Here is a 57671-nt window from a genome sequence, read left to right as displayed (position 1 = left end):
CACGTAGACCAGCGCCGGGGCGAACGTCCCCATGAACACGATGCTGTACTTTTGCGTCTCCGAGATACCGAACCACAGCAGCGAGAGCGGAATCCAGCTCATCGACGGTAGCGGGCGCAGGAAGGACAGGATCGGGTCGAACGCGGCGCGTGCATAGCTCGACGTACCCAGCACGATCCCCAGCGGAATGGCCACGACCGTGGCGGCAATGAAACCGGTCATCACGCGACGCGTGGAGGCGAGCACGTTCGAGAGCAGCGTGCCATCGCTCAGCATCGCGACGATGCGCTCACCGACCGCCGAGGGCGGCGGCAGAAACAGTGGGTCGATGACCCCGGTGCGGCAGGCTGCTTCCCACGCCAGCAGGAAGACGACCACGGACGCAAATCCCACACTCAGCAGCGTGGCGCGGGACGGTTGACGATGATTCACAATCAGACTCCTCAGGCGGATGCCGGTACGTGTCGGGGGTGCAGAAGGGGGGGCGTACCGGCACGCGGATGCTTACAGATACGACGTGTTGATCCACTGGCGCACGGCGGGCGCCTTGTCGATCTGCTTGTACGTCACGAGCATTTCGGCCAGACGCTGGAGGCCGTCGACATAGTTGCCCGGCGACTTGAGCAACTGCGTCTGTTGCGCGAGGCTGTACCACTCCGCGCCCTTGATCGTCTCGATCTGGTCGAGCGCCGACATGCCAGTGAGGCCGATCAGCGTGCGTGCGGCTTCATCGGGCTTGTCGCGCAGGGTCTGGCAGGCGTCGAAATAGACCTTCAGGTACTTGCGCACCACGTCCGCGTTCTTTTCCGCCCATGCATTGCGAACGATCAGGACGTCCGGCCCTGGCGTCACGTTGTACTTCTTGTAGAGAGAGAACTGCGTGTCGTCGGCGAGCAGCTTCATGCCCGTCATCGCGCGGATGCGGTTGAACTGCGGCGTCCAGGCGGCTGCGGCGTCGATCTGCCCCGACTGAATGGCGCCGGGAATTTCCGGGGCGGGGACGTTGAGCACCGTGACGTCATTCGACAGACCGGCACTGCCCAGCAGATCCAGTACCAGCAAATGCGCGCTCGACGCAAACGTCACGCCCAGCTTCTTGCCTTTGAGGTCCTGAAGGGAGTTCACCCCGTCACGCACGAACAGGCCTTCGACGCGTCCGAAGCTCTCCGGCACGGCCACGATAGAGAAATGCTTCGAGCCGCGTGCCATCAGCGCGAGCGCCGAGACGATCCCCGTACAGGCGATGTCGATGCCGCCTGAGAGCACGGCGCTCATGCGGGCCGACGACGTGCCGAACGATTGCCATTGCTGATCGATACCAGCGGCGCTCAGTGCACCCGACTTCATGGCGAGATAAGCGGGATAGTGGCCGAGCCATGCCGAGCCGCCGTACTGGAGCGTGGTGGCGTCGGCGGCGCGGGCGAAGCCCGACAGCGACAGACCGCCGACGGCGGCAGCAGCAGGCAGCGCCGAGAGTGCGGCGCTCGTGTGGAGGAATTTGCGTCGTGAGAGGTTCATGCGTGTCTCCTTTGTAGGCTATGTGTTATTCGCGTTGAACGGTGGGCGCGCTTCAGGTGAGGTTCGGTGTGGAATTCATCTGGCCCGGCGCCCCGGGCGGTGGTTCAGCACAGCGCCAGCCGCTCGCCCAGCCAGGGCATCAGGCGGCGCAGTTCGGGGAAGGCTTCCTGCGCGAGCGCGAGACGTCCGGCGAGAAAGCACTGCGAGGCCATCTCCGAGACCTCGCCTTCGCGCGAGACTTGGTAGATCGTTCGCGAGAGTGCGGGACCCGGCAGCGGCAAGGCGGCGACTTGCGAGAGCGAAGCGCGGCCTTGCAGCAGACAAAGTGGCGTGGCGATCGTGAAACCGACCTCGGCAGCGACCATCGACATCACCACGTCCGACGTATCGATTTCGAGGTGCATGCGTGGCGAGTGTCCGGAGCGGCGCAGGTGACGCTCGATCACCGCGCCGAAGTGGGAGCGTCCGGAAAAGCGAATCAGGGGCATCGACCGGATCAGTTCGCTGAGATCGGCGTTCGCAAGCTCGGCCTCGCGCGCCTTCGGCACCACGACAATGAACGGCTCGGTAAAAATCGGACGGCGCACGAGGCGTTCCATGTCGTGCATCGGATCGCTGGTGACGATCAGATCGAGTTGGCGGGCGAGGAGCGCTTGCGCGTGACCGTTAGCGAGACCGGACCAAAGAAGCAGCTCGCTGGTGCTCCCTGACATCTGCCTGACGATGGAGGGGCCGACGGTGGCGGCGAAGGAGTCGATCATGCCCACGCGTACAGCGGCGCGGCTGGCGACATCGGCGTCCTGCACCTGAGCGATGAGCCGGTCCATATCGTCCACGATTTGGCGGGCGTGACGCGAGAGCGCGAGGCCGGCGGGCGTGAGTTTAAGGGGGCGGCGTGACCGGTCGAGCACACGGGTGCCGACGGTTTGCTCGATCTGTGCGATGGCTTGGGAGATGGCGGACTGGGTGACGCCGAGGGTTTCGGCGGCGCCAGAGAGACTGCCGGCGCTGGCGACGGCTTCGAAGATCCGGAGTGATCGGACGTCGAGGTCTGCGCGTTTTTTCATCGGCGTGTCTCCATTCGTGGCGGCGGGTATCAGGGAGTGAGAAGGACTTTCCTGGGGCGCCGCGATGAATCGGTATAAGAATTTCTGGCGATTGTAGGGATATGGTGGGCTAAAACAAAACAAAGTTAAGAAAAACTAATACTTTGTATTAGAGGCTGAGAATTCGAAGCCTGTGGAGGGGGAAACCGAGGGTATCGGTCTCAGCGGAAGAAATCTGTGAGAGGAGGGGGAAAGGGAAACCGGAAAAAGAAAAAGGGAAAGGGGGGGAGGTTTCGGTTGAGGGACTGATGGTGATGAGAGGGACGGACCGGTGCCCCCTTCTGAATCGAGTTGGGTTTGTGTCTGAGAGGCGGAAGGGGGCAGCGGTCCGTCGGACTGCGGGAGGAGGAAGCGGGTCAGGCGGGTGAGGCGCGTCAGGCGGGTGAGGCAAAAGCTGAGCGCCGAGGCATGCGACAACGCCTCGGCGGTTGACATCAGAAAGCCGAGTCAGAACAACCGATAAGCCAAACGCGCTGCCACGCGTGCGCCGGTGCCTTGTGCATCGAAGCGCGGGTTGTACTCGGCGAGATCGGCCACGCGGAGTTTGCCGGAGCGGCGAACGTGGGTGACGATGGCTTCGATGACGGAGATCGGCACGCCATAGGCCGCCGGGGCCGAGACACCGGGCATGACGGGGGCGGGGAGCACGTCGAGATCGATGGTGAGGTAGACATGGCTGACGTCGGCAATCAGTGCGTCGATCTGTGCGAGACGCTCGTCGAGATGACGGTCCTGCATCTCGGTGTCTTCGACGTACGTCGCTTTTAACGCCTTGGCGCGTTCGAACAGCGACGCCGTATTGCTCAGGCGGCTGACCCCGAGACAGGCATAGTCGAACGGAAGTCCCGCAGCCTCGCAAGCTTGAGCGATCTGATCGAACGGCGTGCCCGACGTACCGGGTCGTGCTGTGCGTAAGTCGAAATGCGCATCGAGGTTCAGGATCAGTACTCGCGAACGGTCGCCCTGCGCGTCGAGGTGGGCGCGCAGGCCCTGCCACGTTCCCCACGCAATCTCGTGTCCACCGCCAAGCACCACCGGTTGTGCACCGGCGTCGAGTTGTCGGTGCACGGCGTCGGCGAGGGCCTGTTGAGCGGCTTCGAGGGCGTCGCCGTCGCAGACCACGTCGCCTGCGTCATACAGACAGGCGATGTCGTGCGCGGGCAGATTCGCCAATGCACGACGAATTGCAAGCGGGCCTTCGGCGGCACCGATGCGGCCCTGATTGCGTTTGACGCCGGCGTCGCTCGCGAACCCGAGTAATACGGGCGCGCCGCGCGCCGGGGCATCCGTCAGCGCATCGATCTCGCGCACGACATTAAAGAGACGGCGCGTGTCGCCGCGCTCGCCGACGTCCGTACGACCGTGCCAGACCGGCGTGTCGCCGGAGACCGGTTTCAATTGCGTTGCCATGAAGATGTCTCCAGTTCGCGGACGCTCAGCGCGTCGACAAATCGCGCCACTCGCCGTTGCGCACCGTGCGGGAGGGCAGCTCCCCGCCCAGCCAGTACGCCAGCTCCGCCGGACGCTCGATGTCCCACGCCACGAAGTCCGCCGCCTTGCCCGCTTCGATCGTGCCGTGCGTATCGAGCATGCCGAGCGCCTTGGCTGCGTTACGCGTCACGCCAGCCAGGGCTTCTTCCGGCGTCAGCCCGAAAAGCGTGCAGGCCATGTTCAGCATCAGACGCAGCGACAGGGCAGGCGACGTGCCCGGATTCAGATCCGAGGCCACCGCAATATCGACGCCGTGATGTCGCAGCAAGTCCACCGGCGGACGACGCGTCTCCTGCAACATATGGAACGCGCCCGGCAGCAGCACGGCGACCGTACCCGCGCGCCCCATCGCGGCAGCGTCTTCGGGCGTCATGTACTCCAAATGGTCGGCCGACAATGCGCCCAGCTCTGCGGCCATGCTCGAACCACCGAGCGGCGACAACTGCTCCGCATGCAGCTTCACCGGCAGCTTCAGCTTTTGAGCGCGAAGCAGCACACGCATCACCTGCGCCGGTGAGAACGCAATCGTTTCGCAGAAGGCATCGACCGCATCGACCAGATGCTCTTGCGCGAGCGTCGGCAGGATTTCGGAGCAGACGTAATTCACGTACTCGTCCGCCTTGCCTGCGAACTCCGACGGTACCGTGTGGGCGGCCAGACACGTCGTCTTCACCGTGACCGGCAGCGTCTCGCCGAGACGACGTGCCACGCGCAGCATCTTGCGTTCGCTGTTCAGATCCAGCCCATAGCCGGACTTGATCTCGACGGTGGTCACGCCGTCGCGCATCAGCGAGACCAAACGCTTGCGGGCGGATTCGTAGAGGGCATCCTCCGTGGCGTCGCGGGTGTGACGCACCGTGTGCTTGATGCCGCCCCCGGCCGCCGAAATCTCCGCGTAACTCACACCTTGCAACCGCTGCTCGAACTCGAGACTGCGGTTGCCGCCAAACACCAGATGCGTATGGCAATCGATCAGGCCGGGCGTGACCCACGCGCCCTGAAGATCGACGCATTCATCCGCGCCGGAAGCCGAGCGCTCGCCACGCGGACCCACCCATTCGATCTGCTTGCCGCGCGTGACGATCACGGCGTCTTCGATAGCGTTGTAGCGGCCGTCGCGCATCGTCGCGACATGGCAGTGCTTCCAGTAGGTACGTTTCATGTGAGGCTTATTCCAGACTCATACGGTTGCGTAATTGCGCTTCCTTGGGTTTGACACCGAATTGATACGCCACCGACATCAGCACGATCCAGCCTGCACCGACGTAGAGCGCGACGCGCGTGTCTTCCCGATACCCAAGCACACCGATCACGAAGAGCATGAAGGCGATGGCGACGGCCGGACCCACCGGCCACAGCGGCACCTTGAACTTCAGCGCGGCCACTTCCTGCGCCGACAGACGACGGCGCATCGCCACCTGCGAGAGCAGGATCATCAGCCACACCCAGACCGTCGCGAAGGTGGCGATGGACGCAATGATCAGGAACACGCCTTCCGGAATCAGGTAGTTCAGCACCACGCCGCCTAGCAACGCGAACGTCATCACCAGTACCGTGACCCAGGGCACGCCGTGACGCGAGGTCGCCGAGAACGCGGCCGGGGCCTGACCATGCTCGGCCATGCCGAACATCATGCGTCCCGCGCCGAAGATGTTGCTGTTGATCGCCGAGATCGCCGCCGAAATCACGATCACGTTGAGAATCGCTGCGGCCGACTTGATGCCGAGGCCCGAGAAGATCTGCACGAACGGGCTGCCCTGGCTGCCGATGCCGGTCCACGGGAAGATCGTCATGAGCACACACATCGTGAGCACGTAGAACAGCAGAATTCGAGCGGGTACAGCGTTGATCGCACGCGGAATCACTGTCTCCGGATTCTTCGCTTCGCCGCCCGTAATGCCGATGATCTCGATGCCGCCGTAGGCGAACATCACCACCGCCAGCGACGCCACCAGTCCCCCCCAGCCGTTCGGCAGGAAGCCGCCGTGCGACCAAAGATTGCTGACTGCCGGGGCGTGCTCGCTGTGCAGTTGCACGCCGGTAAAGAGGATGAACCCGCCGCCCACAATCATCGCGACGATGGCGAGAATCTTCACCAGCGCCAGCCAGAACTCCATCTCGCCGTACACCTTGACGTTGCAGAGGTTCAGCCCGCAGATCAGCATCACGATGCCGAGCACCCAGATCCATTGGGGGACGTCCGGAAACCAGAAACCCATGTAAATGCCGAAGGCGGTCACGTCCGCAAGACAGACGATCACCATTTCCAGAATGTAAGTCCAGCCTGTGAGGAAACCGGCCAGCGGCCCAAGGTTATCGCGTGCGTAGCGACCGAACGAGCCCGACACCGGCTGACGAACGACCATTTCGCCGAGGGCACGCATCACCATATAGACGGCGGCGCCGCCCACGATGTACGCAAGAATGACCGCCGGGCCTGCGAGTTGGATGGCCGACGCCGAGCCGTAGAACAGACCGGTGCCAATGGCTGAGCCGAGCGCCAGAAAGCGGATATGCCGCGCGCTCAGATTGCGTTGCAGGTTTTTCAAGCTGTCTCCTGAATGCCTAATGAGCCGGCCCGCGTGCGCGGGCGGCAGGTGAACTCGGGTTGTGCGTGGACCGGTCCGAAGGGCGAACCCATGGACCGGCGAACGAGGGGGCAACCCGGTACGCCACAATGCCGGTGCGCGAATCACGGTTCGTTTCGCCCCGGCAAGGGGCCAATTCAAACGCGGATCAACAGTGACTCAGACGCTCGGCAACGTACCGGCGGGCACAAGTGCGCTCAGTTGTCGTTGCGCAATCAGTTCGCTGGCGCCCTCGATGTCCGGGGCGAAGTAGCGATCCTTATCGTAGAACGGAACCGACCGGCGCAGCAGTGCGCGTGCCTTTTCAAGGGCCGGCGTGGTCTTCACGCCTTCGCGGAAGTCCAGTCCCTGCGCGGCGCTCAGCCATTCGATCGCAATGATGCCCTTGACGTTATCGGCCATCTCCCAAAGCCGCTTACCGGCATTCGGGGCCATCGAGACATGGTCTTCCTGGTTGGCCGAGGTGGGGAGACTATCAACGCTGGCCGGATGTGCCAAGGCTTTGTTGTCGGATGCGAGTGCGGCGGCCGTCACTTGCGCGATCATGAAGCCGGAGTTCACGCCGCCGTTAGCGACGAGAAACGCGGGCAACTGCGACATGTGCTTGTCCATCATCAGCGAGATGCGGCGCTCGCTCAGCGCGCCGATTTCGGCCAGCGCCAGCGCGAGATTGTCGGCCGCCATCGCGACCGGCTCGGCGTGGAAGTTACCCCCGGAGATCACGTCGCCTTGTTCCCAGAAAACGAGCGGGTTGTCCGACACCGCGTTCGCTTCGACGGCGAGGACTTCTGCGGCCTGACGGATCTGCGTGAGACACGCGCCCATCACTTGCGGCTGGCAGCGCAGCGAGTACGGATCCTGCACCTTCTCGCAGTTGGCATGCGACTGGCCGACTTCGCTCGTCTCCCCAAGCAGGTGACGGAACACCGCTGCAGCGTCGATCTGGCCGCGCTGACCGCGTGCCGAGTGGATACGGGCGTCGAACGGCGCACGCGAGCCGAGCATCGCTTCGACCGTCATCGCGCCGCACACGCTCGCGGCGGCGTACATATCTTCCGCTTCGAACAAGCCGCGCAGCGCGTAGGCCGTCGAGACCTGCGTGCCGTTGAGCAGCGCAAGGCCTTCCTTTGCGGCAAGCGTCAGCGGCTCGAGACCGGCGATGGCGAGCGCCTCACGCGCGTTCATCCACTGACCGCGGTAGCGGGCCTGACCTTCGCCGAGGAGCAGCAGCGACATATGGGCGAGCGGCGCGAGGTCGCCCGACGCGCCGACCGAACCCTTGAGCGGAATGCGCGGATAGACTTCGGCGTTCACCAGCGTGACAAGCGCGTCGATCACCTTGCGGCGAATGCCCGAGAAGCCGCGCGCCAGGCTGTTGATCTTCAGGACCATGATCAGACGCACGAGTGCATCGTCGAGCGGCGCGCCTACGCCAGCGGCGTGCGAGAGCACGAGCGAGCGTTGCAGGTTCTCCAGGTCTTCGTGTGCGATGCGCGTGGAGGCGAGCAGACCGAAGCCGGTGTTGATGCCGTAAGCGGTGCGGCCTTCGGCCACGATGGCTTCCACGCAGGCCACGCTCTTATCGATGGCGGCGTACGCCTTCTCATCGAGCGTCACGGTGGTCGGGTTCTGATAGACGTCGCGCAGTTGCGCCAGCGTGAGGGTGCCGGGCGTCACGAACAGTTGTGCCATGGACGGATTTCCTTGATTCGACATATCGGGGGGTGTCTTGTCTTGATATTTACTTTGCGGTGTTCAGCATCGGCAGGTTGAGGCCGTGTTCACGGGCGCAATCGATGGCGATGTCGTACCCGGCGTCGGCGTGGCGCATGACGCCGGTCGCCGGATCGTTGTTCAGCACACGGGCGATGCGTGCGGCTGCGGCATCGGTGCCGTCGCACACGATGACCACCCCGGAGTGTTGCGAGAAGCCCATGCCGACGCCGCCGCCGTGGTGCAGCGAGACCCACGTTGCGCCGCTGGCCGTATTGAGCAGCGCGTTGAGCAGCGGCCAGTCGGAGACAGCGTCCGAGCCGTCGCGCATGGCTTCCGTTTCACGGTTGGGGCTGGCGACCGAGCCGGAATCCAGATGGTCGCGGCCGATCACCACGGGTGCCGAGAGTTCTCCCGAGCGTACCATTTCGTTGAACGCCAGTCCGAGCTTGGCGCGCAGACCCAGTCCCACCCAGCAGATACGCGCCGGGAGGCCCTGGAAGGCGATGCGCTCGCGCGCCATGTCGAGCCAGCGGTGCAGGTGAGCGTCGTCGGGGATCAGTTCCTTGACCTTGGCGTCCGTCTTGTAGATGTCTTGGGGATCGCCCGAGAGCGCAGCCCAACGGAACGGGCCGACACCACGGCAGAACAGCGGACGGATGTACGCGGGCACGAAGCCGGGGAAATCGAACGCGTTCTGCACGCCTTCTTCCTTGGCCATCTGACGGATGTTGTTGCCGTAGTCGAACGTCGGCACGCCCATGGCCTTGAAGTCCAGCATGGCCTTCACGTGAACGGCCATCGATTGCTTGGCGGCCTTCACGACTTCGGCGGGCTTCGAGCGGGCACGTTCGCGGTACTCGTCCCAGGTCCAGCCGACCGGCAGATAGCCGTTGAGCGGGTCGTGCGCGCTGGTCTGGTCGGTGACCATGTCCGGGCGCACGCCGCGACGCACCAGTTCCGGCAGAATCTCGGCCGCGTTGCCGCACAGGGCGATGGAGACGGCCTGACCTTGCGCCGTGTACCGGGCGATGCGGGCGAGGGCGTCGTCGAGATCCTTGGCTTGCTCGTCGACGTAGCGCGTGCGCAGGCGGAAGTCGATGCTCGTCTGCTGGCATTCGATGTTCAGCGAGCATGCACCGGCCAGCGTGGCGGCCAGCGGTTGTGCGCCGCCCATGCCACCCAGACCGGCGGTCAGCACCCAACGGCCCTTGAGGTTGCCGCCGTAGTGCTGACGGCCCGCTTCCACGAAGGTCTCGTACGTGCCTTGCACGATGCCCTGGCTACCGATGTAGATCCAGGAGCCAGCGGTCATCTGGCCGTACATAGCCAGCCCCTTGGCGTCGAGTTCGTTGAAGTGTTCCCAGGTGGCCCAGTGCGGCACCAGATTCGAGTTGGCGATGAGCACGCGCGGCGCGTCGGCATGCGTCTTGAACACGCCGACCGGCTTGCCCGACTGGACGAGCAGCGTTTCGTCGTCGCCCAGCGTCTTGAGCGTCTCGACGATCTTGTCGAAGCATTCCCAGTTGCGGGCAGCGCGGCCGATGCCGCCGTAGACCACGAGCGCGTTCGGATTCTCGGCAACGTCCGGATCGAGATTGTTCATCAGCATGCGAAGCGGGGCTTCGGTGAGCCAGCTTCTGGCATTGAGCTGCGCGCCGCGCGGGGCGCGGATCGTGACGTCGCGATATCGGGTGAATTGGCTCACGGTAAGTCCTCTAGTTCTGAGCAGATGATGACTTGTACAGTATTGTATATACAACCAATCGGGAACTAGGGTTTTCACGAACGCCGAACCCGAGTAGGGCGCTCGTCCGAGGTTGCGTGTCGACGGACTTATGCGTGAGGGCGCGTGACCCGGCGTGATGGCTCGCAATCACGCGCGATCACGTTAGATTACTCGGCGTCGCCGAATCGCCCTTCGAGACGGTGGCGCGAACCCGGATGCAGCAAACGGGCGACGGAGACGACACGCTTACCCGACCACGTCCGACGGCGAATCAGCAGGCAGGGCTCGGTGCGCTGGATTTGCAGCATCTGGGCTTCGTCCGGCGTCGCCGTGACGGCTTCGACCACATGCTCGCCCGAAGTCAGCGGCGAGGTGCGCTGCAGGTAAGCGTTGGGCGTGAGTTTGGTGAAGTCCTGCTCAAGATAGTTCGGCGCGAGCGCAGGATTGACGAAGCGGTCTTCGATCTGCACCGGAATGTTGTCCTGATAGTGGACGATGACCGAATGGAACAGCTTTTCGCGTTCCTGCAATCCCATCGCCAATGCGCGCTCGGGTCCGGCCAGCTCCTCGCGCAGTAGCTTCACTTCGGCGCGGTGGCGATGGCCGTGCTCGGAGATCTCGTCGGCGATGTTGTTGACGGCGAGCAGCGGCGAGTGCGACTTAGGTTCGGCGACGAACGTGCCTACGCCCTGCATGCGCACGAGCCGACCTTCGGCGGTCAGCTCACGCAGCGCGCGATTGACCGTCATACGGCTGACACCGGACTGTTCGACGAGTTCGTTTTCCGACGGCACGCGGTGATGCGGTGGCCAGGCGCCCGTGTCGATCTGACGGCAGATGAACTGCTTGAGCTGTAAATAGCGCGGCGCAGGCCCTTGTTCGTTGAGCGTTTCGGCAGTGGGCTGAGCAGTTTGGCGTGGCACCTTGTTGGCCTCTCCGGTCACGAGTGTGCGGGTGGGGAAAGCCTGAAGGATAAGCCAATCGCCTGCCGGAGACGAGAAAAAGAGATTCATCGTGGTACAAAGATGCCGACGACCGTAGTTTCCCAAGCCCGCGTGGCCTGCGCAACCTGCTCAGCGCGCGGATTGCGCAACGCCTTCATCGCTACGCTGCCGACGCGACCATCCTCTCCCTCTTGAATGCAGTGAGCGCACGTCCCTGCGGCGAGGACGCCGACACGGCCGATCCGGGGACGTCATAGCGTAGGTAGTCGTTCAGAACGGCCATTTGATTTGGGGTCGGCGTGCCTCCACCTGCCGCCAGACCCCACGTGACCACGCCGCCGCCCGCCGGGATGGCAGCAAACGCCTGACTGTTGGCGTACACCGCCCGAATGTCGACCAACTGTGATTGCACCGCCGACGAGTCGCCACCGCGCTCAGCAGCGCCCCACGTTACTACCGTGCCATTTGGCCTGAGCGCTGCGAATGCCACCGCCGTTCCCGTCACCTGAACGAACTTTTCCGACGCATACTCAGGCGGGAGCGAGCCACCATAGCCAGGGAGTCCCCAGCACACGATCTGGCCACCTTCACGGCGCGCGCAGAAGGCGTAATCAATCCCCACGATCTCGACAATGTCGTTGTATTGCTTGATGTGATCAGGCACCTGTCCGCCATAATCACCGCGCCCCCACGCGAGAATCTTGCGCTCGGACGTGAGCACCGCAAACGCACCGAGCGTCGAAGCGGCGATCTCGACAATGTTGCTCGCGCTCTCCACTTCAGTCGAGAGCCTGCCGCCGTTAGTCTGATCCCCCCAGGCCTTAACAACGCCAGTAGTGCGCAACGCGCAAAAGGCGCTGCTGTTGCCGCGCACGCTCGTGTGGGGATATGCCTTGAATGCCGGGGGAATTTCGCCACCGTAGTCCTTTGGCCCCCATGTCAGCAGATGGCCATTGGTTCGCATCGCACAGAATCCCCACCCGTTGGCGAACACGCTTTTCGCATCGCCCACCGCACTCGCCTCAGGCGTCAGCGTGCCGCCGGCGTGGGGATCGCCCCAGGCCAGAAGCTTTCCATCGCGCTTGATGCACGCGAATGACGTGTGACCGCCTGTTAGATGTGCGACGTTGGTCGGCGATGGTGACGTTGCGCCACCAAGGCGCCCATCGCCCCACATCACCACGTTGCCGTTGCTTCGGAGGGCCGCAAACGCGCCGTACGTGTGGTGGATCTCATCAATATCCAGCTCCATGAGGCTCGGCGGAATATACCCGCCATAGTCGACATGACCCCACGCATACGGCTTACCGGTACTGAGCCGCGCGGCGAAGGCGGCAGCCCCGTTGGGCGAGGTATGATTCAGCCCGGAGCCCACCAGATGTAAAGGAAGCACGGACACGGACGCGTTTTCAGTTCTCACGTGAAGCAATCGCCCGGGTTCAGTGTCGAGGAACGACACACCGGACTTCGACGCCACATCACCCTCGTATCGCCACTCGGCCACGAGGTCGTCGCGCGTCGTGGCGCTCAGGGCACGCAGATACCGGCCCGATCCCGACATGCAGAGGCCCAGATCCCCATTGCGGGCGCCAAGGACGATCAAGTCGCCGCCGCTCGACTTGCGATACACCTCATACATCGAGACAGGCGAGGCTTCGGTGTCACCACTTAACGCCCGCCGGATTGTGTAGCGCACAGTGACGACCGTACCGTTACTCTCGACCACCTGGGTCTTCGGCACCTTCCCCCGGCGTCATACTAGTTGTCGCCTCTGAACTTCCTTATTAAGTAGCGTCAGAGGTGTAAGTTGAAAGTGAAACAAACGTATTCTGTCGAGTTCAAGGAGCAAGCGCTGTCGAAGGTCCTGCGGCGTGGGAGCCGCACGGTTGGCGCGGTGGCCGACGAATTGAACGTGAACGTACTGACATTGAGGAAATGGATGAGAGGCGCCGCTGCCGCGAATCGGAGCTCGGGCTCTGCACACGCAAAACGACCGGAAGATTGGTCGCTGGAGGAACGGCTAATGGCCTTGCAGGAGAGCCATGGTCTGGTCGACGAAGCCTTGCATGGCTGGTGCCGGGAGCGCGGCTTGTTTGCGCATCATCTCGCGCAGTGGCGAGCGCAGTTCTGTGCCGCGGGCAGAAACGGTGATAGCCGGCGCGAAAGCGCCCAAGAGGTGCGGGTTCTGAAGCAGGCCAATGTTGAACTGCAGCGCGAGTTGAAGCGCAAGGAGAAGGCGCTGGCTGAGGCTGCGGCGCTACTGGTGCTGCAAAAAAAGTACCGTGCGCTGCTCGGGGACGAGGCCGAATGACGTCGTCTGAGCAGCGCAAAGTATTGATTGGTCTGATCACCGAGGCGACTCGGGCCGGGGCTCGCCAAGCACGCGCGTGCGTCATTCTGGGGCTCAGTGCCCGCACCGTTCAGCGCTGGCAGCGCGGCGAACCTGACGCAGTGGACCGGCGCACATTACGACACCACGAGCCGCGCCATAAGCTTAGCGCCGAGGAGCGCGCCGAGCTTCTGGCGGTGGCGAACTCGGCCGAATTGGGTCATCTGCCGCCCAGCCAGATCGTGCCGCGCTTGGCAGATCAGCAACGCTATATTGCCTCGGAATCGACTTTCTACCGGGTCCTGAAGGCCGAGAAGCAACTCGCCCACCGGCGCAGCGAACGGCCGGCCCAGGCCCATAGCAAGCCCCGTGCGGTGTGCGCGCGTGCGCCGAACCAGTTGTACAGCTGGGACATCACCTATCTGCCGAGCACGGTTCGCGGGCAGTATTTTTATCTGTACCTGTTTCTGGACGTGTTCAGCCGAAAGATCGTTGGTTGGCAGGTCTATGCGCAGGAAAGCAGCGCACTGGCCAGTGAAGTGCTCAAGGACCTGTGTGCGCGCGAAGCGATACCACCCGACCAGGTGATTCTGCATTCGGATAGTAAGAATACGGGTATCAGATGTTTCCGGGCTTCTCGCGGCTTTCAATGAGGGCTGTCCGGCGACTTTTGGTGCCGTAAAGCGTTCCGGGCGACCTGACCCACATTCCGATCGACGTAGTGTCTTTCCCCTGACCTGTCGATCGTCCGGAACCGCCGAGCGGCGAGGTTTCGCCTCGTCGATACGTGTGACTCAAGAAGGGCCTGACGCTCTGTCGCTTTACTGTCTTGTCCAGGTACTCGATGCCGGTGAAATCGCCTCAATCTCATCGGCAACCGGAGCAAGGCTCATGAAAGAAGAACCGGCTATTTCTGGATATCGCAACGTTGTGGGCGGCGTGGATACCCATAAGGACGTGCATGTTGCAGCTGTCGTTGACGAACACGATCGTCTGCTCGGCAGTGAATGCTTCCCTACCACGCGGCATGGCTACAAACAGATGCTGCTCTGGATGCGCTCATTCGGAGAGCTTGCCCGGGTTGGCGTCGAATGCACCGGCTCCTACGGAGCGGGCTTGCTTCGCTACCTTCAACTGGCCCACGTAACGGTGCTTGAGGTCACGGCACCCGACAGGAGCGACCGGCGCAAACGCGGCAAGGACGACACGCTGGACGCTTGCAACGCGGCGCATGCTGCCTTTGCTGGTGTGCGTACAGTCACGCCCAAGACACGCGACGGCATGATTGAATCGCTGCGCGTTCTGAAAGTCTGCCGGAAGACCGCCATCTCCGCGAGGCGCGTTGCATTGCAACTAATTCACAGTACCATCATCAGCGCGCCTGACGAGTTACGCGAATCGCTGCGCAAGATGACACGGATGCAGCTTATTCGAACATTGGCCGCGTGGCGTCCCGATCTGTCTGACTATCGGAGCCTGATCTCTGCCAACCGGATTGCATTAAAATCACTGGGGCGTCGGTATCTCGAGTTGCACGACGAGATCGCCGACCTCGATGTCATGATCGCGGCTCTGGTCGATGAACTCGCCCCCGATCTGGTCTCCCGGTATTCAATTGGCTATGAGTCCGCTTCGCAACTGCTACTGACCGCTGGCGACAACAGCGACCGGCTTCAGTCAGAGGCCAGCTTCGCCGCCCTCTGTGGAGTGAGTCCCGTCCCGGCGTCTTCTGGCAAGGTGACACGACATCGACTGAATCGCGGTGGAGATCGCGCGGCCAACAGCGCCCTGCACATTATCGCCATCGGTCGATTGCGAACCGACGATCGCACAAAAGCCTATGTCGCCAAACGCGTCAGCGAGGGCCACTCAAAGCTTGAAGCGATTCGATGCCTCAAGCGCTATATCGCACGAGAGGTCTTCTACGCCATCCGGCAACGTTACCGCCAGATCGCGCAGACCCAATTTACCTCTTGACCTTTAGAAGGGCGTCAACGGCGGCCCGATGAAAGGTGCGACGATGCTCGCCACCCTCCAGACGCTGGGCGTCATGCACTCGCTCAGCCGCCCGGGCGTGAGCAACGACAACCCTTATTCTGAATCGTTGTTCAAGACCCTAAAGTACCGGCCGACTTACCCGCTGAGGGCATTTGACACCCTGCTCGCCGCACGCACCTGGGTGGGCGCGCTGGTGCGCTGGTATAACGAAGAGCACCGTCACAGCGCGATCCGGTTCGTGACGCCGGCGCAGCGCCATGCCAATCTCGACCAGACCATTTTGGATCGACGAGCAGCGCTTTATGAGGCCGCCCGGCAACGCCACCCGCTGCGCTGGAAAGGCCGCACGCGCAACTGGCAGCGCGTCGATGCTGTGCACCTGAACCCGGATCGCATCGACCACCAGGACGTCGCCGCACAGCGCCGTAGTCAGGAGAGAAAGGCCGCCTGAAATTTATTCGTGGAGGCGACAACTAGCTTGAAAATTTCCGCCTTCATCAGAAGGCTGTTCTCGACATCGGGGGCAGCGATCGTGTGGGACGTCTCGTACTCGGTCGTACCTTGCCAGAGGAGTGTCACCACATCGCCGAGCGCGAACTGCGCGGTAGACGCAATCTCGACACTCGCCCCCTGCGCTGGCACATCGTCGGGATCCAGATTGCCGCCGTCGGCCTCCACCAGCACCACGGCTGGCAGTTCAGGCCGCCTGATCGAGAAGGCCATTGCCGAACCGGTGCCGATCACGACCGCGCTGCGCACCAATTCGTAGGTTGCAACGACGGTACCATCGATGCCTTTCGAGATCGCGTCATAAGGGACCGTGAACCAGATGTCGCCGGTGCCGCCTCCGACAATCTTGGTATCGGTGTGGTCACCCGCATCTTTGGTGCAATCCCATGTCAGGACAATCCGGTCGCCTTGTTGCATGAGGCTGGCGAGCGGCACGATGACCTGCGCGCCGCCCAATACCTGACGGGGATCGAGCTCGCCGTTGCTGAGCGCCGGGATGTTGGGAGGATCCAACGTGGCCACCGCCTCGATCACTTCCACCATCAACACCTCGGACTCCCGATGGCCGGTCGCACTCTCGATGCGATATTTCATTTCCACCGTCTGGCCGACAAACGGCGTGACCTGCAAGCGCGCGAAAGCAGCCTCCAGAGGAACGCCCACGCTGTTCTGGGTCACCTGTATCGTGACCGTCGCGCCACCGTGATCCGCACCTGGCCCCAGATCGACAAAGGCCACGTCGCCTTCGCGCATTCCTTCATAAGACAACACACGGAAGTCGACGAAGTCCGCGACCTCGGCCAGATTGAGCTTGCCGTAGACCACCTGATCCATGACGAGCGCAGGCAACAAGGTCTCGGTAATGGCGACGCGCAGATTCAGAACGTCGGAGTGAATGAGCGTGGCGCCGCGCGTGATCGTGTAGAAGATCTGCACGGTCTGGCCGATCCAGAGATCCACCGTTTCCTTTTGCACGCCGAACCGGAAGTCCATCGGCTTCAGGATGGGGATACTGTCCTCGTAATGATTCCCTCCGCCCTCCCAGAAAAGCCTTATGACGTCACCCACCTGCATGTCCGCATGCTGTGGCACGACAGTGCGTACCCCGCGCACGCCATAGGCATCCTCGGGCAGGTCATCGCCATCGGCTTCTTCCACATAAGGGGCAGGCCAGCGCGTCGGCTTCATGACGTTGAGCACCCTATCTTCCGAGCGGGCCCACAGCACGCCGCCCCTGTGCACTGCGTAATAGACCGTGACCGTCGTCATGTCGAAGAACGACACTTTCTCTTTAGGCACGTACATCTGCACTGGCCGGCCGACCAGATTAGCTGAAATCAGGGCGGCGTCGATCTCCTCGCCTCCGCCGCTGCCCTGCCCGAAGTAGATCCATACCATGTCGCCGGACGTCATACCGGCATACGGCATAACCGTCACAGCGGCGAAGTCGTCGACATCGTCGGGGTTGAGCGTGTCGCCTACGGCTTCTTCGACAATCGGCCTGGGTAACTCGGCCGTCGTATAGGACGGCAACGTGTCATGCGGACGCGGGCTGTAAACGCGCGTGGAGAGATTGTCGTGAGTCTTCATGACGGACCTCCGGACGACCGGCGAAATGAGGGAGGCCCAACACGCGGGGCGACGTGTGGGGTGATCGAAATTGGAAATCGGATACCGCTTCTCCATTTCGCGCTCACAACGCATGCCCGACAACTGTAAACGTTGACAGGTGTCGATACCCACGCTGGATCGTCCGGGGATTTCCGTCCTCAGGGTCAACTGTCGGGTCCGGCAGCCCGCGATGTGCAGAAAAAAGCGGCACGCCTGCACACAGCACGGCTTGAGGCAAGGCCGTGCGAGGGGAGTGCGAAAGCGTGCCCAAGGGTGAGCCGGTCCGTCATGCAACGCCACACCATGTCCACAACGTTGCGTGCCGATCCGGTTCTCGCGAAGTCCCCAAGGTGAGACCAGGGTCGCCCGCCGTGGGGCGGCGGGGGACAGTCCAACGTTACCCTACATCTGCTACGTTGCTACAACGGCGATCCGCTCAGACGCTTAGAACGTTTGACGCACACCCACGCGCACGAACGTCTGCGTCGCCGTGGCGGAGGAGATGCCGTTGCCCACGTCGCCGACCGAAGCCGTCGCCGAGACAACGTTGCCGAAGGTGTCGAGCGTGTTGCCCGACGCCTTCTGATAGCCGACCAGACCGTACAGCGACGTGCGCTTCGACAGGGCGTAGTACGAAGCGAAGTTCACCGTGTGGTACTTCGGACCGCCCGAACCCTTCACGTCGCTGCCTTGCGTGTAGTTGTACGCGGCGGCCAGTCGCAGGGCCGGGGTGAACTGGTAAGCGATGCTCGTGCCGATCGTGTTGAACGTGAAGCTGCTGGCGAACGTCGACAGCGTGCCCGGCGTGTACTGCACATTGCCGTACTGGATGCCGACCTGCGTGGCGCCGAACGTGTAGCTACCGGCGGCCGAGACGATGCGCTGGCTGGCGGCCGAGGCGAAGCCTTCGTTGATCGACGACGAGAACGTGCCGTCATAGGAACCGGACCACGTGCTCGACGACGTGCCATAGGCGTTCGTTGCCTGTAGGTAGCCCACGGCCACGGCGAACGGGCCGCTGGCGTACGAGCCGCCGAAGCCCCACGTGTTCTGGTTCTTCACGCTGCCGGGTTGGCCGCCGAAGCCATAGATCGCGCCGAACTGGAAGCCGGCGTAGTTCGGGCTGGCCCACTTGACCGAGTTGTTCACGCGCGACTGGTTGTCCTGGTTGTCGATGTCGCCCGGGTGTGCACCCATGCCGGTCACGAACGTGCCGGCGCTGATCGGACCGACGTAGTCGACGATCGGATCGTACTGACGGCCGAACGTGAGCTTGCCGAGCGAGGCGCTTTGCAGACCCATCCACGATTGACGGCCGAACTGACGGCCACCCTGACCCGACGTACCGTTACCGATGTTGAAACCGTTTTCCAGCTGGAAGATGGCTGAATTGCCGCCACCCAGATCTTCCGAACCCTTTAGACCCCAGCGGTCGCCCGACCAGGTGCCGCTCGCGAAGCCCCAGACCGAACCGTTCGTGTAGTTGATCGGTGCGCCGACGCCGCCCTTGGAGTTGGCCGTGCGCTGACCGCTGGCATAACCCACCCCAGCATCGACGATGCCGTACAGGGTCACGCTGCTCTGAGCGTAGACGGGCGCCATGATGCCGGCCATACCGCCAAGGCCGAGTGCAGCGAGAAGAATACGTTTCATAATATTAGTGGTCCTAAATTTATATTGCAGGAACATCACGAAAACGCACCGGCAGTTCCCCGGTGTGGGTCGGTTTTGTCGAACTGCCGGCGTTACTTTCCGGGGTGGTCACCTCCGGGAAGTCCGGTGACGCTCAGCCAGGTGGCCACCGCCACGACCAGTGCGTCGATATCGTCGAAGCGCTCGGTGCCCGGCACGGCCGGGGCGTCGAGGACGGTAAAAACCGGTTTACGCCACTGAAGTCCGAGCGCGATTTCCGAGAGCGTGCCCAGACCGCCACCCACAGCTACGAGACAGATCGACGCGCGCGCAATCAGGGCGTTGCGAGTAATGCCCAGCCCGGTGGGCAGCGCCACGCTCAGGTGGGGATTGGCGTCGTTGGCATGTTCCTCGGGCAGCAGGCCGATCACGATGCCCCCGGCGGCCGACGCCCCGGCGGAAGCGGCTTCCATTACGCCACCCTTGCCGCCGCACACCAGTGCGATACCGGCGGCCGCCAGCGCTTCGCCGATGCGTTGCGCGGCGTAGAGTTGGGCGGGCGAGGCTTCGCGCGGACCGATGAGACCGACGGGCGTCACATGACGCGAGGGGCCTGCCTGTCGGGCTGCGAGTCGATCGAGGGCGTGGCGGGCCACAGCCGACCACTCATTGAGGATGACGCCGTACAAGACACTCTCCGAGAGCGAGCACACCGCTGCACACCGCCATCAAGACGAGCGACAGCGCAGCAGCCTGAGGGAAATCCGTTTGCCCGTCCGACATCTTCAGGAACACGAGCAACGGCAGGATGTTGATCTGAGTACCGGCAAGCGCCAGCGCCGTACCGTACGTCCCGAGCGCAATCGCCGTGACGAGGCACCACGCGGCGGCCAGCGTGGGCCACATTTCGCGCAGGGCGACGTCGACGATCGCGCGCAACGGCGTCGCACCCAAGGTCAGTGCGGCTTCGATGGGACGGCGGTCGAGGTTGGCGATGGTCGGATACACCATCAGCGCCACGCGCGGGATCAGGTAATACGCATAGGCGGCGACGAGTCCGGGCGCGGTGTAGATCAGCGCGCCGAAGCGCACCGGATCTGCGCCGAGCGACGCGAGAGTCATTGTCACGAAGCCGGAACGTCCGAAAGCGAGGATGAAGCCGTAGGCGATCACCAGCCCCGAGAAGGCGAGCGGCACACCCATGGCTGCGAGCCAGAGCCGCCGTCGGCGCGGCGTCTGACGTGCAAGCGTCACGGCGATCAGCGCGCCCACGATCAGCGAGACGGTACCTGCGCCGACGGCCAGTGCCAGCGAGTTGACGAACGCGTCGCGCACCAGCGGATCGAGGGCGATGGCGGAAAACGCAGCGCCATGTCCCTCGAACGCCGCCACGACCAGCGACGCGAGCGGCAAGCCGAAGCCCAGCGCGAGCACCACGGCGGCGGGCAGACCGCCGAAGCGGCGCACCCAGCCGCGCGGCGTGTCTTTCGCATGCAGTGCCGCTGGCGACACGTGGGGATCCGGTGGCTCGACGATGCCGGTCGATGCACGCGCTGACTTCATGGTCTGCGAACTCACTTGGCGAGTGCAGCGGCCGACCACAGACGATCGACTTCAGCCTTCTGCGCAGCGGCGCGCGCGACGTCGAGCGGATGCACCTGCGGGGCGTCCGGCATGCGGGCGCGCATCTCGGGGGTGAGCGGCGTGCCGGGCACGGCCGGGCGCACATAACCCTGCGCGAACAGCGACTGACCGACCGGGCTCATGATGAGGTTCAGCCACAACCTGGCCGCTTCCGGATTGGGGCCGTTCTTCACAAGGCTGATGGCATAGGGCGCCGAGACGCTGGCTTCCTTCGGAATCACGACCTGTGCGGCGTCGCCCATGCCGTCGGTGTACTTGGCCTTCAGGCCGTCGTTCTCGTAACCGATGAGAATCGGGATCTCGCCCTTGACGAACTTGGCGTACGGCGTGGTGCCTTCGACGCGCATCACGTTGCCTGCATCGCGCAATTTGCCGAAGAACTCCGCACCCGGCTTCGGATTGTCGACGTTGCCGCCGAAGGCGTAAGCCGCAGCAAACACGGCGACCTGACCCTGACCCGTCGAGCGCGGATCGAGATACACTACCGAGTTCTTGTACTCGGGCTTGAGCAGGTCGGCCCACGACTGCGGCACGTGCTTGACAAGCTTCGTGTTCACGAGGAACGCGATGTTGAGCGAGTGGATGGTGAACCAGCGACCGTCGTTATCGCGGAAGACCTTCGGCAGCGTGTCGAAGTTGATCGGCTTGAACGGTGCGACAACGTCCTTCTGCACGGCGTCTAGCGCCGAACCTGCGAAGTAGTAAGCGGTGTCCGCTTGCGGACGGCGGCGCGACTTGTCCAGTGCGGTGACGGTCGCGGCGGAGCCGATGTCGTTGTACGTGATCTCGACCTTCGGATAGCGCTTGCGGAATTCGGCGAACAGCGCCTTCCAGTTGGCCCATTCCGGACCGGTGTCGAAGGACACGACCAGACCTTCCTCGGCCGCCTTGGCATACAGCTCGGTTTCGCCCGGATATAGCGGCGCGGCAGCGCTGGTTTGCGCGAGCGCGGAGCCTGCGGTACCCGAGAGCAGTGCAAAGACTGTCGCGAGCGTCGCCAGCGCGGGCAGGGCGCGCGGACGCAGGGAAGCGGCGGGGTGGATCATCGACATAGCTCCGTCTTGGACGTGAATCGGGAAACGTTTGACAGGTTGTGCGGTCATGAGGGCAGGCATCTCACGCCTCCACCGGCGGCAATACGCGCAGATGTGCAGGGTCAAGCGCGATGGCGAACGACGCGGGCGTGCGACTCTCGCCGAGCAGTGGGGTTGTCGCGCCTTCGGGCAGGAAGTCGAATCGGCAGGTCGCGCCGAAGAAGCGCACCGCGCCCGGATGACCGCCGAGGCGGTTGAGGGTGCTCACCGGCGGGTCGCACTGAATGTGTTCGGGGCGCACCAGCAGCGAGACAGTCGTTCCCGGCCGCCATGCGCCGGTCTCGACGTGCAGCTCGGCGAAGCCGGTATCGACCATGCCGGGACGCGTTACACGCGCAGGCAACACCGTCGACAGCCCGGTAAAGCTCGCCACCGTCGCGCACGCCGGCGCGTCGTACAGGCGCTGCGGCGTGTCGATCTGCAGCAGGCGGCCGTTATCGATGACGGCCACGCGATCGGCCATGCTCAGCGCCTCGTCGCGGTCGTGCGTGACGATCAGCGTGGTCGCGCCACTGGCCTGTTGCAGCGCACGGATTTCGTCGCGAAGTTGCTGACGGATACCGGCGTCGAGCGCCGCGAGCGGTTCGTCGAGCAGCAGCACGCGCGGTGAGATGGCAAGCGCGCGGGCGAGCGCCACGCGTTGTTGCTGGCCACCGGAGAGCGACGTCGGACGACGCGTTGCGAACTCGGCCAGCCCGACACGCGTGAGCATGTCGAGGGCCGCACGCTGACGCTCGGACGCCTTGACCCCTTGCATCCGAAGCCCATAAGCGACGTTGTCAATGACGCTCAGATGCGGGAACAGTGCGTATTGCTGGAACACCATACCCACATGACGACGCCAGACCGGCACGCCGCCGACGTCTTCACCGCCGATGGCAATGCGCCCGCGATAGCCATCGAGCAAACCCGCGACGAGGCGCAGCACGGTCGACTTGCCCGAGCCGCTGCGGCCCATCACGGCAAGCAGCTCGCCTTGACGCGCGTGCAAGCTGACGTCGTCAAGGCCGTTGGCCGCGCCTGCGTAGCGGAAGCTGACATTTTCGAGAGTGAGACTCATGAACTGACCTTCTGGCGGGATGCCGCGACAATCGACATGCCGGTTGCGGCAAGCGCGAGCACAAGCAGCACGACGGTGGCGGCGCAGGCGAAGCCGGTCGCACCGTAGAACGCCTGTAGCAAGACGACCGGATAGTTGCGATAGTGGAAACCCGCGATGAGATTGGAAATCTGGAATTCGCCGATGGACAGCGCTGCGACCATCACCAACCCGGCCACCAGGCTATGCGTGAGGTTCGGCACGGCAATTGTCAGGAACTGACGCAGCGGCGATGCGCCCAGCGTGGCCGCGCAATCCTCAAGCCTGGCAATGTCGAGATGCCGTAGATCGGCAAGCAGCGTCTGCGTGAGATAGGGCAGTGTGAGGACGGCGTGCGCCAGCACGAGCAGCCAGAGCGAACCGAGCCACGGCAGCGTGTCGCCGCTGAAGACCGCGATGTAGCCGAAGCCGAGCGTGAGGGCGGGCACGGCGACAGGCAGCAGCGTCACCAGCCGTGCAATCGCTCCGCGGCCGCTGCGTGAGCGATGGTGCAGCGAGTACGCCAGTGGCAGGCCGATCAGTGCAGTCATCGCACAGCAGCTCAGCGCGACGATGAGGCTCGTCGAGAACGCACGGCGAAACGACGGGTCGCCCGCCAGATCGGCGAACCAGTGTCCCGTCACGCCCGTCGGCAATACGGTATTGGTCCACGTCTGGCCGAACGCGCCGATCAGCAGCAACAGCACCGGCAAGCAGAGATAGATCAGAAATAGCGCCGCGACGGCGCGCACGCCCCATATCAGCGGGCCCGCCTTCGCACGCGTTGCGGCATGCGCCGGGTTGTGCCGGGGCGGCACAGTTTGGGCAAGGCGGTCGGCGTGGACGTCGGACATTGGGGAAACCTGAACGGCATACGGTGACAAACTCGCATCGGTCGGCCGGATGTCTTGCAATCCCTTACTGCAAAAGGGCAGACGGGGAGACAGCCGAATCGACGTTGGGCGAGAGTTTCACGGTCTGAAATGTCATTGTCATGAAGAAAACATACGTTTGGGGCATCGTTCTGTGCGAAAACGGAACAGTTGACGCGTCGTCGGAATCGAGTCGGAAGCGATCGCGAACCGCTGTTTTCCACCGGAACCCAACGCCAGCCTGACATTCCCCGATGCGCCATTGCTATCCGAACATCGCCGAACTGCTCGCCTTCACCAGCGCCGCGAGGCACTTGAATTTTTCTCGTGCCGCTCGTGAACTGGGCCTCACGCCGAGCGCCGTGAGTCGGCAGATTGCGGCGCTGGAGACGCTGGTCGGCACGGCCTTGTTCGTGCGTGAGGGGCGTCATCTGGTGCTGACCGAGGCGGGGCGTCGCTATCACGACCGTGTGGCGGAGCCGCTTCGCGAGATCGGCAATGCGTCGCTCGAACTGATGACGTCGCGTGGTGAGAGCGATCTGCTGACGATTGCCAGCGTGCCGACGTTTACGACCAAGTGGTTGATCCCACGATTGCCCGACTTTCTGGCGAGCACGCCTGGCGTGACGCTAAGTTTTAGTCGTCATCTGGCGCATGGAGATGCCTTCCCGTTCACACTGGACGCCGCCGTTCGTTATGGCGATGGCTCGTGGGAAGGTGTCGTGAGCGAGTATCTGGATGGACGCCGGTTTGTGCCGGTCTGTGCGCCTTCGTTCGTCGCGCGTTACCCGCTGGCGAGCGCAACGGACGTGGCTCGCGCACCGAGGCTCGTGCACAACCAGGCGGAAGAGGTGTGGGGGACGTGGGCGACTTGCTACGACGTCGGGCCGCATGGGCAGCGCCCGGGACCTCGGTTCGAGCAGTACGCCGTGCTGCTACAGGCGGCCGAGGCAGGTATGGGCGTCGGATTGGTGCCGGAGTTTCTGGCGCGCGAGGCGGTACAGGCCGGCCGCCTCGTGGTGCCTGTGGATGCCGGGGTGGATGTGCCGCGTCATGGGCATTACCTCTGCTATCCGAAGGAGCGCCTGCAACAGCGCTCGGCCTTGCGGTACTTCCGCGAGTGGATGCTAGGTCAGGCGTCGCAGGGGTAAGCGCGCGTCGTGGTTCATCGCGACGCGCTCTGACGCGTCGCCTGTCCCTTCACGTCGAGCACAGCGTTGAACGACGTGTCGACGATCTTGCTGACATCGAAGCGATTCGGCAGTGCGCCGGTTTGCGTCAGGAAATCGCTCGTGCCCTGATAGTCGGCCACAGCTTGTTTGTCGACGGCATCGACCGTCATCCCGGCCTGCCCGATCCAGTGCCGTGCGACGTCGCGATCCAATCCGGCCTTCTTCGCCCATTGATCGGCGTAAACCTCCTTGTGGCTCTCCACCCACGCACGTGCCTTTTGCAGCCGTGCGAGGAAGTCGGCAATCGCCGCGTGCTTCGAGCCGACCGATGGCGCGTAAGCGGCGACGCTACTCAGGCCCGGCATCAGATTGCGTGCGGTGATGATCGGACGCGCCCCGTTGTGCACGACTTGCTGCGAGATGTACGGCTCCCAGACGGGGAACGCGTCGATGGAACCGTTGGGCAGCGCGACCGCCGCATCGACCGGCATCAGCTTGACGAACTGGACGTAATCGGTCGGAAGCCCGGCTTTCTCGAGCGCGCGCAGCGTCAGTTGCTGACTCCACGCGCCCGGCCAGTAGGCGACCTTCTTGCCTTTGAGATCCTGGATCGATTTGACCGGCGAATCCTTCGGCACGAGTAACGCAATCGTGTCGGGGTTCTGACGCGAGACGGCGATCAGCTTGACCGGTGCGCCTTTTGCCGCAAGAAACAGGAAGCCCGAATCGCCGAGGAAGCCGAGGTCCAGCGCCCCCGCGTTGAGTCCTTCGGCTACCGGCGCGGCCGAATGGAAGTGTTTCCATTCGACCTGATAGTTCGCCCCTTCGAGCGCGCCCGAAGCCTCCATCGAGGCCCGCACGTTGTAGTAGTTCTGGTCCCCGACGCGCAATGTGATGCTTTGCGCGTTCGCTACGCCAACGTGCATGACGCCGAACGCCGTGACAGCGCAAAGAGAAAGAGCGGGAAGGGTGGGAAGGGCAAAGCGGGCGCGACGAATCCAGCGCAGCAACATCATGACACCTATGAAAAACGATTGAAAAGAAGGGAAGAAGTGAGGCCGTGAAGCGAATCACGCCGCCTGAGGCGTGCGTTGCCGGTCGAGTTCGGCGGTATGGCGGCGGATGGCCGGAATCAGCGATTCGCCGTAACGGATCGTGTCTCCGAGCGGATCGAAGCCACGGATAAGGAACGTGTCGACGCCGAGGGCGTAATAGCGCCCCAGCGCTTGCGCCACCTGTTCGGCGGTGCCGACGAGCGCCGTCGAGTTCCAGCGTGCGCCGGTCGCTTTGGCGACGCCCATCCAAAGACGTTCGTCTACGACGTCGCCGCGCTGGGCGGCCGCCAGCAGACGTTGTGAGCCGACGTTCTCGGGGGCTTCGGCATGAAGACCGAGCTGCGCGCGCGTTGCCTTGACCTGACGCAGCACGTCGTCCGCGCGCGCCCATGCCTGCGCTTCGGTGTCGGCGACGATGGGGCGGAACGAGATCGAGAAGCGCGGTTTGCGGCCATAACGCTGCGCGGCGGTGCGTACGCGGTTGACGAGCGACTCGACCGCGTCGAGCGGTTCGCCCCACAGCATATACGTATCGGCGTGGCGCGCCGCGACGTCGATAGCCGCGTCGGACGCGCCACTGAAGTAAATCGGAATGTGCGGCTTCTGCCACGTCCGTACGGCGGGCGACGCCTGTTCGAAACGATAGTGCTCGCCGTCGAAGTCGACCGGAGTGTCGGCGGTCCAGATGCGCTTGAGGGCGTCGAGATATTCGTCGGTGCGGGTATAGCGCGCGTCGTGATCGAGGAAGTCGCCGTCGCGTCGCAGGTCGGCGTCGTTGCCACCGGAGACGACGTTCAGCGCCACCCGCCCGCGCGAGAACTGATCGAGCGTCGCAAGCTGACGGGCCGCCAGCGGTGCTGCGATGACGCCGGGACGGTAGGCGAGCAAAATGCCCAGCCGTTGCGTCGCGGCGGCGACATGGCTGCTCACGAGGCTGCCTTCCGGGCCGTTGGAGAAGTAACCGATGAGGGCGCGGTCGAAACCGGCGGTCTCATGCGCCTGCGCCATGCGCGTAATGAACGTCGGGTCGACCGCCGCCCCCGTGGGTTGATCGACTTCGGACCCCGGCGCTGCCGTGATCATCCCGATAATTTCTACGCTCATAAGTGCACTCCATACAGGCAAAGTGCGAGCGTAGCGGGCGCGCGGCCCGCCGTGAACGAAGAAAATCGGGATACGTTATGCCGCGCGGCGGCATAAGCAGCATTGTCGCGTGGCGTACGCCTTACGCTGTGTTGCGATGCTTACCAGCCGTGCAGACGCGACCACGTCGCGACATCGCGATCCGGATCGATGGCGTGGTACTCGGGAAACTGCGCGCCTGTGGCGCACGCGTGGTTCGGCAGAATGCGCAGCAGCGTGCCGATGGGGAAGCGCGCGACAATATCCGGGTCCGCTTCGCCCTCTCGCGAGACAATGCCGTGCTCCTGGTTCGCACCGCTCAGCACATAGCCGGGCACCACACTGCCGTCGATGCGGCAAACCTGCCCGTAGCCGAAGTCGCGCTTCTGCTTTTGTGTGCCACGGTCGCGGCTCATGGCCATCCAGCCAGCGTCGACGATGGCCCAGCCTTTGTCCGCCTGATGTCCGATCACCGTGGTGAGTACGCTCAGCGCGAGCTCGTCGGTCGTGCACACGCCGACGTTATGCATCACCAGATCGAAGAACACATACACACCGGCGCGCACTTCCGTCACGCCGTCGAGGTGTTCGGCGGCGAGCGCGGTGGGCGTCGAGCCGACGCTCACGACCGGACACGGCAAACCGGCATCGCGCAGACGCGTCGCCGCCAGCACGCAGCCCGCGCGCTCCTGTTCGGCGATGGCGGCGAGCGCTTCGGGCGTGTCGAAGTCGTAGCTCGAACCGGCGTGGGTCATGACGCCGCCGAGCGTCGCGCCGCCGTCGTGCAGCACGCGGGCGACGTCGATCAGTGCGTCTTCATCGGGACGGATACCCGAGCGGTGTCCGTCCGTATCGATCTCGATCCACACGTCGAACGTCTCGCCATACTCGCGCCCGAAGGCGACGATGGCCTGCGCCGAAGCCACACTGTCCGTGATGATCTTCAGATCGCAACCCCGGCGACGCAACGCCAGCGCCGCAGGCAACTTGCTCGCCACCATGCCTACGGCATAGAGGATGTCGGTGACGCCGTCGTCGAAAAAGCGCGCAGCCTCTTTGAGCGTGGACACCGTGATCCCCGTGGCGCCAGCGTCGATTTGCGCTTGCGCGACCTCCATGCACTTGCTGGTTTTGACGTGCGGCCGGAATCGCACGCCGAGCGCGTCCATGCGCGATTGCATGCGGCGGATGTTGTGCTGCATACGCGGCACGTCGATAACGGCGGCAGGTGTTTCCAGCGTCTGCAACGACGCGAGCGGAATGTTGTGGATCGAAGTCATGGCGATCAATCTCAGGCGGTGGTGTGGAAGTGGCGAAGCCATTCGAGCGCAGGTGCAAGCGTGGGCGCTTCGCTGTCGGGGGCGGGCGCACCTTCGGGGCGCGACAGGCCGACACGGTTATGCCAGAACGTGCGCAGGCCCACCGCCGACGTGCCGAAGAGGTCGTAACCGGAACCCGCGACGAAGGCCGCATCGCTGGCGTCGACACCGAGTTTGTCGAGCGCCAGACGATACGGGCGCGGATCGGGCTTGTAGAACCCGGCTTCCTCCGACGTCACCACGACGTCCCAGTCGATGCCGAGCAAGGCGGCGGCTCGATGTCCGAGCGTTTTCGAACAATTCGTGACGACACCCAGTTTGCAGTGCGGACGAAGCGCCAGAAGCAACTCGCGAGCGCCATTCCAGGCGGGAAGCGTCAGCCACTCGGCTTCGAGCGCGAGAGGCGCGGACGGCGGCAGGCCGACGTGCGCTGCCGCCTCGCGCACCAGTCGTTCGTAGCTCACATATGCACCGCAGCCGTAGGTGCGGCGCAGATACTCGGCGCGCCACGTCCGGCCCGCAGTTTCGCTACCGGCGGCGCGATTCCACACGGTCCACGAGTCGAGCAGCGCGGTCAGAAGGTCGAAGAGCACGGCGCGCGGCCAGCCGGTCTCGCGGTCGGGGGATGTGTCGGACATGACAGCCTCTTTCATTGTGGTTTTGCGTGAGATGACTGGACGCAGTGTAGGAAGGATAGGGCGTGCCGTGGTTAAATTACGGCACATCAAACATTAAGCTCAGGTGAATGATCCAGATCGAAGACCTGCGTCTGATCGAGGCGCTGTCGCAGTCGGCATCGCTCAGTGCTGCGGCGCGCATGCTCAACGTGACGCCGCCCGCATTGTCCGCTCGTCTGCGCAAACTCGAAGCGTTGCTCGGACTGGCGCTCGCGACACGCACCTCGCGTCAGCTCAGCCTGACGGCCGAAGGCGAGCGTCTGGCCCGCGAAGGCTCGGCGTTGCTCGCGCAACTGGACGCGCTGCCCGAGTCGTTTCGACGTGAAGACAAGCGCCTGACGGGCTCGCTGCGCATTTCGGCCCCATTCGGCTATGGACGGCACCACGTGGCCCCGGTCCTTGCGCGCTTCGGGCTGTTGCACCCTGATTTGAAGCTGCAACTCGAACTGCGTGAAACCCCGTGGCCGGACAAACACGATTCGGACGCCGTCATTCATGTGGGCGCCGTGCGCGATTCGTCGTGGATTGCGCGGCCGCTTGCGCCGAACGACCGCTGGCTGTGCGCAAGTCCCGCCTACCTGCAACGACACGGCACGCCGACCGAGCCGCACGCGCTACTCCAGCATCGCTGCATCTGCATTCGGGAGAACGACGAAGACGCTTCACTGTGGCGGTTCCGACGTCGGACGAAGACGTCTTCCAACGCCGCCCCCCCGTCGTCCCGGCGTGCCCCGGCGCGCGACAGTGTGCGCGTGGTGCCTGCGTATACGACCAACGACGGCAGCGTCGCACGGGAGTGGGCGGAGCAGGGGCTGGGACTCGTGCTGCGTTCCGAGTGGGACACCCGCGAGGCCGTGGCAGCGGGACGTCTCGTGCGCGTGCTCGCAGACTGGGACTTCGACAGTGCGCCCGTTACGCTGCTGGTGCCGACGCGTCGCGGACGCACCGCACGTCTGCAGGCGCTGATGGCGTTTCTCGAGGAGGCGCTGGCGACGTCGGCAACTGCGCGCCGCCCTACACGGCCTCCACGTCCTGCACGCACTGGGCGCTGAAGTCCTCAGGCCGGTTGATGGGATAGTCGTGCGCTCACGGCGCGTGCCCGATTGGCCAGCAGGCTGCACAACACGAGCAGGATCGCCGTCATGAAGAACACCGCCGGGAGTCCGAACATTACGGCGATCTGACCGCCGATGATCGGACCGATGACCTGCCCGCTGAACTGCGCCGATTGCAGATACCCGAGCAACTTGCCAGTACTGCGCTCGTCCACGGCGTGACGCGCCAGCTTGCCGATGGCGGGCAGCAGACCGGCCAGCGTCATCCCCATCAGCACGCGCAGCGCAGCCAACTGCCACCATTCGGTGACGAACGCCTGTGGAATCATCACCAGCGCCGTGGCGATGAGACACCCGACGATTACGCGCCAGCTGCCTACGCGGTCAGCCAGCGCGCCGAGCTTCGCAGCAGTCAACATGCTGCCCAGCGCCGAGCTGGCCATGACCACACCGGCCACGCGCGTGAGGTGGGCACCGTCCACACCCAACTGTCCGATATAGACGGTAATGATCGGCTCGATGGACATGTTGGCGAGCAGCACCATCATGCCGGTCAACAGGATCGCGGCGATGATGCCCACGCGCGCACGGGGCATGGGCGCGGTCGTACCCCGCGCGGCTTTGCGTTTGCTGTCGCGCGTGCGGTCGAAGTCTTCGCGTACGCCGAAAATGGTGAGCAGCGCCGTGATCGAGATCATGCCTGCACAGGCGAAGAACGTACCGCGAATGCCGAGCAGCGGCGGTAACAGACCGCCGATAAGCGGCCCGGTCAGATTCCCTGCGAGTGCGCCGGTCGAGAGTACGCCCAGCGCCCAGCCTGCACGATCGCGTGGCGCTTGCGTGCCAATCATCACCGTGGAAGCCGACGCGTAACCGCCGATCAGCCCCGTGAGCAAACGCAACGCGACGAGTTGATAAACGTTGTGCGCAATACCGATGAGCGACGTCACGATCACCATGCCCACAGCGGCGCGAATCAGCATCGGGCGACGCCCGAAGCGGTCGGCCAGATGGCCCCAGATCGGCGCAGTGACAGCGGTGCCGAGAAACGTCGCACTGAACGCGACGCCGGACCACTGGATCACGGCCGACTCCGGCGCGACGCCGAGTTGCTTGACGTACAGCGGCAGGAACGGCAGCAACATGCTGAGTCCGGCCAGCGTCGTGAACGAGCCGAAGACACAGATGGCGAGGTTGCGTTGCCAGTAAGGATGGTTGCGTTCGGTGTAACTGGCGCTCGGGGGATTGGATTCGGACGGGGGATTCACAAAAACCTCTGTATTTCGCGATGCCCGCGCGGCACAGGGCATCGACATCCGCATACCGGCAGGCAGCGCGAGCGCGGCCCGACGACGGTGATGCGCCGAGTCTATTCCGCGCGAGGATGCTCGGATACGGCTGCGGCGCGTACGTCACTCTTACGCGGCGCGGATGAATGTGCAAGCGTCTCTATCAAATAATCGACGAAAACCCGCGCGCGGGACGGCAGCGTCTTACCGTGTGGGTACATCAGACTCACCGGGCGAGAACGTCCCGCGTAATCGGCCAGCACCTCGACGAGTCGACCTGACGCGAGATCCGCTTCGACGATGAAGCGGTAGGTCTGGAAAATGCCGCCGCCGGTTCGTGCGAGCGTCACACCGGCGAGCACGTCGTCGGCACACCGAAAGTGGCCGCGTGCGTGGTACTCGATGTCGTTGCCCGCGTCGCGGAAGAGCCACGGGATTGGACGTCCGGTACTTGGCAGATCGAATTCGATGCAATCGTGGGCGGCGAGATCGTCCGGCGTCCCGGGCGTGCCCGCGCGCCGGAGATAGTCGGGGTGGGCGACCACGACCAGTGCAGCGTCTTCGAGATGTCGCGCCACCATGCGCGACTCGGGTTGTGCCCGGAAGCGAACCGCGAAGTCGAAGCGCTCTTCGTGCAGGTCGATGTTCTGGTTGCTGACCTGAATGTCGAGCTTGATGAGCGGGAAACGGGCGCGAAATTCAGGCAGCACCGGCAGTAGCCGGTAATGACCGTAGGTCGTGGGCACGCTGATCCGCAACGTGCCCGATGGCTGCGACTGCGCGCCCGACACCCGTCGTTCGGCCTCCGCCAGCAGGCTCAACGCAGTCCGGCATTCCTCGAAATATGCGCTGCCGCCCTCCGTCAGACGAATGCTGCGCGTCGAGCGCACGAACAGGCGCACGCCCAGTCGCTGCTCGAGTCGCGCGACCGAACGGCTGACGGCGGCGGGCGTCACGCCCGCCTGATTGGCGGCTGCCGTGAAGCTGCCAGCCTCCGCCGCCAGACAAAACAGCTCGATGCTGCCAAGCAGCACATCGTCGAATTGACGTTGCATGTTCGCTATTCGTTACACCATGTAAAAAGACAAGTGTAATCGCATGCGTTTTTCGCGTCTTCAATCATGAATAGAGTGTGTTCAACCGGCGGGGCGGACGGATTGGCCGACGCCCCGGCAGGCGAAACGACATGAAGGACACACATCATGAGCAAGTCGGAACATACGGTCATCATTACGGGGGCCACCAGCGGCATCGGTCTGGGACTGGCACAGGCATTCTTGCGCGACGGATACAACGTCGTCGGCACGGGGCGCAGCGCGGCCCGTCTTGAGCAGACGGCAGCACTGCTGAATGCCGGAGCGCGTTTCTTGCCAGTCGCGGGCGACGTTGCCGATCCGTCTGCCGCCACTGCGGCGTTCGCGAAGGCCATCGAGGCGTTCGGCCACGTCGACGTGCTGATCAACAATGCGGGCATCTTCTCTGCGAAGCCGTTCGTCGACTTCACGCCGGAGGAGATCGAAGTGCAGATCGCCACCAATCTCAAGGGCGCGCTGTACTTCTCGCAAGCGGGAGCACGCCACATGAGCGAGCGCCGCAAAGGCCGGATCGTGAACGTGACGGCATCGCTCGCCCTTCAGGCGCATGCGGGCGTGCCTGCGTTGCTGGCTGCGGTGCTCAAGGGCGGGATGAATCAGGCGACGAAGGCGCTGGCGCTGGAACTGGCGCCGTTCGGCGTCACCGTCAACGCCGTGGCTCCGGGCGTAGTAAATACGCCGATGCATGCGCCCGAGACGCACGATGCGCTGGGCAATATGCATCCACTGGGGCGTATCGCGGAGGTGGAGGACGTCGTGCGCGCGGTGCGGTATTTCGTGGAGAGCGATTACGTGACCGGCACGATTGCGCCGGTGGACGGGGGTTTTGCTGCCGGTCGCTGATGGCTGTGACGGCCGATCATCAGGAATGGGTCGGTCGCCTCATTCACTCAACGTCCAAAGGAGTCAGTCATGCCATTCGTCAGCATTCGCATCACCCGCGAGGGCAACACCGTCGAGCAGAAGGCGCAGGTCATTCGCGAAGTCACCGAGACGCTGCAACGTGTACTGGGCAAGCCGCCGCACCTCACGCACATCGTGATCGAGGAAGTCGATACCGACAACTGGGGCTACGCGGGCCAGACGACCACCGAGTTTCGGCGTCAGGCAGCCGAGCATAAGGCCTGACAACCGCGCGTTTTCGAAGGCACACCGCCGTCATGCGCTGTGACGGCGGTGCGCTTTCGGTTGGACGTTGTCAGAACGGCTTCGACATTGCCAGATAGAACGTTCGGCGCGGCCCGAACTGCGGTGCGCCGACACCGATGCCGGTGCCGTCGCGCAATTCATAGACGCGGTCGAAGACGTTCAGGACCGACAGCTTCGCGTCGAAGCGCCCGACGCCCGGCAAGTTGAACTTCTCGCCGACACCGAGGTTGACCTGAAGGTAAGCGGGCAGATGTTCGCTGTTGACGAACCCGCTGCGCAAGCCCGAGCCGAACAGCGCATCGGCCGATAGCAGCGTCCTGCCCCATTGATACGACACACCGGCCGAGGCGCTCACCTGCTGGTCGTGATCCAGATGCACCCAGTGATTGGCGATGTACGCCAGTTCGTCGGCGCCGAAGTTGAACTGCCCGGTCTCGATGCCTTGTCCCATCGCGCGCGAGACGGCGACGTTCAGGTACGCACCGACGTTGCCCTGACGGAAATTGACGGTGCCTTCCACGCCATAAATGCGGCCCTTCTCGTAGTTGAACGTCGAATAGATGAGTGCATTGCCGAACTGACCTTCGTCTTGCAGATGGTTCACGCGACGATAGTAGGCGTCCAGCCCGACGGTGATCGCCGAGGTCAGTTGATGCGAGACACCCAGATCGAAGTAATCGGAGCGCTCGGCGCGTACGGCGGTGTTCGCGTCGGAGGGAAGGGCGTTGGTCGTATTGAGAAATTTAGCGACCGACGTCGTATCGATCTTCTCGGTGGCTGGGGGCGTGAAGTAGCGCGAATACCCGGCATGCAGACGCGTACGGCTCGTCAGGTCGTACGTCAATCCGAGACGCGGTGACAGTTGCCCCTCGTTCGTCACGGTATTCACGTGATCGTAGCGAGCGCCATAGTTGAGCGTCAGACGATCGGTCGCCTTCCATTCGTCTTGCAGATACAGACCATACGTGGTGCCCCGGTCGTTGGCGTTGTCTACGATGGTCAGCGGCGTACCGCTCGTCTGCTGACCGTTGTCGTCGGCCGGAAAGACGTTCGACGTGTTGTCCACGCTGAAATGCTCCTGCTGCACGAACAGGCCGAAGCGCAGCGTGTGACGGTCGGTGAGCTTGTAGCTGCTGTCGGCCTGCACGCCGTAGGCTTCATTGCGGCGCGTGATATTCGATGCCACGCCGTTGTAGACGAGATCGCCAATCGGATCCGGTGTGTAATCGACGCGGCTGGTGCGATGGAACAGCGAGATCTGAGTGTCGAGCTTTGGCGAGATGTGGCTTTGCCATGACAGCACCTGGAAGTCGGTGAGTTCGCGTTGATGCGCGTTGAGGCTCGACGAATCGGGAATCGCCCCGTTGTCCAGCGTGAACTGTGGCGCAACGCCCGGCAGGTTTGGAATCTGGAAGCGGTTATTCGCGGTGCCGAACATGAACGACACGCGGTTATCCGGATTCAGCAGGTACGACATCATGCCGAACGCGTTCGTCTGATTGGTATGGTCGTGAATCGCGTTGCGCTCGCCCGTCGGATTCTCGATCCCCATGTCGTTGGCCGACACGCGCGCGCTGAAGTAGTAGCTGAGCGCGCCTTTGGTGCCGAACAACTGGGTGTTGACCTCGCGGTCGGCATGGCTCCCGAACACCACGCCGACTTCGCCGCCGAAGGCCTTGGGGGGCTCACCGGTGTCGGCAGTGCCGTCGGCGAGACCGGGCGAGCCTTTGGTGTGAATGTCGACGACGCCTGCCGTGCGATAGCCGAACTGCGCAGGCAGCGCGCCGGTGATCAGATTGATTTGCGACGCGATGCGCGCGTCGATGGCCTGGCCGAATCCACTGATCGATTCGGGAATGATCACGCCGTCGATACGGTATTGCAGGTTCGCGTGATCGCCGCGTACGTGCAGTTGGCCGTATGAGTCCTGCACAACGCCCGGTGCTTGCAGGAGCACCTGATTGAGGGGGGTGTTTGCGCCGAGCGGTAGCGTCTGGATATCCGTCTGGTCGAAGTTGTAGACAGAGCTACCCGTGTCAGGCGAGAGCGCGTTGCGTGCGGCGTCGAGGCGCTTGGCGGAGACGGTCGTGCCGGAGAGCGCGACGTTGGCGTCGCCCGGATTAGCGGTCGATTGGGCGTGTGCGTTGACTGCGAAGGCGGACGCCGCAGCGGCTGCGAGCGCATGACGGGTGAAGCGGGCCAACTGCGGGAAATGCGGGAAATGCTGGGAATGCGTGAGACGAACGAACGGAATCCATCGGGCAGACATGCCGGACCTCAGTGTGTTTGACGTGTGGACGCCGCGCAACTGGTGGCAGACGCGCCAGCGTTGGCGCGTCGCGACCTGCGACGGCGAGTGTTCTGATTTAGACGAACGACACTGAGGGGCGTGGAGGGTCGCGATTACGCGTCGGCCCTCGCAAGACGGAGCGCATCTGCATCTGCGCCACCGGCGGGTAGTGCCACTCGCGCAGCGGCGGGAGCGAGGCGAAGACGGGCAGTGCGGGGAGCGCAACGTCGACTGCAATGAATGCAAGGCATTGCTCGCAGACCCCGTCGTCGTCCGAACGCTGACCATTGCTGCCGCTGCTGCCGACATCGCCGGATTGGCGTTGCGCGTCTGCCGGTTCCTCGGCGGCCACCGACGCGGCCGCCAGCGCGGCCGCAGTGTGGAACACCACGTGCCGTGCAAGGGCTATCTGCGAGACGAGTACGCAGACGATCAGCCAGAAAGGAAGCCAGCGGCGATGCATGAGCCGACGAGTAGCAGAACGAGAAACGGAACGAGAAACGGAAATTCGGGACGTCGATAACCGGACGACAAATCGCGACAAAATAAAATGCAACCCAATTGCAATGCAACTGAGTTGCGAATTCTGTCACATTCGTGAGGACTTTGCCAAGTCGGAAAGCTGGACGGGAGCGCGCGGGGAAAGCCGGGAAAGTGCGGGAGGCGGCGAGAGGCGTGCGAAGGGACGGGCGATGCGGGTGGGCGCGCCACCGTGGGCGGCCACCCAAGCTACGGCATCCGCTCAGGTGGCCAGGAAGACCTCACGCAATCGGCTGACGCAGTGTGGCGTCGGCCACACGAATTTGTCGCGGAATCAGCTTGAGTTGCAGGAACGTGTCGGCAATCCGTTGTTGCGCGGCCAGCACGGACGGCGACACCGGCTTGTAGACATGCGCGTAGTGACGCAGCCCCTTCTCGATAATTTTGGCGTCGAGCCCTTGGATCGAGGCCAGTTGTGCGGCGGCTGCGGCATAGTCGCCACGAATCTGCTGCCCCGTCTGGCCGAGGGCGTCGAGCGTTGCCTTGATGACGTCGGCGCGCTTTTCGGCGAAGGCCCGTTGACTCAGGAAGAACTGATGGTGATCGGCCGCGCCTTCGGCATTGGCCAGCAGACGCACCGGGCTCTGGTCGAGCACGGCGGTAAGGAACGGGTCCCAGATTGCCCAGGCGTCGACCGAGCCGCGCTCAAGGGCTGCGCGGGCGTCGGCAGGGGCAAGAAACACCGGGCTGATGTCGCCGTAATCGAGGCCGTGCTTGCGCAGCAACGCAACGAGGAACCAGTGGACGTCCGATCCCTTGTTGAACGCCACGCGCTTGCCGCGAAGATCGGCCACCGTTTTGACCGACGAACTGTTGGGTACGACGACACCTTCGGCGAGGGGCGTGGGCACCTCGTAGGCGCTGTAGACGAAGTCGGCCCCGGCCGCTTGCGCGAAGACGGGCGGCGCTTCGCCGACGTATCCGAAATCGATTGCGCCGACGTTCAGGGCTTCGAGCAACTGCGGGCCAGCCGCAAACTCCGCCCATGTGACTTCTACGCCAAGCGGCTTGAGCCGCGCTTCCAGCGAGCCATTGGCTTTGGCTAGCACGAGGGTGCTGGCGGCCTTCTGGTAGCCGATGCGGAACTTGCCCGCCTCGTAGGCGGCGTAAGCCGAAAACGAAGGGAGCGCGGCCGATGCGGCCCCTGCGCTGAGCACCGTAAGGAACTGACGGCGTGAGATGGCCGAGACGGCCTTAGGCGGTTTCATGAGCGTTGCCCCGTGAAATGGCGTTGTAATGAATGTCGGTCGATGAACAAGAATTATCCGGACCGGCTCCGCGCGGGCAACGAAGCGATTCTGCTTTAGATATTCATGGCTGCGGTGCAATGTATGCGACGCAAAGCGGCATTGCCGTGCCGGGCGTGCTGCCGCCGTGGTACGAGAACGGCAGCGTTTCGCGGGCGTCGATGGTCAGCGACGGCCACAGGGCGAGCGTATGCGCGAAACTGGCGCGTCGGCACGACCGGCCGGGGTGGCCGATCAGAATCGCCCCGCGCGCGCGGACTTCTACCTCGTCGATGTCCTTTGTGTAGATATTGGGGCGCACTTTCGCCGACCAGCGGGTGAGCAGGCGTGGCTGGCCCGGTGCGTAGAACGTCAGCCACGTTGCGAGATGGTCGTTGCCGACGTAAGCCAGCGGCGCGTGATAGCGCGCCCGCCAGCGCTGTTCCAGGGCGATGCTCGCCGCTTTGATACCGGCGAACTTCTCTCCGGTGTTACGCAAGTTCAGGCTCAGCACCGTGGCATAGCCCATCCACACCGTCAGCCCGACGACGGGCAACCAGCGCGAAATTCGCGGGGCGCGCTTTGCCGTGACCGGTAACACACACGCGACGAACAGCGCGGGCAGCGGGACGGCGAACGGTTGCAGCCATTCGGAGATGCGTCCGCCTTCGTGCAGCGTGAAATAGATGAGGATGGGAAGTAGCGGCGCGAGCACTGTCATCGCGACGAACCGGACCGGCGCGGTCGGACGTTTGAAGCGCAGACCGGCCAGATGCATGACGAAAGCGAGCGTCGCCACAGGATAGAACGCGGTGAGTGCGCCGCGCAGGCCGCGCCAGTTCAACCTGGGGTGGATCTGGTCGTCGACCCAGCGAAACGCTGCGAAATCGTGCCGTGCGAGCCAAAGGATGTTCGGGGCAATCAGGGCGAAGAAGACGAGCAGCCCGAGCAGGAAGGCGGGGTGCCGGTAGTGGCGGCGCGTGTCCGGTGTCCACAGCGTCATGACAAATATCGCGCCCAGCAGTGCAAACGTCGAATACTTGGTCATGGCAGCGAGACCGGCGACTACGCCGAACGCCAGCCAGAACTTTGGCGAGTCGTACATCGCGCGCACGAAGAGCCAGAGCATCCACGGCCAGAGCATGACCAGCAGATAGTTGTCGTTGTACGGGAGGATGTCGATGTTGATCGCGCCGCTCAGGTGCAGGCTCAGCAGGGCGAGCCAGGCAAGACGCGGATCGCCCGACAACCGTTCGGCCAGATGCCAGACACCCAGCATCCCGACGGCAACTACCGCGAAGTGCGACGCATACCAATAGAACGCAAGCGCTTCACCAGTCAGCCCCGACCCTATTGCTGGCCACATCGAGAACCCGACCAGCCAGGGGTTCTTGGGTGTTCCCCATTCCGCATTGCGGGCCCAGTTCAGGGCTTCGACAGCGTCGAAGGGCACGGTGGGATCGAGGGCGGCGCTCGTGAGCGTCCAGACGATGGCGTACACCGTGACATAGAGCGACGGCGAAAACTGAACGGCGACGGCCGCTCGACTGACGAGTGCTCGCAACGTGAGCGTGCGACGCACTGACGTATCGGTCGGCGATGTGGAGGTAGTGGCGTGATTTTGCATGCGCGCTTCGACTGGACGAATGCGCGTACGTTCTTCACCTTAGTTTGCAATCCGAACCAAAGTAAGCGCTGATGAATATCGACGTATGTTCTTGTTTTTGTTGTCGTTTCGCGTGCTGAAGCAGCGTGTTGCCAGCCGTTTTCGGTCAACTCTGTTCACAAACGTGAACAAAACAAAACGAATGAAAAAGGACGGCAACAAACTTTCGTTCGACGACGTCGCCCGTCAGACGTTTTCGAGCGGCGCGTCGACGATCAGTGCCGCGTTCACGTGCCGGATGCGCTGGTCGACAAAATAGCCGCCGCCTTCCTGATAGCGCAGATACAGACGACCACAGTCGCGGCACCGGCAGACATTCGCGCGGTTGTAGGGAAAGTAGCGCGGCGCGATGGGCGCGTTCGTTGCCCAGTAGGACGTGCCGTCAGGGTGATATTCGCTGAACGTCGGTTCCGGCTCATTTGGCGCGAACAAGGTGCCGACGACTTCGAGCTGCGCGTCGGGCAACGAGTTGGGCAAGCTTGCCCAGCCGTCGAGCGGCGTTCGGGTGCATTGGCAATCGGCGCAGTGGCTGGCGGACGATTCGGCGAGAGCAGCGAGATCCGCGAAAGCGGTGTGATCGAGGTAAAGAAGATCGTTCATGGGGGCGATTGGAGTGGCGTCAGGCCGTCGTCATGACACCGGGCGCAGGGCATGGCACATGCTATTACGAACCGCGCGAACCGCACAAGCGACGACATTGTGTTCTGACCCCTCATATTCGCTGCCCTCAGATTCATTTCAGATGTTAATCTTCTGCCCGTCCGTCCTTGATGGCGGACGTTATGCATAACTAGCGATTCACTAGACATCGATTGACATCAGGAGGGTATGTGTTCGAAATGTTCCATCAACAGGGTGGGCGTCTGACCCGGCAGTTGCCGAAGTTCGCGTCGGGTTTGATGGCTGCGGCAGCATTGCTCGGTGCACCGGCGCACGCGAGCGAGGTTTTGTCGAGCGAGGTCTACAGCAAGAATTTGTCGCGCCCGCTGACCTACAACGTCTACCTCCCGACGGGCTACGAAGCCAGCGGCAAGACGACGTACCCTGTGCTGTACCTGCTGCACGGCAACGACGGCGTGAAGAACGACTGGGTGGTCAAGGGCCGCATGCAGTCGACCATGGACAAGCTGATCGGCCACGGCGACATTCCCCCGGCCATCGTGATCATGCCGGACGCCAATACCAACTGGTACGTGGACCTCAAGGAGCGCATGGAAACGGCGTTCTTCAGCGAGTTGATCCCGCACGTCGAGAAGACGTATCGGGCGATCAAGTCGCGCGACGCACGCCTGATCGGCGGCCTGTCGATGGGGGGGTACGGTGCGATGCGCTACGCGCTCAAGTATCCGGAGAAGTTCAAGGCGGCTGCGCTCTTGAGTCCGGCTATCTACAATCCGGAGCCGCCGAAGGACTCGTCGGCCCGCTTCGTGAAGGTGTTTGCCGAGCCGAACACGAATGGCGAGTACAGCGCACGTGTCTGGCAGCAGAACAACTATCCGGCGTATTTCGACGAGTTCCTGAAGAAAGGCATCAAGGTGCCGATGTACATCAACTCGGGCGACGACGACGATTTCAACATCGAGATGGAAGCCACGCGCTTTTATGAGTTGCTGCGCGCGAACAAGCAACCGGCGGAGTTGCGCATCGTCGACGGCAAGCATGAGTGGCCGGTCTGGGCGAGTACGCTGCCCGACGCGCTGAAGTACATCTTCCGCGATGTTCAGCGTCCGCAGCGTAATGACTGACGTCCGATCCAGCGGTTGAAGCGATGCAACATCGGCCCCTCGAATCCATGCGATCGAGGGGCCGACCGGTTTGGCGCGACGGCGCCCACTACAGCGAACGCTCGATCGCCTGCCCGAGCAACGACACACCCAGATCGATTTCCTCGTCGCTGACGGTCAGTGGCGGGGCGATACGAAACACGCCCCCCATGCCGGGCAACTGCACGATGTTCATGCTCAGGCCGAGGTTCATGCATTCGCGCGTGATCTTCGCGCCGAGGCCGTCTGCGGCCGCTTTGCTGTGTCGGTCCTTCACAATCTCCATACCGAGCAGCAAGCCGCGGCCGCGAACGTCGCCCACGCAATCGAAACGCTCCATCAATCCCAGCAAGCCATTGCGCAGTCGCTCGCCCATCACGTTGGCGCGGGCGACGAGTCCGTCGCGCGCCACGACGTCGAGCACGCGCAGGCCGACAGCCGCCGGTAGCGGATCGGAAACGTGGGTCGTGTAGAACAGATAGCCGCGCTCGTAGGCGCGCTCCTCGATTTGCGCCGACGTCACCATGGCGGCGAGCGGCAGCCCGGCACCGAGCGTCTTCGACAGGGTCAGAATGTCAGGCGTCACGCCGTCGCGTTCGAACGCGAACATGGTGCCGGTGCGTCCGATGCCGGTCTGCGCTTCGTCGAGAATCAGCAACATGCCGCGCTCCTCGCACTTGCGCTTGAGGGCTGCAAGATAGCCGGGCGGGAGTTCGATAATGCCGCCGGAGCTCAGGATCGGTTCGGCGATGAACGCGGCCAGATTGCCGCTCGACTGCCGATCGATCAGGTCGAAGGCGTAGTCCAGTTCGGCGAGATAGTCGTACTGCCCGGCCGGGCCGAAGCGCGGTCGGTACGTGAACGGCGCGGGAATGGCAAAAGAGCCCACGGCCGCAGGGCCGACGCCTTTGCGTCCGGCACTGTAGGTCGCGGACGCTGCTGCGCCCGTCATCCCATGCCACGACTGCGCGAACCCCACGACTTCGTACTTGCCGGTGACGAGCTTGGCCATGCGGATGGCCGCCTCGTTCGACTCTGCGCCGGTGCTGAGCAACATCACACGGTCCAGTCCCTCGGGCGTGATCTCGGCCAGCCGGGTTGCCAGATCCACGACTGGACGCGAAAGCATGCCGCTGAACAGGTGATCGAGTTTGCCGATGGATTCCGTTACGACCGAGACGATGTCCGGATGGCTATGGCCGAGCACCGCACTCATTTGCCCGGAGGTGAAGTCGAGGATCGCGCGACCGTCGGCGTCGTAGACGAAGCTGCCCTGAGCGCGCTCGACGATCATCGGCTCGAAGGTGCCGCCGTAGCGGATCAGATGTTCGCGGGCGTTGCGCCAGAACGCGGCGTCTTGGTTCTTCGACAAGGGAAACCTCCGGGGAACGGCATTGGACGAAAAGCAACGGGGGCACAACACTCGCTTGCAGTCTAAGCAGCGCTCTGCTTTCATAAAAGCGAATAAAGTTAATGAGAGATAGTAGTGTGGCTAATAGCTTGAGTGCGACACTGGAAATCGATTTGCTGCGCTCGTTCACGGCCATTGCCCAAGCCGGTTCGCTCAGTCGCGCCGCGCAGCGCATCGCCCGAACGCAGTCGGCGCTGAGTCAGCAGATGAAGCGTCTGGAGGAGATCGTCGACCAGCCGTTGTTTCAGCGCACGGGGCGTGGCGTGGTGCTGACCGGCGCTGGCGAGCGTCTGCTCGGTCATGCGCAACGCATTCTTCGCGCACACGACGAGGCGATGGCCGACATGTCGGGGCGCGGACTGACCGGGACGATTCGGTTCGGCTGTCCGGACGACTATGCCGCGGCGTTCCTGCCGCATCTGTTGCGCGAGTTCGCAGTGGTGCATCCGCACGCACAGGTCGAGGTAATTTGCGAGCCGACACCGAGATTGCTGGAGCAGTTATCGCGTCATGCACTCGATCTGGCCCTGATTTCGTTACCCGATGGCGTGGACGCAGCCAATGTGATCCGGCGCGAAGCGCTGGTCTGGATCGGGAGCGCGGGGCTGGACGGGGTGCTCTCGAACCCGGACGAACCCTTGCCGCTGGCGCTTTCCGACCCCGACACGCTGGACCACATCGCCGCCTGCGATGCACTCTCGAGGGCCGGACGGGCTTACCGGATCGCCTACGCGAGTAGCAATCTGTCCGGACTGACGGCGCTCGCCCGCTCGGGACAGGCGTTTGCGGTGATGACACAGACGGCAGTGCCACCGGACTTACGCATTGTTACAGCTGATACCTTGCCGACGTTGCCGTCCGTGGGGATTACGGTAAAGTTCGATCGCGCGCGCCCCAGTCACCTGAGCATGGCGTTTGCCGATCACATTCGGCAGACACTGGCGGTGTTGTAAGACGGACAGGCATCGACCGGGCGTCGGTGTGCGTTCCCGTCGCGACGATTTTCAAGCACAATTGCGCGTTGCGCAGGCGAGCGGGCCAAGTCCCGGGCAGGTGCAGCAGTCAGTCAAAAGAATCCGGATTCTGTGCATTGGGGGCATCGATGGCCAGAGATCCGGGGTCATGCAGTCTTCGCAAGTTTTTGCGATTTTTTGTATCGAGGTCGATATGTTGGCGCGTTTCGTGGCGTTTTCTCTGGTAATCGGTTCGCTGTTTGCCCTGGCGGGTTGCAATACGGTCGACGGCGTCGGGCAGGACATTTCGGGGGCTGCGCGCACCGTCAAGCGCGCGCTGTAAGTCGTTCGCGCGCGGCGCAATCGCCCTAACGTGCGCTTGGGTTCGCTTAAGCCGTCATGGCAATCGCGGCGTTCACTTTGACCGGTTTGTCGTGCGGCAGCCGGTCCTCGTCGGCGGTGAACGACTGCACCACGCCGGGTTCGAAGACCAGACAGTAGGTCGAACCGCCATACTGGAAGTACCCCAGTGCATCGCCTTTGCCCAGATGCCGTCCGCGCTCGACCTGGAGCACGCACGACGACACATCTCCCATCCCGACGAACAGGCAGCCGAGTGTGCCGATCGCAGGATCGTCCGCCCGGATGACGACGACGGCCCGCGTGGCCGTCGCCGTCAGATAGCCTTGAGAATCGTTGAGTCCTGCCTGATCGTCTCCCTCCGATTCCGTCTCCGAAAAATACGTGCCCGGCAAGCGATAGGCCGCGACGACCGTGCCGTCCACCGGCGAATGCCAGCGGTGGTAGTCGTACGCGCTCAGGTAGGCCTGATATACGGCGCCGTCGGCAAATGGGGCGGCCAGCGCTTTGTGCGACGCGCCGAACATGTCGATCAGGGAATAGGGCTGTGATTTGATCCAGAAGCTGTCGCGCATGCGGACCTCGCGCCTTACGTGGTAAGGCGTGCTTTCACACGCGTTGACGATGACGCGCGAGTCGTCGGGCGAAGCGACGGGGCGCGCGTCGGGCTTGAAGCGGCGCGTGAAGAAGGCGTTCCACGAATTGCAGCCGCCGTACGGTTGCGACACATCCACTTCGAACTGATGCAGACCGAGCCGGGCATTGGCGTCTGCACTGAGCCAGCCGTCGGGCGCGCGGGTATTCAGGAAGGTGCGTGACTCGGGGCCGCTGAGGAACTGGCACCACTGAGTGAGCACATCGCGCATGCAGCGGTTGAAGTCGGAATCGCGAAAGAACGCATAACCTGACGGCATACACATCAGCCAGTCGAGCAGCGCGTTGACCGGGCAGACGATAAGGCTCTTCTTGTCGAACGCGGGCGCTGTGGTGACGACATAGTCGATGGTGTGGATCAGCGTGTCGATGTCTTCGAATCCCAGTCGATGACCGTCTCCCAGCGCCTGCGTGATGGCTTTGCTGAGGTCCATTCGCCGCACAGGATCGTCGAAGATGCACGCGCGCAAACGAGCAACCGCCGGACTCAGCGGCTCCGTCATCATGCGATGACGGGCGTGCCGCACGAAGTCGGCGCGCAAATCGGCGATCGCGGTTTCGTTTTCGGTGATCCATGCGCCGAGACGGCGGCGCGATCCCTGTACGGCGGGGGGGTGGGGCGAGGGTGATGCAGCGCGGGCGGTTGACGTCATGGGCTGGCGGTCCTCCTTGACCGGCGAATCGTCTGACAAGCAGGCGGCGCTCGTAGGTGTAAGCCGAGTCCAAGCAATTTCTGTGCGCGCGCTCGGATCTCGCGCAGCTTGCGCCCGCCCGTTCCGGTGACGGGAATCCGTACAAACCGATGTAGTTTTGCCACGGCGCGGCGATGGGGCGCGGGACGGCTTTCCCGTCCCGTGCGAACGGCGTCTAACGGTCGCTAATCTGGAGGCAATGCAATATATGACGCGTATATCGCAACGTTTCCGCGTCAAAACAACAAGAAGCGGCCGGACTTCCTCCATCGCCTCAAGTTTTCCGCTTTCTCGCCGTTGGAGCCGCTAACGCTGTCAATGAAGGTACGGGTATCGTGCCGGAGGGCAGACGGTGGCGACCGCTCTCGGTGGCCACGAAATGGAAAGAAAGGCGGAAGCGCAAATGTTGAAAAATTGGACGATTCGTTGGCGGTTGCGGATGGCTGTGGCCGGTCTGGCGGTCCTTGTGCTGGTCATCGGCGCATTGGCGCTCATTGGATTGCGCAACACCGTAGGGAGTTTGCGTGAGGTCCACGACAAGGAACTGGCGAGCACCCGTTTGCTGGGCGAATCGGAAATTCACATCGGGCGTGCGCGTGCGGTCGTGCTGCGTGCCCCGCAAGCGCCGTCTGAAGAGATCAAGACGGCCGACGTCAAGAAGGGCACCGAGTACTGGGGCGAGTCCGAGAAAGCATGGCAGGCCTATCTGGCGTTGCCGTCGGACGCCGACGAACAACGGCTTGCGAAAGACGTGACGGGCACGCGCCAGGCGCTCAAGGACGCCTTCACGTTGGTCCAGAACAGCATTGCCGCCGGACAGACCGACGTCTACTACGAGCAGGCGGCGGTGCTGGGCAAGCGCTACACGTCATACGTCAACGCTAACGAAGCGCTCAAGAAGCTTTACGACGACCGGGCGAAGTCCAGCTTCGACTCGGCAGTGTCGACCTACGATCGCTTGTTTGTCGTGACCGTCGGGGCGATTGCATTTGCGATTATTGCGGCCTTCCTGACGGCGCGCTCGCTTAACCGCGCGATCACGCAGCCGCTTGACGATGTCCTCGAGCACTTCCAGGAAATTGCCGAGGGGAATTTGCAGCGCGCCGTGCATGCAACGTCGACCGATGAGATGGGCCGGTTACTGGACGCACTCGCCAAGATGAAGACGCAGCTCAACGATACGGTCGCCCGCGTTCGCAAAAGCGGTGAAGCGATCGCGGCCAGCGCGCGCGAGATTGCCGCAGGCAATCTGGATCTGTCGGCCCGTACGGAGCAACAGGCGGCCTCGTTGGAAGAGACGGCGGCCAGCATGGAGCAACTGACCAGCACGGTGCGTCAGAACATGGAACATGCGCGTCAGGCGAACCAACTGGCGCGGCAGGCGAGCGATCAGACAGGGGCGGGGGACACCGCAATGACCGAGGTCACGGACACGATGCGAGCCATCGATGCCGGGTCGGCGCGGATTCGCGACATCATTGCGCTGATCGACGGCATCGCGTTTCAGACGAATATCCTCGCCTTGAATGCGGCCGTCGAAGCGGCACGTGCGGGAGAGCAGGGACGTGGGTTTGCGGTCGTCGCAGGAGAGGTACGGACGCTGGCACAGCGCTCGGCGAGTGCGGCGCGCGACATCAAGACGCTGATCGAGACGTCGGCCGAGCGCTCGGCTGCGGGCAGCCGTATCGTCGGTGAGGCGGGGGCGGCGATGAGCAGCATTGCGAACAGCGTGCAACGCGTGACGGACATCATGGCAGAGATTTCGGCGGCATCGGAAGAGCAGACGGCGGGTATCGATCAGGTGGCACGCGCCGTCACGCAAATGGACGAGGTCACGCAGCAAAACGCGGCGCTGGTCGAGCAGGCGTCGGCGGCCGCTCAGTCGCTGGCCGAACAGGCCGAGTCGCTGAAGTCCGCCGTCGCGGTGTTTCGTCTGGCGTAAGCTCGATCAGATCGAGATTAAAAATGATTCTCGTTTGCAACATTGCGAATGGTGCGTGCGACGGGAGGGCGCATTCCATGCTGCGATGAAACGACGGTCTCACGCGAAAGCTTGTAACCTACCCGTTCCCTTCCTCGCACGCCTGTCGGGCGCACATCATCCATGAGCCAGCAAAAGCCTGTCGAATACGTATCCGCCACACCTGAAGTCAAAGCCGTCTTCGACGACATCAAAGCCACGCGGGGTGTCCCCGATGTCAACAACTTCTGGAAGTACATCGCACAGCATCCGCCGACCCTGGCGCGGACCTGGGGCAGTCTCAAGGACATCATGGCGGACGGTGCGCTCGATCCGCTGGTCAAGGAACTGATCTACATCGCGGTCAGCGTCACCAACAACTGTGGATATTGCGTAGCGAGTCACACGGCAGGCGCGCGTCGAGCGGGGATGACCGACGAGATGTTCGGCGAGCTGCTGGCCGTCGTAGGCATGGCCAACGAAACCAACCGGCTCGCCGTCGGCTATCGGGTGCCGGTCGATCCGGCGTTCGAGTAAGCGATTCGGCAGCGACGCCGACACTAAGTCGACGCTCAGCGCGCCAAATTACGTGTCGTGTCCCGCGCCATCCATCGACGGTATCGGCGTGTCTGACACGCCGCCCCAAGTTGCTGGGCGATCAGCGCTCGCACGGGTGAGACGGTCGGGTTTGTCGCCCGGCCGGTACTCAGGCGCATGAGCTGAAACTTGACGACGGCCATGTTCGCCATCGACCCCAACATCTTGTTCTTCCAGCGAATCGGGTTGAGTTGCGGCTCCGACGTCTGACCCAGTCGCCAGCGATTCGGCAATTCGGGATCGATGGAGAGTGCCGTCGCCATGCCCACCATCGCTACACCGCTCGCGATCACCTGGTCCGCGACCGTGCGACGACGAATGCCGCCCGTCACCATCAGCGGCATCGTCGCCACGCCGATCATTTCGCGAGCAAATTCCAGAAAATAGGCCTCACGTGCCAGCGTGCGTCCATCGCGCGATTCGCCCTGCATCGCCGGCGCTTCATAGCTGCCGCCGGACAGCTCCACGAGGTCCACGCCCAGCGAGCCGAGCATTTCAATGACGCGTCGCGCGTCGTCGAGTCCGAAGCCGCCGCGTTGAAAATCGGCCGAATTCAGTTTGACGGCGACGGCGAAGTCGGTCGCGACAGCCGCACGCACGGACAGCACAATATCCAGCAGCAAGCGGGCACGATTCTCCAGACTCCCACCCCAGCGATCCTGGCGTTTGTTCGTCAGCGGTGAGAGGAACTGGCTGAGCAGATACCCATGCGCGGCGTGAATCTCCACGCCAGTAAAACCACTGCGTTCGGCGAGCAGCGCACTCTGGGTAAAACGGGCGATGACGTCCGCAATGTCCGTCTCCGTCAATTCTCGGGGCATCGCGAATCGCTTCGAGAAGCTGCCGAGTTCGAGGGCCACCGCCGACGGTGCAACCGTGGTCTGACCCAGCGCGGACTGCATTTGGCGACCCGGGTGATTGAGCTGCATCCAGACCTGCGCGCCATACTGCCGCGCGGCCAGCGCCCATTGGCGGAAGCGCTCGAGATGCGCGTCGTCCTCCAGCACCACGCCGCCGGGACCGGTCATCGCTCGCGCGTCGATCATGACGTTACCGGTGATGATCAGACCGGCGCCCCCTCGGCCCCATGCGTCGTACAGGCGCAGCAGTTCGTCGGACGGCGCGTGATCGGCGTCCGCCATGTTTTCTTCCATCGCCGCTTTGGCGATGCGATTGGGGATCGACGTGCCATTCGGCAGGGCAAGCGGAGCGAAGAGCGACTGGAAAGACATGGCCATACCTCGAATCTTCGGTTGACGATGCCATGACCATAACCTTAAAGTTCACTTCAAGGTCAAGTGTTGGGAGCGGAAAAATGAAAATCGGAGCGTTGGCGCAGGTGAGTGGCGTGGCGGCGTCGCGAATCCGCTTTTACGAAGCGCAGGGCTTGCTGCCCAATGCGCTGCGACAGACCAACGGCTATCGCGAGTACGACGAAGACGCGCTGACGCGTCTCGATTTGATTCGGCGCGCGCAAAACGCCGGATTTTCGTTGGAAGAGATCCGCGCGATCCTGCCGCCGAACCTCAACGACTGGCCACACGACAAATTGCTCGAAGTGCTGCGCCGCAAGGTGGACGAGATCGAGGCGCTGGAGCGAAATCTGGCGCTATCGAAGCACAATCTGAAGGCGTTGATCGATGCCATCGAGCATCGCGAGGAAGGGGAAGACTGCCGGGCCGCGTCGCAACGTGTGCTGACGTCGGTGCGTCGTGCCGACGACAGACCCGAGCCTGAGCCCCGGCGCGCTCCTGGTAAAAGGCGCCCCTGACGCGGCCGACAGCCACGCCTTGTTCAGCGACTGGCAAGAATCTCGATTGCCTTTGCGATGACAGGCGCGTCGATCATCTTGCCATCCAGTGCGAGGGCGGCACCTGCGCTGGCATTGGCTGCGGCGACAACCCGCTCGGCCCACGCAATTTCATCGTCCCGCCACGCGAATGCGGCGTGAACCGGCGCGACCTGCCGCGGATGGATGCACAACTTCCCCCGGAACCCGAGCGCGCGGGCGCGGCGAGTGGCGGCTTCGATCAGCGCCGGATCGTCGAGCACCGTCGTCACGCCGTCGACCGGTGCCGCGATGCCCGCGATACGCGACGCTAGCGTGAGTTGCGAGCGGAAGTACAGCAGTTCGTCGGCGTCGCCCTCGATGCCGATGTCCAACTGGAAATCGATGGTGCCGAACATCAACCGGTCGACGCGTGGCGCAGTGGCGATTTCACTCAGCACGGCAAACGCCTGCGCCGTCTCGATCAGTGGCACGAGTCGCAGCGATGGCGCTGCGCCTTGCACGATGCGGGCGAGGGTGGCGGCATCTTCCGTCTTCGGTACGACGAGGCCGCCGAGTTGCGACAGGCCAGCGAGCGCTGCGACATCCTCGTCAAACGAGGGCGTCGAGGCAGCGTTGATGCGCACATACACCGGCGTTGACGTTGCGGGACTCAGCGTCATCAGCCATTGCACAACCTGCTCCCGCGCAGTCGGTTTGTCGGCGGGCGGCACGGCGTCTTCGAGATCGAGAATGACGGCGTCCGCGCCAGAAGCACAGGCCTTGTCGAAACGCTCCGGACGATTGCCCGGCACGAAAAGCCAGCTACGAATCGCGGGGTGTTTTTGCATCGCTTACACCGCCTGCGCTGCGTGCAGCGCTTCGATCTGTGCCGACGTGCGGCCAAGCTCCGTGAGGATCGCGTCGGTGTGTTGCCCCAGCGCCGGAATCGGGTCCATGCGCGGCGCGAACGCAGCGCTCGCCGACGGCATGCCCGGGGGAATCGGTGCCTTGATCGTGCCGTTGGGCGTTGCGACGTCCGCCCACCGCTCGCGCGCGGCGAGTTGAGCGTGCTGCCAAACGTCGTGCATCTCGTTGAGGTTGGCGTTGGCGATGCCCACGGCGTCGAGCCGACTCACCAGTTGCGGTGCCGAGCGTCTCATGAAGACCTCGCGGATGATGGCGCGCAGCGCATCGCTATTGTCCAGACGCCTCGGGTTGGAGGCAAAGCGTGCGTCTTCGGCGAGTGCGGGTTGTTCGAGGACCTTGTCGCAGAAAATCTTCCACTCGCGCTCGTTCTGCAAGCCCAGCATGACCGTCTTCCCGTCACCGGTTTCGAACGGGCCGTACGGGAAGATCGTTGCGTGCGCAGCCCCTGCACGCGGCGGCGGTGTCTGGCCGTCGACGGCGTAATACAGCGGGAAGCCCATCCACTCGACCATGCATTCGAGCATCGAGATGTCGATGCGTGAGCCTTTGCCGGTCTTGCCGCGCTGGATCAGCGCGCTGAGGATGTTCGTATAGGCGTACATCCCGGCAGCGATGTCGGCAATCGAGCAGCCGGCCTTGGCCGATGCTTCGGGCGACCCCGTCACGGACAGGAAGCCCGATTCGCTCTGGATGAGCAGGTCGTAAGCTTTCTTGTCGCGGTAAGGGCCGTCCGGACCGTAACCGGAAATGCCGCAAACGATGATGCGGGGATAGCGCACCGACAGCGCGTCATAGCTCAGGCCCAGGCGGTCCGCCGCCCCGGGGGCGAGGTTCTGCACGAGGACGTCGGCGTCGGCGAGCAGGTCGTGAAGGACCGACTGCGCGGCGTCCTGCTTCAGGTCGAGCGTCAGACTTTCCTTCGAGCGGTTCGTCCACACGAAGTGCGACGACATGCCGTTCACGCGTGCGTCGTAAGCACGGGCGAAGTCCCCTGCGCCAGGTCGCTCGATCTTGATGACGCGCGCGCCGAGATCGGCCAGTTGACGGGTGCAGAACGGTGCCGCAATGGCGTGTTCGAGCGCAATGACCTTGATGCCGTCCAAGGGCCTCATGACAGAAATCTCCGAGAAAACCAGTTGAGTTGAGCGAAGCGGCGGCCGGGTCAGACGATCTTCGCGAGCACGATAAGGCTCAGCGTGATCGTGATGGCGCCGCCGATGCGGGTGGCGATTTGCGCGAACGGCATGAGTCGCATGCGGTTCGCCGCCGTGAGGATGGCGACGTCGCCCGTGCCGCCCATCCCGCTGTGCGTGCCGACGACGATGGCCGCGTCGATGGGATGCATGTTCATACGGCGCGCCACGATGAAGGCGGTGGCCATTAACGTGAGGACCGTCGCGACGATGGTCACGAGCGTCGGCACGTTGAACGACGCAACGACCTTCTGCCACGGCGTAATCACGACACCGATGGCGAACAGCAGCGGGTACGTCACGGCCGTCGCGAAAAATTTGTAGACGACGCCTGCACCGGCTTCGAGCTTCGGCGAGAAGACGAAGCCGATCTTTGCGGCGACGGCCAGCACCAGCATCATGACCGGGCCGGGCAAGCCGAGCGTGTTCTGCGCGAGCATGCCGACGAAGTACAGGCACACCGCGATCATGCCCGCCGCTGCAATATCGGTTGCATCGACCGCCTTCGCGGGTTCGGCGTGAACGTCGTGCGTGCCGATGTCGTCGCTTCCCGTTCGCATGAGCTGCCCGTTACCCGTCAACGAGGGGTAACGCTTGCCGAGCGCGTTGAGCACACCCGAGAACACGATGGCGCAGACGTTGCCGAGCATGACGGCGGGCAGCGCCTGCGCGAGGAGGTCGCCCGAGCCCTGATGCATGACTTCCGAGTAGCCGATGGTCAGCGGAATCACGCCTTCGCCCAGGCCGCCGGACATGACCGGAATGACGACGAAGAACACGGTGTGGAACACGCCCATGCCGAGCATTGTGCCGACGGCCGTGCCGACGATGCCTGCCAGCACCGAGCCGATGGCGAGTGGGACGAAGATGCGCACGAAGCCGCCGATCAGCACCTTGCGGTCCATGCTCAGAATGCTGCCGACGATAATGCCGGGAATGAACAGGTACAGGAAGTTGCTTTGCTTCCAGAACGCGACGATAGGTGTGACGACGGACGGAGGCAGCACGTTCGCGAACACCAGCCACGAGGGCAGGAACGTCACGAGAATCACCGGGCCACCGATGCTGCGAAAGATGGGGATTCGCTGACCGACTTCCATGCAGGTGAAGCTGCACACGGCCAGCAGCGCGATGATCGGCGAGAGTTCGGCAGAGAGTTTGCCGGTCGTGAGAACCGTCGTCGCGATGGCGGCAATGAGTACCAGATGGACCGGCAACGGCACGATGCCCACGCGCATGTCCATGATTCGCCACCACAAGTCGCGCAGGGGGCGGTGCTGTACTGCCTGAGTCGTTGTCTTAGCGCTTTGATTGCTGTGGCCGCCCTGACCTCGTCGTGCGGCAGTGGCCGAGAGTCCGTCTCGCATCCTGCTGTCTCCGTGCATTTGGAATAGGTTTGTTGACGGGACTATAGGCGCGTAGCCAGCGTCGAAGGAAATACCGATTTTGGATGTGGGTATAGGTTAGGGCTATGGCCAAACCGTCTCGTTGCACGGGAATGAAGCGGCGAAGGGTTGATTCGCAACGGAAACCTGAGTTTCGCGATGGGGCATATAGCGGTACGCTATGGCTTTTCGCTGCTGCCAACCGACTTGCGTCGGAGGCCGATGCCGTTATGGACGTGAGACAACTCAGGAATTTCGTGGCGATCGTCGATAGCGGCAGTTTGTCGAAGGCGGCGGAGCGGTTGCATATCGCGCAGCCGTCGCTGAGCGCGCAACTGCGTGGGCTGGAGGACGAACTGCAAACCCAACTGCTGGTGCGCAGTGCGCAGGGCGTGACGCCGACCGAAGCGGGCAAGGCGTTGTATCGCCATGCGCGTGTGGTGTTACGTCAGATGGAGCAGATACGTCAGGAAGTGCGCGAGGGCGGCGGCAGCGAGGCGGGGCCGGTGGCGGTGGGGTTCCCGACGACGATAGCGTCGATTCTCGCCGTGCCGTTATTTGCGCGGGTGAGGGTGCAGTATCCGGGTATTCGTTTGCAGATATTCGAGAGCATGAGCGGGTACATCGGCGAGTTGCTTGCCAACGGGCGACTGGACCTTGCGATGCTCTTTCGCGACTCGGAAACGCGAGGCATCTCGGTGATGCCGTTGTTTGACGAGGAACTGTATGTGCTGGGCGGGCACCGGGTGTGTCCATCGATCTATGAGGATGCGCAGGACAATGGGGACGGGACTTGCGCACTGGCGAAGCTCGATAGCGTACCGATCGTCGCACCGAGCGCGTCGAACGGATTGCGGTTGCTGATCGAGCGGAGTTTTGCTCAGGCGAACGCAGAGTTGAACATCGTCGCGGATATCGACTCGCTGCCGACGCTCATCGACATTGCCCGCTCGGGCGACGCGTGCTCGATCCTGCCGGTGTCTGCATTGGCGTCGCGCGACCCGGCCTTGCGCCCACCGTCGCGCCGCATCGTCGCACCCCACCTGCAACGCCCGGCCAGCGTGTGCTGGTCCAACTCACTCCCGGTAGGCTCGGCGACGGTCGCCGTACGTCAATGTATCGCCGACCTAATCCGCGAATTGCAGGCGGATGGACATTGGACGGGGATTACGTTGCGCACGGTCGACAAGGCACCGTGATCGTGTGACGCGACGATCACGGCATTCCGTCCGAAAGGCTTACTGACGCATCCCGATCGCCAGACGGTTGAAAGCGCTCATCAATGCGATGGCGAACGTCAGGTCGGCGATTTCGGCGTCGGTGAAGTGCTCGCGCAGCGGGTTGAAGTCTTCGTCCGGGGCGTTGGTACGATCGACGGCACCGACCGAGTCGGCCCAGGCGAGAGCGGCACGCTCGCGGTCGCCGAACTGCGAACTCACCCGCCAGCCGCCAACGCTGTCGATCTTGGCATCCGCCATGCCACCGGCACGCAGCGCCTTGCTGTGCATCTCCAGACAGAAGGCGCATCCATTGATCTGCGACACGCGCAGATAAACCAGCTCAATCAGCGGTTTGCCGAGGCTGCTTTTCTCCAACGCCTTTTTCGTGGCGACGAAACCTTGATAGGCGTCGTTCGACAGCGTGAAATAAGACAGGCGAAGCGTACTCATCGAAATTCTCCAGAAATGAACTGCGCAAGGGGCATTAACTAATGCTTGATGCGAACGGCAGGGGGCTTGTCGCAACGTCACCAATTTACGAGAATCATGGCCTAGCAGGCAGATGCAAGAATTGCCGGAATCAATAGGACATCCCGAATGGATTTTCCGCTTTTGAGCGCTCATCTGAAGCCCGGCCCGGGCGACGACGCACCGCTCTACCTCCAACTGTACCGCCGCTATCGCGACGCCATCGCCTCAGGCAAACTCCGGCCGGGCGACCGCGTGCCGTCCGTGCGTAGCCTCGCCAGCGAACTCAATCTCGCACGCGGCACCGTCGAGCTGGCCTATCAGATGCTGACCAGCGAAGGCTATTTCTCACCGCGCGGTGCAGCCGGGACGTTCGTGTCCCCACTTTTGGAACACCGTAGCGAGACCGCCGCGCCAGTCGCCCCCCCAGCGGTGTCGGTGCTCCCGCCAAGGGACGCACTCGCCGCCGTCGGTACGCCGCGTCCGTTTCAACTGGGCCTTCCCGCACTCGATGCATTCCCCCGAAAGACGTGGGTGCGTCTGGCCGGGCGAAGTCTGCGGGCCATGGATCTCGCGTCGATGGCCTATCCGGAAGCCGCCGGGTACGCGCCGCTGCGTCATGCCATCGCCACCTATCTCGGTATCTCTCGCGGCATCGCCTGCTCCGCGCAGCAGGTCTTCGTGACGGCGGGCTATCGTGCTGCCCTCGATCTCGTCTGCCGGACGCTGATCGAACCCGGCGCGCAGGGTTGGTTCGAAGACCCCGGCTACCCCTACGCGCGGGATTTCCTGACGAGCGTCGGTATGCGCCTCGCATCGATACCGGTGGACGAGGAGGGGCTGGATGTCGACGAGGGCGTTCGGCGCGCACCGAAGGCCCGCTTCGCCGTCGTGACCCCGACGCATCAAAGTCCCACCGGGGCGACGATGTCCTTGCCCCGGCGGCTCGCACTGCTCGAATGGGCAAATCAACAGCAGTCGTGGATCGTGGAAGACGATTACGACAGCGAGTTTCGCTATCACGGGCGTCCGTTACCCGCGCTCAAGAGCCTCGATCACGACGGGCGAGTGCTGTACACCGGCACGTTCAGCAAAGTGCTGTTCCCCGGACTTCGTCTTGCCTACCTGGTGGTGCCCGAGGTCCATATCGAGCGCTTTGCCCAAGCCGCCAATCAACTGGGCGGACCGGGCTCGGTCCACGTGCAAGCCACGGTCGCGGACTTCATGGAGCAGGGGCATTTCGCGCGGCACCTGCGCAAAATGCGCGCGTTGTACGCCGAACGGCGCAGCCATCTCGTCGAGGCGCTGGCCGACGTCTTTGGCGAAGACCTGTATGTTCAGCCACAGGCAGGCGGCATTCAGACGCTGGCGTATCTGCGTCATGCATTCGCCGGACAGGACGATGAAACCATCTCGCTTGCCGCGCACGCGCAAGGGCTGGCGGTGCATGGACTGCGTCACTGGTACGGCAGCGCGCCGCCGCAATCGGCCTTGCTCCTCGGCTTCACCAATATCCCGGATAGGGCGACTGCGTTGGCCCTGAGCTTGCGTTTGCGTGCGTCGATTGCGACATGAGCAGAGATCTAATGAGACCGGATCGAGCCGGTCGTCAGCGACCATCGGGATTTTGGGCCGCAGCGCCCGACAAGACCACGTCGGGACAGGTGCTTTCGAAACCCGCTATGCTTCGTTGACTGGCGCACGTGCGTCCCAAAAAAACGGTTCATTGAGCATTACCGGGGAAGGCGGCGCGGATTTTGAGGAAGAAGTATTCCTGGTCTCGGTAGCCGTAGGCGCGCCGCTTAATGACCTTGATAGTGTTGTTAATGCCCTCAACGATGCTGGTGTTTAGACGATGTCGGCATCTGGCCAGGATGCCATGCAGATAGCCTTTCAGACGCTGAGCGAAGGTGTTCAAGGGGGCTATTCCGCTTTGCTCGGCCTGCTCGCACCAGTGGTGCCAGGCTTGTTTTGCCCAGGCAGGTCTTCGGTAGAACCAGAGCCGCTTGAGTTCGTCCCTCAGGACATAGACCGTCAGCAGCGGCTGGTTGGCTTGCAGCAATTCGTCGAGCCGGACGGCCTGCTGCCGGTCTAGCTTGTCGCGGTTGCGCAATAACAGCCAGCGGCTCGATTTGATGACCCGGCGCGCGGGACGGTCCTGGCGCAGTTGGTTGGCCTGATCCACGCGCACCCGATCAATGACCTCTCGTCCGTACTTGGCCACGACATGGAACAAGTCATAGACGATCTCCGCCCGTGGGCAGTGGGCCTGGATTTCTAACTCGTAGGCCGTAGTCATGTCGATGGCTACGGCCTTGATGCGTTGGGCGACCCCACGCGGCAATTGCTCGAAGAACGCCCGAGCCGTCTCGCGTGAGCGTCCTGGGCCGATCCACAGCACCTGCCTGCTGATCGGATCGACGACTACCGTCGCGTACCGATGCCCTTTATGCAGGGCGAACTCGTCCATCGCTAAATACTCGATCCTGGACCAATCCGGTTCGCGCACTGACGCTCGGAGCCGGGCCTTGTCCAGCGTCTTGACGGTATGCCAACCCAGCTCGAAGAACCTCGCCACCGCCTGCACGTTGCTCGATTGCAGCAATTGGCTGCAGGCCGCCGCAAGCCGATCCGTCACCCGCTGGTAGCGACCCAGCCAAGTAAGCCGCTCCAGGCGCGGGCCACCGCATTGCTCACACAACAAGCGCCGGCGTGGAACATGAAGAACAACCCGGTACTCAAATAACGGCAGATCTCGCACCCGGCGCACCGTGGTCTCATGGACCTGGCGACATCGTGCGCCGCA

51 protein-coding genes and 1 pseudogene (2 of these 52 cut by a window edge) are annotated in these 57671 nt (G+C 63.4%); 16 read left to right on the top strand and 36 right to left on the bottom strand.

Features of this window, described 5'->3' with window-relative positions; genetic code table 11:
- The 10 genes from MB84_RS12760 to MB84_RS12715 all read right to left on the bottom strand — a co-directional run.
- Nucleotides 1–432 carry the 5' portion of an ABC transporter permease gene (locus MB84_RS12760; RefSeq protein WP_046292045.1) on the bottom strand. It extends 336 nt beyond the left edge of the window, so the window shows 432 of its 768 coding nt (coding positions 1–432); the start codon lies at nt 430–432; its stop codon lies beyond the left edge, outside the window.
- A 72-nt stretch (nt 433–504) separates the two neighbouring features.
- Nucleotides 505–1518, bottom strand: a complete 1014-nt coding sequence (locus MB84_RS12755) for an ABC transporter substrate-binding protein (protein ID WP_046292044.1) — start codon at nt 1516–1518, stop codon at nt 505–507.
- A gap of 104 nt (nt 1519–1622) precedes the next feature.
- Complete coding sequence (locus MB84_RS12750; protein WP_046292043.1) at nt 1623–2585, bottom strand: LysR family transcriptional regulator; 963 nt, start codon at nt 2583–2585, stop codon at nt 1623–1625.
- A 486-nt stretch (nt 2586–3071) separates the two neighbouring features.
- A complete protein-coding gene (gene hutG, locus MB84_RS12745; RefSeq protein ID WP_046292042.1) occupies nt 3072–4034 on the bottom strand; it encodes a formimidoylglutamase in 963 nt (320 codons plus the stop codon).
- Between the two features lie 25 nt (nt 4035–4059).
- Complete coding sequence (hutI, locus tag MB84_RS12740) at nt 4060–5277, bottom strand: imidazolonepropionase (protein ID WP_046292041.1); 1218 nt, start codon at nt 5275–5277, stop codon at nt 4060–4062.
- Nucleotides 5278–5284: 7 nt separating this feature from the next.
- Nucleotides 5285–6664 (bottom strand): amino acid permease, encoded by a 1380-nt coding sequence (locus tag MB84_RS12735; protein ID WP_046292040.1) that lies wholly within the window; start codon nt 6662–6664, stop codon nt 5285–5287.
- A 198-nt stretch (nt 6665–6862) separates the two neighbouring features.
- The gene (hutH, locus tag MB84_RS12730) at nt 6863–8419 is read right to left on the bottom strand and encodes a histidine ammonia-lyase (RefSeq protein WP_425415863.1); all 1557 of its coding nucleotides are present in this window, start codon (nt 8417–8419) and stop codon (nt 6863–6865) included.
- A 25-nt stretch (nt 8420–8444) separates the two neighbouring features.
- The gene (gene hutU / locus MB84_RS12725; RefSeq protein WP_046292038.1) at nt 8445–10124 is read right to left on the bottom strand and encodes a urocanate hydratase; all 1680 of its coding nucleotides are present in this window, start codon (nt 10122–10124) and stop codon (nt 8445–8447) included.
- 188 nt (nt 10125–10312) lie between these two features.
- The gene (gene hutC / locus MB84_RS12720; protein ID WP_046293750.1) at nt 10313–11068 is read right to left on the bottom strand and encodes a histidine utilization transcriptional repressor HutC; all 756 of its coding nucleotides are present in this window, start codon (nt 11066–11068) and stop codon (nt 10313–10315) included.
- A 181-nt stretch (nt 11069–11249) separates the two neighbouring features.
- A complete protein-coding gene (locus MB84_RS12715) occupies nt 11250–12830 on the bottom strand; it encodes an RCC1 domain-containing protein (RefSeq protein WP_169835005.1) in 1581 nt (526 codons plus the stop codon).
- Between the two features lie 72 nt (nt 12831–12902).
- On the opposite strand from MB84_RS12715, the gene MB84_RS12710 reads away from it, so the two are divergent.
- The 4 genes and pseudogenes from MB84_RS12710 to MB84_RS12695 all read left to right on the top strand — a co-directional run.
- A complete protein-coding gene (locus tag MB84_RS12710) occupies nt 12903–13400 on the top strand; it encodes a transposase (RefSeq protein WP_046289964.1) in 498 nt (165 codons plus the stop codon).
- Entirely contained in the window at nt 13397–14071 is a 675-nt protein-coding gene (locus tag MB84_RS12705) for a DDE-type integrase/transposase/recombinase (RefSeq protein WP_084009760.1), read from the top strand. The genes MB84_RS12710 and MB84_RS12705 overlap by 4 nt, the downstream gene beginning before the upstream one ends.
- A gap of 238 nt (nt 14072–14309) precedes the next feature.
- Nucleotides 14310–15395: an IS110 family RNA-guided transposase gene (locus MB84_RS12700; RefSeq protein WP_046289963.1), complete on the top strand. Its 1086-nt coding sequence runs from the start codon at nt 14310–14312 to the stop codon at nt 15393–15395.
- A gap of 16 nt (nt 15396–15411) precedes the next feature.
- Nucleotides 15412–15867, top strand: a pseudogene (locus tag MB84_RS12695) (integrase core domain-containing protein); the annotation flags it as partial.
- Here the strand turns inward: MB84_RS12695 and MB84_RS12690 are convergent.
- From MB84_RS12690 to MB84_RS12660, 7 genes are all read right to left on the bottom strand, one after another.
- The gene (locus tag MB84_RS12690) at nt 15846–17516 is read right to left on the bottom strand and encodes a hypothetical protein (RefSeq protein WP_052653274.1); all 1671 of its coding nucleotides are present in this window, start codon (nt 17514–17516) and stop codon (nt 15846–15848) included. The pseudogene MB84_RS12695 and the gene MB84_RS12690 overlap by 22 nt on opposite strands.
- Nucleotides 17517–17981: 465 nt before the next feature.
- Nucleotides 17982–19190 (bottom strand): porin, encoded by a 1209-nt coding sequence (locus tag MB84_RS12685; protein WP_046292036.1) that lies wholly within the window; start codon nt 19188–19190, stop codon nt 17982–17984.
- 92 nt (nt 19191–19282) lie between these two features.
- Nucleotides 19283–19858, bottom strand: a complete 576-nt coding sequence (locus MB84_RS12680; RefSeq protein ID WP_046292035.1) for a TIGR00725 family protein — start codon at nt 19856–19858, stop codon at nt 19283–19285.
- Nucleotides 19836–20666, bottom strand: coding sequence for an ABC transporter permease (locus MB84_RS12675; protein WP_046293746.1), 831 nt, complete (start codon nt 20664–20666; stop codon nt 19836–19838). Before MB84_RS12675 ends, MB84_RS12680 begins: the two co-directional genes overlap by 23 nt.
- Nucleotides 20667–20743: 77 nt before the next feature.
- Nucleotides 20744–21859, bottom strand: a complete 1116-nt coding sequence (locus MB84_RS12670) for an extracellular solute-binding protein (protein ID WP_046293745.1) — start codon at nt 21857–21859, stop codon at nt 20744–20746.
- Between the two features lie 70 nt (nt 21860–21929).
- Entirely contained in the window at nt 21930–22967 is a 1038-nt protein-coding gene (locus MB84_RS12665; RefSeq protein WP_046292034.1) for an ABC transporter ATP-binding protein, read from the bottom strand.
- Nucleotides 22964–23839 carry an ABC transporter permease gene (locus MB84_RS12660; protein ID WP_084009758.1) on the bottom strand — a complete coding sequence of 292 codons (876 nt, stop codon included), beginning with the start codon at nt 23837–23839 and terminating at the stop codon, nt 22964–22966. The genes MB84_RS12665 and MB84_RS12660 overlap by 4 nt, the downstream gene beginning before the upstream one ends.
- A gap of 272 nt (nt 23840–24111) precedes the next feature.
- Here MB84_RS12660 and MB84_RS12655 point away from each other — a divergent pair, with 272 nt between their 5' ends.
- Nucleotides 24112–25008 carry a LysR substrate-binding domain-containing protein gene (locus MB84_RS12655; RefSeq protein WP_046292033.1) on the top strand — a complete coding sequence of 299 codons (897 nt, stop codon included), beginning with the start codon at nt 24112–24114 and terminating at the stop codon, nt 25006–25008.
- Nucleotides 25009–25022: 14 nt separating this feature from the next.
- On the opposite strand, the gene MB84_RS12650 is transcribed toward MB84_RS12655, so the two are convergent.
- The 4 genes from MB84_RS12650 to MB84_RS12635 all read right to left on the bottom strand — a co-directional run bounded on the left by MB84_RS12650 (nt 25023) and on the right by MB84_RS12635 (nt 29163).
- Complete coding sequence (locus MB84_RS12650) at nt 25023–25955, bottom strand: ABC transporter substrate-binding protein (protein ID WP_046292032.1); 933 nt, start codon at nt 25953–25955, stop codon at nt 25023–25025.
- 144 nt (nt 25956–26099) lie between these two features.
- Nucleotides 26100–27188: an LLM class flavin-dependent oxidoreductase gene (locus tag MB84_RS12645; protein ID WP_046292031.1), complete on the bottom strand. Its 1089-nt coding sequence runs from the start codon at nt 27186–27188 to the stop codon at nt 26100–26102.
- A gap of 140 nt (nt 27189–27328) precedes the next feature.
- A complete protein-coding gene (locus tag MB84_RS12640; RefSeq protein ID WP_046293743.1) occupies nt 27329–28486 on the bottom strand; it encodes a DSD1 family PLP-dependent enzyme in 1158 nt (385 codons plus the stop codon).
- Nucleotides 28487–28497: 11 nt separating this feature from the next.
- Nucleotides 28498–29163 carry an HAD family hydrolase gene (locus MB84_RS12635; RefSeq protein WP_046293742.1) on the bottom strand — a complete coding sequence of 222 codons (666 nt, stop codon included), beginning with the start codon at nt 29161–29163 and terminating at the stop codon, nt 28498–28500.
- A 107-nt stretch (nt 29164–29270) separates the two neighbouring features.
- On the opposite strand from MB84_RS12635, the gene MB84_RS12630 reads away from it, so the two are divergent.
- The gene (locus MB84_RS12630) at nt 29271–30254 is read left to right on the top strand and encodes a LysR substrate-binding domain-containing protein (protein ID WP_046292030.1); all 984 of its coding nucleotides are present in this window, start codon (nt 29271–29273) and stop codon (nt 30252–30254) included.
- 5 nt (nt 30255–30259) lie between these two features.
- Here the strand turns inward: MB84_RS12630 and MB84_RS12625 are convergent, their stop codons facing one another.
- Nucleotides 30260–31525: an MFS transporter gene (locus MB84_RS12625; protein ID WP_046292029.1), complete on the bottom strand. Its 1266-nt coding sequence runs from the start codon at nt 31523–31525 to the stop codon at nt 30260–30262.
- Nucleotides 31526–31626: 101 nt separating this feature from the next.
- Nucleotides 31627–32601 (bottom strand): LysR family transcriptional regulator, encoded by a 975-nt coding sequence (locus MB84_RS12620; protein WP_046292028.1) that lies wholly within the window; start codon nt 32599–32601, stop codon nt 31627–31629.
- A gap of 147 nt (nt 32602–32748) precedes the next feature.
- Between MB84_RS12620 and MB84_RS12615 the strand changes: the two genes are divergently transcribed.
- Entirely contained in the window at nt 32749–33483 is a 735-nt protein-coding gene (locus tag MB84_RS12615; RefSeq protein WP_046292027.1) for an SDR family NAD(P)-dependent oxidoreductase, read from the top strand.
- Between the two features lie 69 nt (nt 33484–33552).
- A complete protein-coding gene (locus tag MB84_RS12610; RefSeq protein ID WP_046292026.1) occupies nt 33553–33768 on the top strand; it encodes a tautomerase family protein in 216 nt (71 codons plus the stop codon).
- 70 nt (nt 33769–33838) lie between these two features.
- On the opposite strand, the gene MB84_RS12605 is transcribed toward MB84_RS12610, so the two are convergent.
- The 5 genes from MB84_RS12605 to MB84_RS12585 form a co-directional block, all read right to left on the bottom strand.
- Nucleotides 33839–36058: a TonB-dependent receptor gene (locus MB84_RS12605; RefSeq protein ID WP_157122711.1), complete on the bottom strand. Its 2220-nt coding sequence runs from the start codon at nt 36056–36058 to the stop codon at nt 33839–33841.
- Nucleotides 36059–36155: 97 nt separating this feature from the next.
- Nucleotides 36156–36542, bottom strand: a complete 387-nt coding sequence (locus MB84_RS12600) for a hypothetical protein (protein WP_052653272.1) — start codon at nt 36540–36542, stop codon at nt 36156–36158.
- Between the two features lie 298 nt (nt 36543–36840).
- Entirely contained in the window at nt 36841–37827 is a 987-nt protein-coding gene (locus tag MB84_RS12595) for an aliphatic sulfonate ABC transporter substrate-binding protein (protein ID WP_046292025.1), read from the bottom strand.
- A 103-nt stretch (nt 37828–37930) separates the two neighbouring features.
- Nucleotides 37931–39472, bottom strand: coding sequence for a glycosyltransferase family 39 protein (locus tag MB84_RS12590; protein ID WP_084009756.1), 1542 nt, complete (start codon nt 39470–39472; stop codon nt 37931–37933).
- Between the two features lie 225 nt (nt 39473–39697).
- Nucleotides 39698–40111: a hypothetical protein gene (locus tag MB84_RS12585; RefSeq protein ID WP_046292024.1), complete on the bottom strand. Its 414-nt coding sequence runs from the start codon at nt 40109–40111 to the stop codon at nt 39698–39700.
- 239 nt (nt 40112–40350) lie between these two features.
- Between MB84_RS12585 and MB84_RS12580 the strand changes: the two genes are divergently transcribed.
- Nucleotides 40351–41256 carry an alpha/beta hydrolase gene (locus tag MB84_RS12580; RefSeq protein WP_046293738.1) on the top strand — a complete coding sequence of 302 codons (906 nt, stop codon included), beginning with the start codon at nt 40351–40353 and terminating at the stop codon, nt 41254–41256.
- An 88-nt stretch (nt 41257–41344) separates the two neighbouring features.
- Here MB84_RS12580 and MB84_RS12575 read toward each other — a convergent pair whose 3' ends face one another.
- On the bottom strand, nt 41345–42646 hold the full coding sequence (locus MB84_RS12575; RefSeq protein ID WP_046292023.1) for an aspartate aminotransferase family protein: 1302 nt from the start codon (nt 42644–42646) through the stop codon (nt 41345–41347).
- A gap of 101 nt (nt 42647–42747) precedes the next feature.
- Between MB84_RS12575 and MB84_RS12570 the strand changes: the two genes are divergently transcribed.
- Together MB84_RS12570 and MB84_RS29895 are read left to right on the top strand one after the other, a co-directional pair.
- Complete coding sequence (locus tag MB84_RS12570; RefSeq protein WP_211279303.1) at nt 42748–43638, top strand: LysR family transcriptional regulator; 891 nt, start codon at nt 42748–42750, stop codon at nt 43636–43638.
- 28 nt (nt 43639–43666) lie between these two features.
- Nucleotides 43667–43981 (top strand): hypothetical protein, encoded by a 315-nt coding sequence (locus MB84_RS29895; protein ID WP_157122710.1) that lies wholly within the window; start codon nt 43667–43669, stop codon nt 43979–43981.
- 46 nt (nt 43982–44027) lie between these two features.
- Here the strand turns inward: MB84_RS29895 and MB84_RS12565 are convergent, their stop codons facing one another.
- Nucleotides 44028–45305 (bottom strand): phosphatidylserine decarboxylase family protein, encoded by a 1278-nt coding sequence (locus MB84_RS12565; protein WP_046292021.1) that lies wholly within the window; start codon nt 45303–45305, stop codon nt 44028–44030.
- Between the two features lie 442 nt (nt 45306–45747).
- On the opposite strand from MB84_RS12565, the gene MB84_RS31445 reads away from it, so the two are divergent.
- On the top strand, nt 45748–47286 hold the full coding sequence (locus MB84_RS31445) for a methyl-accepting chemotaxis protein (protein WP_211279302.1): 1539 nt from the start codon (nt 45748–45750) through the stop codon (nt 47284–47286).
- A gap of 162 nt (nt 47287–47448) precedes the next feature.
- Entirely contained in the window at nt 47449–47841 is a 393-nt protein-coding gene (locus MB84_RS12555; RefSeq protein WP_046292020.1) for a carboxymuconolactone decarboxylase family protein, read from the top strand.
- A gap of 35 nt (nt 47842–47876) precedes the next feature.
- Here MB84_RS12555 and MB84_RS12550 read toward each other — a convergent pair whose 3' ends face one another.
- Nucleotides 47877–49133, bottom strand: a complete 1257-nt coding sequence (locus MB84_RS12550) for an NADH:flavin oxidoreductase/NADH oxidase family protein (protein WP_046293736.1) — start codon at nt 49131–49133, stop codon at nt 47877–47879.
- Nucleotides 49134–49216: 83 nt separating this feature from the next.
- Between MB84_RS12550 and MB84_RS12545 the strand changes: the two genes are divergently transcribed.
- A complete protein-coding gene (locus tag MB84_RS12545) occupies nt 49217–49672 on the top strand; it encodes a MerR family transcriptional regulator (RefSeq protein ID WP_046292019.1) in 456 nt (151 codons plus the stop codon).
- 23 nt (nt 49673–49695) lie between these two features.
- On the opposite strand, the gene MB84_RS12540 is transcribed toward MB84_RS12545, so the two are convergent.
- The 3 genes from MB84_RS12540 to MB84_RS12530 are packed head-to-tail and all read right to left on the bottom strand — an operon-like array spanning nt 49696 to nt 53036.
- Complete coding sequence (locus MB84_RS12540; protein ID WP_046292018.1) at nt 49696–50520, bottom strand: HpcH/HpaI aldolase/citrate lyase family protein; 825 nt, start codon at nt 50518–50520, stop codon at nt 49696–49698.
- Between the two features lie 3 nt (nt 50521–50523).
- A complete protein-coding gene (locus MB84_RS12535) occupies nt 50524–51711 on the bottom strand; it encodes a CaiB/BaiF CoA transferase family protein (protein WP_046292017.1) in 1188 nt (395 codons plus the stop codon).
- Nucleotides 51712–51761: 50 nt separating this feature from the next.
- On the bottom strand, nt 51762–53036 hold the full coding sequence (locus MB84_RS12530; protein ID WP_157122708.1) for a 2-hydroxycarboxylate transporter family protein: 1275 nt from the start codon (nt 53034–53036) through the stop codon (nt 51762–51764).
- A gap of 371 nt (nt 53037–53407) precedes the next feature.
- Between MB84_RS12530 and MB84_RS12525 the strand changes: the two genes are divergently transcribed.
- A complete protein-coding gene (locus MB84_RS12525) occupies nt 53408–54376 on the top strand; it encodes a LysR substrate-binding domain-containing protein (RefSeq protein WP_046292015.1) in 969 nt (322 codons plus the stop codon).
- A 39-nt stretch (nt 54377–54415) separates the two neighbouring features.
- On the opposite strand, the gene MB84_RS12520 is transcribed toward MB84_RS12525, so the two are convergent.
- Complete coding sequence (locus MB84_RS12520) at nt 54416–54847, bottom strand: carboxymuconolactone decarboxylase family protein (RefSeq protein WP_046292014.1); 432 nt, start codon at nt 54845–54847, stop codon at nt 54416–54418.
- Nucleotides 54848–54994: 147 nt separating this feature from the next.
- Here MB84_RS12520 and pdxR point away from each other — a divergent pair, with 147 nt between their 5' ends.
- On the top strand, nt 54995–56440 hold the full coding sequence (gene pdxR / locus MB84_RS12515) for a MocR-like pyridoxine biosynthesis transcription factor PdxR (RefSeq protein WP_046292013.1): 1446 nt from the start codon (nt 54995–54997) through the stop codon (nt 56438–56440).
- 148 nt (nt 56441–56588) lie between these two features.
- On the opposite strand, the gene MB84_RS12510 is transcribed toward pdxR, so the two are convergent.
- Nucleotides 56589–57671 carry the 3' portion of an ISL3 family transposase gene (locus MB84_RS12510; RefSeq protein WP_046289972.1) on the bottom strand. 138 nt of this gene lie beyond the right edge of the window, so 1083 of the gene's 1221 nt are visible here — the last part of the coding sequence; its start codon lies beyond the right edge, outside the window; the stop codon is at nt 56589–56591.

The sequence above is a fragment of the Pandoraea oxalativorans genome, assembly GCF_000972785.3.
GTDB lineage: Bacteria > Pseudomonadota > Gammaproteobacteria > Burkholderiales > Burkholderiaceae > Pandoraea > Pandoraea oxalativorans.
Note: the sequence above shows the minus strand (reverse complement) of the source record. Positions and strands in the feature narration are given on the sequence as shown.

Excerpts from the sequence above, each read along its gene's own strand:
- MB84_RS12655 (WP_046292033.1), top strand. The coding sequence starts at position 24,112 with ATGCGCCATTGCTATCCGAACATCGCCGAACTGCTCGCCTTCACCAGC.
- hutG (WP_046292042.1), bottom strand. The coding sequence starts at position 4,034 with ATGGCAACGCAATTGAAACCGGTCTCCGGCGACACGCCGGTCTGGCAC.
- MB84_RS12565 (WP_046292021.1), bottom strand. The coding sequence starts at position 45,305 with ATGACGTCAACCGCCCGCGCTGCATCACCCTCGCCCCACCCCCCCGCC.
- MB84_RS12635 (WP_046293742.1), bottom strand. The coding sequence starts at position 29,163 with ATGTCCGACACATCCCCCGACCGCGAGACCGGCTGGCCGCGCGCCGTG.
- MB84_RS12540 (WP_046292018.1), bottom strand. The coding sequence starts at position 50,520 with ATGCAAAAACACCCCGCGATTCGTAGCTGGCTTTTCGTGCCGGGCAAT.
- MB84_RS12690 (WP_052653274.1), bottom strand. The coding sequence starts at position 17,516 with ATGAAGACTCACGACAATCTCTCCACGCGCGTTTACAGCCCGCGTCCG.
- MB84_RS12620 (WP_046292028.1), bottom strand. The coding sequence starts at position 32,601 with ATGCAACGTCAATTCGACGATGTGCTGCTTGGCAGCATCGAGCTGTTT.
- MB84_RS12645 (WP_046292031.1), bottom strand. The coding sequence starts at position 27,188 with ATGAGCGTAGAAATTATCGGGATGATCACGGCAGCGCCGGGGTCCGAA.
- hutH (WP_425415863.1), bottom strand. The coding sequence starts at position 8,419 with ATGTCGAATCAAGGAAATCCGTCCATGGCACAACTGTTCGTGACGCCC.
- MB84_RS12570 (WP_211279303.1), top strand. The coding sequence starts at position 42,748 with ATGAGAGATAGTAGTGTGGCTAATAGCTTGAGTGCGACACTGGAAATC.
- MB84_RS12595 (WP_046292025.1), bottom strand. The coding sequence starts at position 37,827 with ATGAAACCGCCTAAGGCCGTCTCGGCCATCTCACGCCGTCAGTTCCTT.
- MB84_RS12665 (WP_046292034.1), bottom strand. The coding sequence starts at position 22,967 with ATGAGTCTCACTCTCGAAAATGTCAGCTTCCGCTACGCAGGCGCGGCC.
- MB84_RS12605 (WP_157122711.1), bottom strand. The coding sequence starts at position 36,058 with ATGTCTGCCCGATGGATTCCGTTCGTTCGTCTCACGCATTCCCAGCAT.
- MB84_RS12535 (WP_046292017.1), bottom strand. The coding sequence starts at position 51,711 with ATGAGGCCCTTGGACGGCATCAAGGTCATTGCGCTCGAACACGCCATT.
- MB84_RS12670 (WP_046293745.1), bottom strand. The coding sequence starts at position 21,859 with ATGATCCACCCCGCCGCTTCCCTGCGTCCGCGCGCCCTGCCCGCGCTG.
- MB84_RS12610 (WP_046292026.1), top strand. The coding sequence starts at position 33,553 with ATGCCATTCGTCAGCATTCGCATCACCCGCGAGGGCAACACCGTCGAG.
- MB84_RS12585 (WP_046292024.1), bottom strand. The coding sequence starts at position 40,111 with ATGAACGATCTTCTTTACCTCGATCACACCGCTTTCGCGGATCTCGCT.
- MB84_RS12630 (WP_046292030.1), top strand. The coding sequence starts at position 29,271 with ATGATCCAGATCGAAGACCTGCGTCTGATCGAGGCGCTGTCGCAGTCG.
- MB84_RS12545 (WP_046292019.1), top strand. The coding sequence starts at position 49,217 with ATGAAAATCGGAGCGTTGGCGCAGGTGAGTGGCGTGGCGGCGTCGCGA.
- MB84_RS12650 (WP_046292032.1), bottom strand. The coding sequence starts at position 25,955 with ATGCACGTTGGCGTAGCGAACGCGCAAAGCATCACATTGCGCGTCGGG.
- MB84_RS12580 (WP_046293738.1), top strand. The coding sequence starts at position 40,351 with ATGTTCCATCAACAGGGTGGGCGTCTGACCCGGCAGTTGCCGAAGTTC.
- MB84_RS12640 (WP_046293743.1), bottom strand. The coding sequence starts at position 28,486 with ATGACTTCGATCCACAACATTCCGCTCGCGTCGTTGCAGACGCTGGAA.
- MB84_RS12700 (WP_046289963.1), top strand. The coding sequence starts at position 14,310 with ATGAAAGAAGAACCGGCTATTTCTGGATATCGCAACGTTGTGGGCGGC.
- MB84_RS12615 (WP_046292027.1), top strand. The coding sequence starts at position 32,749 with ATGAGCAAGTCGGAACATACGGTCATCATTACGGGGGCCACCAGCGGC.
- MB84_RS12555 (WP_046292020.1), top strand. The coding sequence starts at position 47,449 with ATGAGCCAGCAAAAGCCTGTCGAATACGTATCCGCCACACCTGAAGTC.
- MB84_RS12550 (WP_046293736.1), bottom strand. The coding sequence starts at position 49,133 with ATGTCTTTCCAGTCGCTCTTCGCTCCGCTTGCCCTGCCGAATGGCACG.
- MB84_RS12530 (WP_157122708.1), bottom strand. The coding sequence starts at position 53,036 with ATGGACATGCGCGTGGGCATCGTGCCGTTGCCGGTCCATCTGGTACTC.
- MB84_RS12590 (WP_084009756.1), bottom strand. The coding sequence starts at position 39,472 with ATGCAAAATCACGCCACTACCTCCACATCGCCGACCGATACGTCAGTG.
- MB84_RS12660 (WP_084009758.1), bottom strand. The coding sequence starts at position 23,839 with ATGTCCGACGTCCACGCCGACCGCCTTGCCCAAACTGTGCCGCCCCGG.
- MB84_RS12750 (WP_046292043.1), bottom strand. The coding sequence starts at position 2,585 with ATGAAAAAACGCGCAGACCTCGACGTCCGATCACTCCGGATCTTCGAA.
- MB84_RS12755 (WP_046292044.1), bottom strand. The coding sequence starts at position 1,518 with ATGAACCTCTCACGACGCAAATTCCTCCACACGAGCGCCGCACTCTCG.
- MB84_RS31445 (WP_211279302.1), top strand. The coding sequence starts at position 45,748 with ATGTTGAAAAATTGGACGATTCGTTGGCGGTTGCGGATGGCTGTGGCC.
- MB84_RS12525 (WP_046292015.1), top strand. The coding sequence starts at position 53,408 with ATGGACGTGAGACAACTCAGGAATTTCGTGGCGATCGTCGATAGCGGC.
- MB84_RS12685 (WP_046292036.1), bottom strand. The coding sequence starts at position 19,190 with ATGAAACGTATTCTTCTCGCTGCACTCGGCCTTGGCGGTATGGCCGGC.
- MB84_RS12520 (WP_046292014.1), bottom strand. The coding sequence starts at position 54,847 with ATGAGTACGCTTCGCCTGTCTTATTTCACGCTGTCGAACGACGCCTAT.
- MB84_RS12705 (WP_084009760.1), top strand. The coding sequence starts at position 13,397 with ATGACGTCGTCTGAGCAGCGCAAAGTATTGATTGGTCTGATCACCGAG.
- pdxR (WP_046292013.1), top strand. The coding sequence starts at position 54,995 with ATGGATTTTCCGCTTTTGAGCGCTCATCTGAAGCCCGGCCCGGGCGAC.
- MB84_RS12600 (WP_052653272.1), bottom strand. The coding sequence starts at position 36,542 with ATGCATCGCCGCTGGCTTCCTTTCTGGCTGATCGTCTGCGTACTCGTC.
- hutI (WP_046292041.1), bottom strand. The coding sequence starts at position 5,277 with ATGAAACGTACCTACTGGAAGCACTGCCATGTCGCGACGATGCGCGAC.